Annotated in this window: 47 protein-coding genes and 1 pseudogene; 27 read left to right on the forward strand and 21 right to left on the reverse strand. The window is 71.3% G+C overall.

Annotated features, from left to right (window positions below):
* Positions 1-116: 116 nt before the first annotated feature.
* Together galT and galK are read left to right on the forward strand one after the other, a co-directional pair.
* Positions 117-1,244, forward strand: a complete 1,128-nt coding sequence (gene galT, locus ACFWPA_RS17185) for a galactose-1-phosphate uridylyltransferase (protein WP_378571209.1) — start codon at positions 117-119, stop codon at positions 1,242-1,244.
* On the forward strand, positions 1,241-2,422 hold the full coding sequence (gene galK, locus ACFWPA_RS17190) for a galactokinase (protein ID WP_378571156.1): 1,182 nt from the start codon (positions 1,241-1,243) through the stop codon (positions 2,420-2,422). The genes galT and galK overlap by 4 nt, the downstream gene beginning before the upstream one ends.
* A gap of 76 nt (positions 2,423-2,498) precedes the next feature.
* On the opposite strand, the gene ACFWPA_RS17195 is transcribed toward galK, so the two are convergent.
* From ACFWPA_RS17195 to ACFWPA_RS17205, 3 genes are all read right to left on the reverse strand, one after another.
* Complete coding sequence (locus tag ACFWPA_RS17195) at positions 2,499-3,716, reverse strand: MFS transporter (RefSeq protein WP_378571159.1); 1,218 nt, start codon at positions 3,714-3,716, stop codon at positions 2,499-2,501.
* Between the two features lie 24 nt (positions 3,717-3,740).
* Positions 3,741-4,214 (reverse strand): MarR family winged helix-turn-helix transcriptional regulator, encoded by a 474-nt coding sequence (locus ACFWPA_RS17200; protein ID WP_378571162.1) that lies wholly within the window; start codon positions 4,212-4,214, stop codon positions 3,741-3,743.
* Between the two features lie 65 nt (positions 4,215-4,279).
* Complete coding sequence (locus ACFWPA_RS17205; RefSeq protein ID WP_378571165.1) at positions 4,280-4,876, reverse strand: phosphoribosylanthranilate isomerase; 597 nt, start codon at positions 4,874-4,876, stop codon at positions 4,280-4,282.
* Between the two features lie 120 nt (positions 4,877-4,996).
* On the opposite strand from ACFWPA_RS17205, the gene ACFWPA_RS17210 reads away from it, so the two are divergent.
* From ACFWPA_RS17210 to ACFWPA_RS17235, 6 genes are all read left to right on the forward strand, one after another.
* Entirely contained in the window at positions 4,997-5,677 is a 681-nt protein-coding gene (locus ACFWPA_RS17210) for a lysoplasmalogenase family protein (RefSeq protein ID WP_378571211.1), read from the forward strand.
* A gap of 67 nt (positions 5,678-5,744) precedes the next feature.
* The gene (locus ACFWPA_RS17215) at positions 5,745-6,323 is read left to right on the forward strand and encodes a DUF6636 domain-containing protein (protein WP_378571167.1); all 579 of its coding nucleotides are present in this window, start codon (positions 5,745-5,747) and stop codon (positions 6,321-6,323) included.
* Positions 6,324-6,378: 55 nt separating this feature from the next.
* Positions 6,379-7,059 carry a TrmH family RNA methyltransferase gene (locus tag ACFWPA_RS17220; RefSeq protein WP_378571170.1) on the forward strand — a complete coding sequence of 227 codons (681 nt, stop codon included), beginning with the start codon at positions 6,379-6,381 and terminating at the stop codon, positions 7,057-7,059.
* A 34-nt stretch (positions 7,060-7,093) separates the two neighbouring features.
* Positions 7,094-8,251 carry a glycoside hydrolase family 76 protein gene (locus ACFWPA_RS17225; RefSeq protein ID WP_378571173.1) on the forward strand — a complete coding sequence of 386 codons (1,158 nt, stop codon included), beginning with the start codon at positions 7,094-7,096 and terminating at the stop codon, positions 8,249-8,251.
* A gap of 52 nt (positions 8,252-8,303) precedes the next feature.
* Positions 8,304-8,780, forward strand: coding sequence for a DUF6194 family protein (locus tag ACFWPA_RS17230; RefSeq protein ID WP_378571175.1), 477 nt, complete (start codon positions 8,304-8,306; stop codon positions 8,778-8,780).
* Complete coding sequence (locus ACFWPA_RS17235) at positions 8,773-9,513, forward strand: MerR family transcriptional regulator (protein ID WP_378571178.1); 741 nt, start codon at positions 8,773-8,775, stop codon at positions 9,511-9,513. The genes ACFWPA_RS17230 and ACFWPA_RS17235 overlap by 8 nt, the downstream gene beginning before the upstream one ends.
* On the opposite strand, the gene ACFWPA_RS17240 is transcribed toward ACFWPA_RS17235, so the two are convergent.
* Together ACFWPA_RS17240 and ACFWPA_RS17245 are read right to left on the reverse strand one after the other, a co-directional pair.
* Positions 9,498-10,148, reverse strand: coding sequence for a DedA family protein (locus ACFWPA_RS17240; protein ID WP_378571180.1), 651 nt, complete (start codon positions 10,146-10,148; stop codon positions 9,498-9,500). The genes ACFWPA_RS17235 and ACFWPA_RS17240 overlap by 16 nt on opposite strands.
* A 2-nt stretch (positions 10,149-10,150) precedes the next feature.
* A complete protein-coding gene (locus ACFWPA_RS17245) occupies positions 10,151-10,885 on the reverse strand; it encodes a VTT domain-containing protein (protein ID WP_378508984.1) in 735 nt (244 codons plus the stop codon).
* A 168-nt stretch (positions 10,886-11,053) separates the two neighbouring features.
* Between ACFWPA_RS17245 and fbaA the strand changes: the two genes are divergently transcribed.
* From fbaA to ACFWPA_RS17260, 3 genes are all read left to right on the forward strand, one after another.
* Complete coding sequence (gene fbaA / locus ACFWPA_RS17250; protein WP_378571182.1) at positions 11,054-12,088, forward strand: class II fructose-bisphosphate aldolase; 1,035 nt, start codon at positions 11,054-11,056, stop codon at positions 12,086-12,088.
* Between the two features lie 79 nt (positions 12,089-12,167).
* Positions 12,168-13,004, forward strand: a complete 837-nt coding sequence (locus tag ACFWPA_RS17255; RefSeq protein WP_378571184.1) for an NAD(P)H-binding protein — start codon at positions 12,168-12,170, stop codon at positions 13,002-13,004.
* Positions 13,005-13,276: 272 nt separating this feature from the next.
* Positions 13,277-13,537, forward strand: coding sequence for a ribbon-helix-helix domain-containing protein (locus tag ACFWPA_RS17260; protein ID WP_378508915.1), 261 nt, complete (start codon positions 13,277-13,279; stop codon positions 13,535-13,537).
* A gap of 568 nt (positions 13,538-14,105) precedes the next feature.
* Here the strand turns inward: ACFWPA_RS17260 and ACFWPA_RS17265 are convergent.
* Positions 14,106-14,822, reverse strand: a complete 717-nt coding sequence (locus ACFWPA_RS17265) for a hypothetical protein (protein ID WP_378571186.1) — start codon at positions 14,820-14,822, stop codon at positions 14,106-14,108.
* Positions 14,823-14,964: 142 nt separating this feature from the next.
* Here ACFWPA_RS17265 and ACFWPA_RS17270 point away from each other — a divergent pair, with 142 nt between their 5' ends.
* From ACFWPA_RS17270 to ACFWPA_RS17280, 3 genes are all read left to right on the forward strand, one after another.
* Complete coding sequence (locus ACFWPA_RS17270; RefSeq protein ID WP_378508913.1) at positions 14,965-15,381, forward strand: DUF3151 domain-containing protein; 417 nt, start codon at positions 14,965-14,967, stop codon at positions 15,379-15,381.
* A 64-nt stretch (positions 15,382-15,445) separates the two neighbouring features.
* Positions 15,446-16,510 carry an aromatic acid exporter family protein gene (locus tag ACFWPA_RS17275; RefSeq protein WP_378508983.1) on the forward strand — a complete coding sequence of 355 codons (1,065 nt, stop codon included), beginning with the start codon at positions 15,446-15,448 and terminating at the stop codon, positions 16,508-16,510.
* A 177-nt stretch (positions 16,511-16,687) separates the two neighbouring features.
* The gene (locus ACFWPA_RS17280) at positions 16,688-17,617 is read left to right on the forward strand and encodes a cation diffusion facilitator family transporter (RefSeq protein ID WP_378508912.1); all 930 of its coding nucleotides are present in this window, start codon (positions 16,688-16,690) and stop codon (positions 17,615-17,617) included.
* A gap of 60 nt (positions 17,618-17,677) precedes the next feature.
* Here the strand turns inward: ACFWPA_RS17280 and ACFWPA_RS17285 are convergent, their stop codons facing one another.
* Complete coding sequence (locus ACFWPA_RS17285) at positions 17,678-18,148, reverse strand: pyridoxamine 5'-phosphate oxidase family protein (RefSeq protein WP_378571189.1); 471 nt, start codon at positions 18,146-18,148, stop codon at positions 17,678-17,680.
* Between the two features lie 64 nt (positions 18,149-18,212).
* Between ACFWPA_RS17285 and ACFWPA_RS17290 the strand changes: the two are divergent.
* Positions 18,213-19,170: pseudogene (locus ACFWPA_RS17290) on the forward strand (helix-turn-helix transcriptional regulator).
* Positions 19,171-19,176: 6 nt separating this feature from the next.
* Here the strand turns inward: ACFWPA_RS17290 and ACFWPA_RS17295 are convergent.
* Entirely contained in the window at positions 19,177-20,139 is a 963-nt protein-coding gene (locus ACFWPA_RS17295) for a DUF389 domain-containing protein (RefSeq protein WP_378508910.1), read from the reverse strand.
* Positions 20,140-20,252: 113 nt separating this feature from the next.
* Here ACFWPA_RS17295 and ACFWPA_RS17300 point away from each other — a divergent pair, with 113 nt between their 5' ends.
* Positions 20,253-21,167, forward strand: coding sequence for an aminotransferase class IV (locus ACFWPA_RS17300; RefSeq protein WP_378508909.1), 915 nt, complete (start codon positions 20,253-20,255; stop codon positions 21,165-21,167).
* A gap of 4 nt (positions 21,168-21,171) precedes the next feature.
* On the opposite strand, the gene ACFWPA_RS17305 is transcribed toward ACFWPA_RS17300, so the two are convergent.
* On the reverse strand, positions 21,172-21,990 hold the full coding sequence (locus tag ACFWPA_RS17305; RefSeq protein ID WP_378571192.1) for a class I SAM-dependent methyltransferase: 819 nt from the start codon (positions 21,988-21,990) through the stop codon (positions 21,172-21,174).
* 168 nt (positions 21,991-22,158) lie between these two features.
* Here ACFWPA_RS17305 and ACFWPA_RS17310 point away from each other — a divergent pair, with 168 nt between their 5' ends.
* Together ACFWPA_RS17310 and ACFWPA_RS17315 are read left to right on the forward strand one after the other, a co-directional pair.
* Positions 22,159-22,845, forward strand: coding sequence for a winged helix-turn-helix transcriptional regulator (locus tag ACFWPA_RS17310; protein ID WP_378571194.1), 687 nt, complete (start codon positions 22,159-22,161; stop codon positions 22,843-22,845).
* Positions 22,845-23,714, forward strand: a complete 870-nt coding sequence (locus ACFWPA_RS17315; RefSeq protein WP_378508906.1) for an alpha/beta fold hydrolase — start codon at positions 22,845-22,847, stop codon at positions 23,712-23,714. Before ACFWPA_RS17310 ends, ACFWPA_RS17315 begins: the two co-directional genes overlap by 1 nt.
* 76 nt (positions 23,715-23,790) lie before the next feature.
* Here the strand turns inward: ACFWPA_RS17315 and ACFWPA_RS17320 are convergent, their stop codons facing one another.
* Positions 23,791-24,555 (reverse strand): site-2 protease family protein, encoded by a 765-nt coding sequence (locus tag ACFWPA_RS17320; protein ID WP_378508905.1) that lies wholly within the window; start codon positions 24,553-24,555, stop codon positions 23,791-23,793.
* 67 nt (positions 24,556-24,622) lie between these two features.
* On the opposite strand from ACFWPA_RS17320, the gene ACFWPA_RS17325 reads away from it, so the two are divergent.
* Both ACFWPA_RS17325 and ACFWPA_RS17330 read left to right on the forward strand, forming a co-directional pair.
* Positions 24,623-25,615, forward strand: coding sequence for a 2-hydroxyacid dehydrogenase (locus ACFWPA_RS17325; RefSeq protein WP_378508904.1), 993 nt, complete (start codon positions 24,623-24,625; stop codon positions 25,613-25,615).
* Positions 25,612-26,574, forward strand: a complete 963-nt coding sequence (locus ACFWPA_RS17330) for a glycerate kinase (protein ID WP_378571196.1) — start codon at positions 25,612-25,614, stop codon at positions 26,572-26,574. Before ACFWPA_RS17325 ends, ACFWPA_RS17330 begins: the two co-directional genes overlap by 4 nt.
* Before the next feature lie 31 nt (positions 26,575-26,605).
* Here the strand turns inward: ACFWPA_RS17330 and ACFWPA_RS17335 are convergent, their stop codons facing one another.
* Positions 26,606-27,265, reverse strand: coding sequence for a hypothetical protein (locus ACFWPA_RS17335; protein ID WP_378571198.1), 660 nt, complete (start codon positions 27,263-27,265; stop codon positions 26,606-26,608).
* Between the two features lie 191 nt (positions 27,266-27,456).
* On the opposite strand from ACFWPA_RS17335, the gene ACFWPA_RS17340 reads away from it, so the two are divergent.
* From ACFWPA_RS17340 to ACFWPA_RS17355, 4 genes are all read left to right on the forward strand, one after another.
* On the forward strand, positions 27,457-27,957 hold the full coding sequence (locus tag ACFWPA_RS17340) for a hypothetical protein (RefSeq protein ID WP_378508901.1): 501 nt from the start codon (positions 27,457-27,459) through the stop codon (positions 27,955-27,957).
* Between the two features lie 64 nt (positions 27,958-28,021).
* Positions 28,022-28,333, forward strand: coding sequence for a hypothetical protein (locus tag ACFWPA_RS17345; protein ID WP_378508900.1), 312 nt, complete (start codon positions 28,022-28,024; stop codon positions 28,331-28,333).
* A gap of 148 nt (positions 28,334-28,481) precedes the next feature.
* Entirely contained in the window at positions 28,482-29,771 is a 1,290-nt protein-coding gene (locus tag ACFWPA_RS17350; RefSeq protein ID WP_378508899.1) for an adenylosuccinate synthase, read from the forward strand.
* Between the two features lie 136 nt (positions 29,772-29,907).
* Complete coding sequence (locus ACFWPA_RS17355) at positions 29,908-30,306, forward strand: rhodanese-like domain-containing protein (protein WP_378571201.1); 399 nt, start codon at positions 29,908-29,910, stop codon at positions 30,304-30,306.
* Positions 30,307-30,314: 8 nt separating this feature from the next.
* Here the strand turns inward: ACFWPA_RS17355 and ACFWPA_RS17360 are convergent, their stop codons facing one another.
* Both ACFWPA_RS17360 and ACFWPA_RS17365 read right to left on the reverse strand, forming a co-directional pair.
* Entirely contained in the window at positions 30,315-30,854 is a 540-nt protein-coding gene (locus tag ACFWPA_RS17360; protein ID WP_378508897.1) for a methylated-DNA--[protein]-cysteine S-methyltransferase, read from the reverse strand.
* A gap of 58 nt (positions 30,855-30,912) precedes the next feature.
* Entirely contained in the window at positions 30,913-31,155 is a 243-nt protein-coding gene (locus ACFWPA_RS17365; protein ID WP_378508896.1) for a hypothetical protein, read from the reverse strand.
* Positions 31,156-31,240: 85 nt separating this feature from the next.
* On the opposite strand from ACFWPA_RS17365, the gene ACFWPA_RS17370 reads away from it, so the two are divergent.
* Entirely contained in the window at positions 31,241-32,692 is a 1,452-nt protein-coding gene (locus ACFWPA_RS17370) for a PLP-dependent aminotransferase family protein (protein ID WP_378571203.1), read from the forward strand.
* A 32-nt stretch (positions 32,693-32,724) separates the two neighbouring features.
* On the opposite strand, the gene ACFWPA_RS17375 is transcribed toward ACFWPA_RS17370, so the two are convergent.
* On the reverse strand, positions 32,725-32,976 hold the full coding sequence (locus tag ACFWPA_RS17375; RefSeq protein ID WP_378508894.1) for a hypothetical protein: 252 nt from the start codon (positions 32,974-32,976) through the stop codon (positions 32,725-32,727).
* A 141-nt stretch (positions 32,977-33,117) separates the two neighbouring features.
* Here ACFWPA_RS17375 and ACFWPA_RS17380 point away from each other — a divergent pair, with 141 nt between their 5' ends.
* Complete coding sequence (locus tag ACFWPA_RS17380) at positions 33,118-33,822, forward strand: PadR family transcriptional regulator (RefSeq protein ID WP_378508893.1); 705 nt, start codon at positions 33,118-33,120, stop codon at positions 33,820-33,822.
* Between the two features lie 17 nt (positions 33,823-33,839).
* On the opposite strand, the gene ACFWPA_RS17385 is transcribed toward ACFWPA_RS17380, so the two are convergent.
* From ACFWPA_RS17385 to ACFWPA_RS17405, 5 genes are all read right to left on the reverse strand, one after another.
* Positions 33,840-34,772 carry an alpha/beta hydrolase gene (locus tag ACFWPA_RS17385; protein ID WP_378571205.1) on the reverse strand — a complete coding sequence of 311 codons (933 nt, stop codon included), beginning with the start codon at positions 34,770-34,772 and terminating at the stop codon, positions 33,840-33,842.
* Positions 34,773-34,799: 27 nt separating this feature from the next.
* Positions 34,800-35,591: an IclR family transcriptional regulator gene (locus tag ACFWPA_RS17390; RefSeq protein WP_378508891.1), complete on the reverse strand. Its 792-nt coding sequence runs from the start codon at positions 35,589-35,591 to the stop codon at positions 34,800-34,802.
* A 233-nt stretch (positions 35,592-35,824) separates the two neighbouring features.
* Positions 35,825-36,757, reverse strand: a complete 933-nt coding sequence (gene bphC, locus ACFWPA_RS17395) for a biphenyl-2,3-diol 1,2-dioxygenase (RefSeq protein ID WP_378508890.1) — start codon at positions 36,755-36,757, stop codon at positions 35,825-35,827.
* 29 nt (positions 36,758-36,786) lie between these two features.
* On the reverse strand, positions 36,787-37,968 hold the full coding sequence (locus ACFWPA_RS17400; RefSeq protein WP_378508889.1) for a hydroxylase: 1,182 nt from the start codon (positions 37,966-37,968) through the stop codon (positions 36,787-36,789).
* A 13-nt stretch (positions 37,969-37,981) separates the two neighbouring features.
* Positions 37,982-39,142 (reverse strand): Rieske 2Fe-2S domain-containing protein, encoded by a 1,161-nt coding sequence (locus tag ACFWPA_RS17405; RefSeq protein ID WP_378508888.1) that lies wholly within the window; start codon positions 39,140-39,142, stop codon positions 37,982-37,984.
* Between the two features lie 185 nt (positions 39,143-39,327).
* Here ACFWPA_RS17405 and ACFWPA_RS17410 point away from each other — a divergent pair, with 185 nt between their 5' ends.
* A complete protein-coding gene (locus tag ACFWPA_RS17410) occupies positions 39,328-40,104 on the forward strand; it encodes a glucose 1-dehydrogenase (RefSeq protein ID WP_378508887.1) in 777 nt (258 codons plus the stop codon).
* 63 nt (positions 40,105-40,167) lie between these two features.
* On the opposite strand, the gene ACFWPA_RS17415 is transcribed toward ACFWPA_RS17410, so the two are convergent.
* Together ACFWPA_RS17415 and ACFWPA_RS17420 are read right to left on the reverse strand one after the other, a co-directional pair.
* Positions 40,168-40,944, reverse strand: a complete 777-nt coding sequence (locus ACFWPA_RS17415; RefSeq protein WP_378508886.1) for an SDR family oxidoreductase — start codon at positions 40,942-40,944, stop codon at positions 40,168-40,170.
* Positions 40,945-40,977: 33 nt separating this feature from the next.
* The coding region (locus ACFWPA_RS17420; RefSeq protein WP_378571207.1) for a tyrosine-protein phosphatase at positions 40,978-41,346 on the reverse strand (369 nt) is incomplete at its 5' end.

The following is a 41,346-nucleotide window of genomic DNA, read 5'->3' on the forward strand; positions in this document are numbered from 1 at the left end:
GCGCCCGGGGTTTTGGGTGACGGCCCGGCGCCACCCCGAATTGGTGGTTTATTTCCCCCCCGCGGGGGGTAAAAATCACGCACAGCGCCGGAGGCGCCTATCGTGGGCGCGTGCCGATCCGGAAGACCGCGACCACGCTCGCCGACGGGCGTGAGCTCCTCTACTTCGACGACACCGAGCCCTATGCCAGCGGCGGCGCGACCCGGGAACTGCGCGATCACCGCGCCCTGCCGCCCACCGTGGTGACGTCGACGATGCGCCAGGACGTGTTGACCGGCGAGTGGATCACCCTCGCCTCCCATCGCAACAGCCGCACCTTCCTGCCGTCGACCGCCGATTGCCCGCTCTGCCCGACCGGCCCCGGCGGCCCGGCCACCGAGATTCCCGCCGCCGACTACGACGTCGCGGTGTTCGAGAACCGGTTTCCGTCGTTCGCGCGCAGCGCCCCGGATCCGGCCACGGAACACGTTGACGGCGAAGGAATCTGGTCTCAGCGGGCGGCGGCGGGCCGGTGCGAGGTGGTGTGCTTCACCAGCGACCACGACCGCGGGTTCGCGGAGCTGTCTGCGGCGCGGGTGCGTACCGTGCTCGCCGCGCTGGTGGACCGGACCCGGGAACTGTCCGCGTTGCCGGGGATCACGCAGGTGTACTGCTTCGAGAACCGCGGCGAGGAGATCGGGGTGACGTTGGGGCACCCGCACGGCCAGATCTACGCGTACCCCGCGCTGCCCCCGCGGACCGAGGCGCTGCTCCGGCAGTCGCGGGCCCACCACGCCCGCACCGGTCGGGTCCTGCTGCGCGACGTGCTCGACGCCGAACGACGCGCGGGACGCCGGATGGTCCTCGAGGGGCGGCACTGGAGCGGGTACGTCCCCGCCGCGGCCCGCTGGCCGGTCGAGCTGCACGTGGCGCCGCACCGGGACGTCGCGGACCTGACCGAGCTGAGCGACGCGGAACTCGACGAACTCGCCGCCGTGTACCGCGACGTGCTCTCCCGGCTGGACCGGTTCTTCGACGGCGTCACCGCGCTGCCGTACGTCGCTGGTTGGCACCAGGCGCCGATCGGTGTCGGCCGCGAGCTGGGCAGGCTGCACCTCCAGGTGTTCTCGCCGATGCGGGCGCCGCACCGGATGAAGTACCTCGCGGGGTCGGAATCCGGGATGGGGGCGTGGATTTCCGATGCAACGCCGGAGGCGATTACGGCACGACTGCGGGAGGTCGCGCCCGGCGGGACCGGCTCGTGACCGAGTGGGTGGCGCCGATCCCCGCCCCCGATCTTGCGGTCGCGGCGGCGTTGGCGTTTCGTTCCTGGTTCGGGGTGGGCCCGGACGGGGTGTGGTCGGCGCCGGGCCGGGTCAATCTGATCGGCGAACACGTCGACTACGCGGGCGGACTGTCGCTGCCGATCGCGCTGCCGCATCGCACCGCGGTCGCGGTCCGCGGGCGCGCCGACGGCGTGCTGCGGGTGCGGTCGGGCGCGGACCGGTGGGACGGCACGGTCGCCGAGGTCGCGCCGGGCGCCCCCGGTGGGTGGGCCGGATACCTCGCCGGGGTCGCGTGGGCGATGCGCCGGGAGGGGTTGCTGCCGGACGACTTCGGCGCGGATGTGACCGTCGTGTCGGCGGTCCCGATCGGCGCCGGGCTGTCGAGTTCGGCCGCGCTCGAATGCGCGTTGGCGATCGCGGTCGCGGACCTGGTCGGGCTGACGACCGACGACACCGGCCGGGCCCGGCTTGCCGGGTGCTGCGTCGCCGCGGAGAACGAGATCGTGGGCGCCCCCACCGGCGGTCTGGACCAGGCGATCGCGTTGCGCGCCACCGCCGGTCACGCGTTGCTTGTCGACTCCGGGGACGGCTCGGTTGCCCCGGTCCCGGTCGACCTCGAGGCGGAGGGTCTTGCCGTGCTGGTGATCGACACCCGCGCCCCGCACCGCCTGGTCGACGGGCAGTACGCGGAGCGTCGGCGGTCGGTGGAGGCGTCCGCCGAGCGGCTCGGGGTGCCGTCGCTGCGTGCCGCCGACGCGTCGGACGTCGCCCGGTTGGCCGACCGGACGCTGCGCAGGCGCGCCGGACACGTGGTCACCGAGATCGCACGGGTGCGGGGGACGGTGGCGCTGATGGCGTCGGGCAGGGTCGCTGAGATCGGTCCGCTGCTGACCGCGTCGCACGTTTCGCTCCGCGACGACTTCGAGGTGTCCTGCACCGAACTGGACAGTGCCGTCGACGCGGCCCTCGCCGCCGGTGCGCTCGGCGCCCGGATGACCGGCGGCGGGTTCGGCGGTTCGGCGATCGCGCTGGTCGAGGAGTCCGCGATCGGCCGGGTTGCCGCCGCGGTGGCGTCGGCGGCGGCAACCCGCGGACTGGTCACACCGGGGTTCCTCCTGGCCGGTGCGGGCGGCGGCCCCGCGCACCGCATCGGCTGACCGCCGCCCCCTCGCAATGCGTTGAATGGGGGTTCGTGTGCGAGTTCCGGCGACCGGATGGCACATGAACCCCCATTCAATCCGTGGAGGGGGGTGAGTCGACGTGCGCGAGGATCTTGCGGCCGGTCGCGAGCACCAGGATCGCCGCGACGGTGCAGGCGGCACCGACCCAGAACGGCAGATTCGCGTGGGACTCACCGAGTTTGCCCGCCACCCACGGCGCGGCAGCACCGCCGACGAACCGGACGAAGCTGTAGGACGCGGACGCCGTCGAACGCTCGACCGGCGCGGAGATCATCACGGTCTCGGTGATCAGGGTGTTGTTGACGCCGAGGAACAGTCCGGCCAGCACCACGCACACGACGAGGACCGCCTTGTTGTCGGTGAACAGCGCCATCACCGCGAGGTCGACCGCGAACAGGGCCAGCGCCAGCATCATCATCGGCAGCGTGCCGAACCGGCGCTGCAGGCGCGGCGCCAGGAACACCGACGAGATCGCCAGTGCCAGACCCCATCCGAAGAAGATGAAGCCGATCGGGTAGGCGCCCATGTCGAGCGGGAATGGGGTGTAGGCGAGCAGGGTGAAGAACCCGTAGTTGTAGAGCAGGGCGGTGACCGCGACCGTCAGCAGGCCGCGGTGTCGCAGCGCGAGGAGTGGGGCGGCCAGCGAGGTGCGGCCGGACTTCGGGGCCGGGGTGGTGGGGAGCATGACCACGATCAGGATGAAGGCGATCGCCATCAGCACCGCGACGCCGAAGAACGGTGCGCGCCAACTGACATCGCCGAGGACGCCACCGACCAGCGGGCCAACCGCGATGCCGATGCCGAGCGCGGCCTCGTACAGGACGATCGCCTTCGCGACACCGCCGGACGCGGCGCCGACGATGGTGGCCAGTGCCGTCGCGATGAACAGGGCGTTGCCCAGGCCCCAGCCGGCGCGGAATCCGATGATGCCGCCGACGGTGTCGGAGGTGCCCGCGAGGGCAGCGAACACCACGATGACGGCGAGCCCGGTCAGCAGCGTGCGCTTCGGGCCGATGCGGCTCGAGATGGCGCCGGTGACCAGCATGGCGACGCCGGTGACCAGCATGTAGGAGGTGAACAGCAGGGACACCTGGGAGGGCGTCGCGTCGAGTTCCTCGCCGATCGGCTTGAGGATCGGGTCGACAAGGCCGATGCCCATGAAGGCGATCACGCTGGCGAAGGCGACCGCCCACACCGCCTTCGGTTGGTGCAGGATGCTGGTGCTCTCCGGCTGGGTTGTCGGGGCCGTGGCGGTGGTGGTCACGGTCACCTCCTTCGTGCGTCGAATGTGTTGCTACTGACTGTGTTGCGAGTTCTTCACGGCCGCGCGGAGGTCGTGCAGGCCCCGGGAGATGCGCTGCACGCGGTCGGCGTCGCGGCCGTGCAGGTGGGCGGCGAGGGCGGCGCCGACGTGGTCGCGCGCCGCCGCGAGCCACGCCTGTCCGTCCTCGGTCATCTCGACCACGACGGCGCGGGAGTCCTCCGGATCACGTTGCCGCCGTACCAGTCCCGCGGCACCGAGCTGCTTGAGTAGGGCGGTGGCCGTCGGCTGCGAGGAGCTGTCGAGGCGGGCGAGCTCGCTGACCCGCAGCGGGCCGTACTCCTCGAGCAGGGACAGGGCCCGCATCCACGGGCGGGGCTTGGTGTCGGTCGAGATGGACGAGGCGAGCCGGGTGAAGCGGGACGCGTTGGTGACGAGTTCCGCGAGCGCCCGACGCAGGTCGGTCTCGGAGTCGGTGTGCACGCCGGGATCGTCTGCTGTCGCCATGGATGCAAATTATTGCATAGAGCAACTATATATGTAAACCGGCGTGCTGCGGGGGAGGTCGCCGATCACACCGAGCGCACCGCGTCCGCGAATGCGGCCATCCGGGCCGGATCCTTCACGCCCCGATCGGATTCGATGCCGCTCGAGACGTCAACGCCCCACGCGCCCGACGTCCGCACCGCCCGCGTCACATTGTCCGGGGTCAACCCGCCAGCCAGGATCCACCGGCCGGTCGGCAGGGCGCTGCGGTCCTGCCAGTCCCACGTCACCCCGGCCCCCGCGACCGCGCCGTCCACCAGCAGCAGGTCCGCGCCGAAGGTCTCGGCCGGGTCGGCGGCGCCGCCGCTGTTCACCGCGCGGATCACGGACAACCCGTGCGCGTGCAGCTGCGCGACGTCCGCGGCGGACCGCAGGTCGTGCACCTGCACGTGGTCGAGGTTCGCGGTGCGCGCCGTTGCGACGACCTCCGCGAGCGGCACGCCGACGTAGACCCCGACCGCGAGCGTTCCGGACGGCACCCGCGATCGCAGTTCCGCCGCCCGCTCGGGCGACACCCGGCGGGGGCTCGCCGCGAGCACAAACCCGACGGCGTCCGCGCCGAGGCCGACCGCCAGGTCGACCGTCGCCTCGTCGCGCAGGCCGCACATCTTCATGAACGTCATGGGTTCGGATCCTCCATCGGGTGTTGGACCCGAGGATATTCGGTGCGGCGCGATCGTCCCACGCCCGCCGGGGCGGTGGCTACGCTCGCGGCGGACGGATCGGTGAGCGAAGGGATGACGATGAAGGTCGAGCATGTGGTGTTCCTCGGGGCGAGCGCGGCCACGGTGGTCGGCGCGGTGACCGGAGACGAGCGGCTGCAACGGATCGCCAAACCCCTGATCGCGCCGGCCCTTGCCGCCCGGGTGCTGCGCCGCAGCACCGGCCGGGACCGTGTCGACACCGCCCTGCTGCTCGGGTCGCTGGCCGCCGCGACCGTCGGTGACGTGTTCATGATCGACCCCGACGACGACACCCGGCTGACGAACGGGGCCCGCTCGTTCGCGGTCATGCAACTCGGCTACTCGGCGGTCCTGGCCCGCCGCGGCGCCCGCCCGACCGCGCCGGCCCTGGTGCCGCGCCTGCTCGGGTGGCTGGGGGCGGCCGGGTTGCTGCGTGCCAGGGCCCGTCGCGTCGCCCCGACCCTGACCGCGTACGGCGCGGTCCTCGGCACCACCTCGACGCTGTCCGCGGACCCCGCGCTCGCGCCGGGCGCGCGGGTCGTTGCGGGGACCGTCGTTCCCGGCGCCGACCCGCGGAGCAGGCTGGGGCTCGGCGGGCTGCTGTTCACCGGTTCCGACGCGCTGATCGTGATCCGTCGCCTGTTCGTCCGCGGCGAGACCGGACGTCGGGCGGCGGAGGGTGTCGTCCTCGCCAGCTATGCCGCCGCGCAGGCGCTTCTCGTCGAGGGCATGACGGCGTAGCCGCCGGTTCGGCGGCGTCGGGCACGCCGTAGGGTCGTTCGCGATCCAAACCGAAAGGGGAGTGCTGGTGGGTTCACGTCGAGTGCTGACGGTGCTGGGGGCGGTGGCCGCGGCGGCGCTGCTGGCGTCCTGCGGAACATCCGACGCGGACGAGGTCGCGACCCCGACGACGACTGTGGTGTCGACGACGACCGCGACCGTCCCGTCCGTCACCAGCACTTCGCCGACCACCACCACGACCGTCGAGCCGACGACAACCACGGCGGCACCGCCCACCACCTATCGCCGCAACGAGGCCGTGTACTTCACCGCACCCTCCGGCGGATTCCAATGCGGCATCATCGAATTGGCTACCCGCACCGAAGCGGGCTGCCAGGGCACCACCACCCCGGTCCCGCCGAAGCCGGAGGACTGCATGATCAACTGGGGCAGCGGCATCCGGGTCACCGGCGCGGGGCCGGCGGAGTTCCTGTGCGCGGGCGGACTGATCTACACCTCCGGCGAGGCCGATCCGGTGCTCCCGGTCGGGGAGACCATCGCGTCGTTCGGCTACACCTGCACCTCCGAAACGGCGGGCGTCACCTGCCGCAAGGACGACACCGGTCACGGCTTCCGGATCGCGGCCGAGTCGAACGAGACGTTCTGACCGCGTCCGGGTCCCGGACCGCCGCCGACGCCCCCGGCGCGGGACAATGGCAGTCATGAATGCGATCGGCCCCGACAGCGGCGAGGAGTCCGGACCCACCGAATGGGGGGAGCACCCGCACGGCGTCGGGCCCTGGCACCTCGAACACGGCGACCCGATCCCGGACGATCCGCGCTACGACCCCGACCTGCTCGCCGCCGGGGACCGGCGCAACGTCGTCGACGCCTACCGGTACTGGAGTCGGGAGGCGATCGTCGCGGACATCGATTCCCGCAGGCACCCGTTCCACGTCGCGATCGAGAACTTCGGGCACGACGCCAACATCGGCACGGTGGTGCGCACCGCCAATGCCTTCGCCGCGTCGGCCGTGCACATCGTGGGCCGCCGACGCTGGAATCGGCGCGGCGCCATGGTCACCGACCGCTATCAGCACATCGTGCACCACCCGAGCGCGGAGGACCTGTTCGAGTACGCGGCCGTCGAGGATCTCGCGATCGTCGCGGTCGACAACGTGCCCGGGTCGGTGCCGCTGGAGACCGCGCACCTGCCGCGCGAGTGCATCCTGCTGTTCGGGCAGGAGGGTCCCGGAGTCAGTGACCACGCGAAACAGTCGGCCGCGATGACGGTCTCCATCGCGCAATTCGGTTCCACCCGAAGCATCAACGCCGGCGTTGCCGCGGGGATTGCCATGCATGCCTGGATCCGCCAACACGCGGATCTCGGACTGTCGTGGTAGCGAATCGTCACATAAGTAGGCAAGATCTGTTGTCATGCAGCACGAGTGGTCGACGCGGGCGGACGCCGCGGAGGAGGCGGTACTCACCCGGCACGTCCGGCGCCTGTGGGCGCTGCCCGGCACCAGCCTCGCCGTCGTCGCGTGGCCCCCGGTTCGCCGGGAGCGGCTGTTCTTCACCTGGCACTACTGGTGGCAGGCGCACTTCCTGGACTGCATCGTCGATGCGGCCGACCGCAACCCCACCCCGCGGCGGCGGCGACGCATCACGAAAATTGGTCGCTCCCATCGGATCCGGAACATCACCGGGTGGACCAACCACTACTACGACGACATGGCCTGGCTCGGCCTCGCGTTGGAACGGGCGCAGCGGCTGCAACACCTCGACTTCCGGTCCGCGATCGGCGACCTGGAATCGCAGGTCTTCGACGCGTGGGCCCCGGAGTCCGGCGGCGGCATCCCGTGGCGGACCCGCTCCGACTTCTACAACACGCCGGCGAACGGACCCGCCGCGATCCTGCTCGCCCGCACCGGACGACTGCTGCGCGCGCAGGGGATGGCGGACTGGATCGACGACACCCTCCGCGACCCGGCGACCGGCCTGATCCTCGACGGCATCCGGTTCGCGCCGGGGAAGCCGGTCCCCGCCGGCATCCTCGACCGAGCGGTCTACAGCTACTGCCAGGGCGTCACCCTCGGGATGGAAACCGAGCTCGCGGTGCGTCTCGACGAGCCGCGGCACCGGCATCGGGTGCACGCCCTCGTCGAGGCCGTCGACAAGCACCTGACCGAGGACGGCGTGATCGTCGGCGGCGGGGGCGGCGACGGGGGACTGTTCGACGGGATCCTCGCCCGCTACCTCGCGCAGGTCGCCGCGCAGCTGCCCGGCGACACCGAGGCCGACCAGCGGGCGCGGCGGCTGGCCGCCCAGCTGGTCGTCGACTCCGCCGACGCCGCCTGGGAGAACCGGCTGCAGGTCGAGGGGCAGCCGCTGTTCGGGTGCGACTGGGCGCGCTCGGCCCGCATGCCCGGATACGGCAACGGGATCTCGACGTTCACCGGGGGCACCGTGCACGCCTCCGACATCGCCGAGCGGGACCTGTCGGTGCAGCTCGGCGGGTGGATGCTGATGGAGGCCGCATATGTCGCGGCGGGCACCCTCGAGCGGCGGGGCTCGCGACGGTTCCGGGCCTGACCCGCGGCGGACGCTTGCACCCGACGTCGCGTCAGGTTCTACCGTGGCGGGCATGACCGCGACCAAGGACACCTGGACCCTCGACGAGACCCTGGCCCGCGTCGGCGCGCTGACCGGGATCCGCGTCCACGTCGCGGGCCCGGAGACCGGCGCCCCGGAGGTGGCGTGGGGTGACGTCTTCCTCTACCCGGCCGGCGCGGCCGCCCCGGACGACCGGTTCCCGGTCGCGACGATCGTCACCGGCGACTACCCCGGCTTCGACACCGCATCGGATCTCGACCGGGCCGGGGTATACCGGCTGAACATCCACGTCGGCCGCGACCGGTTCCGTGATCTGCTCGGCTATGGGCCCGAGGGGCACGCCGCCCGCCGCGACGACCACGACTACCGGGAGCAGGACCGGCTGCTGCCGCATCCCGTGTACGCGGCGCAGGCGTGGGTGTCCGTGGTGAATCCGGGACCGCGGTGCGGCGCGCTCGCGATCGACCTGATCGGCGAGGCCCGCGAGCGGAACGTCCGCCGTGGCTGAGCATCCGGTCGGGCGGGTCGCGGCGATGTCCGGGACATCGGTGCGCACCCTGCACCACTACGACCGGATCGGACTGCTGACACCGCACGCCCGGACCGCAGCAGGCCACCGCCGGTACACCGACACCGACCTGGCCCGGCTGCGCCGCATCCTGTACTACCGGGCGCTCGACTTCCCGCTCGACGAGATCGCCGCGCTGCTCGACGACCCGGACCCGGACGCGCACCTGCGCCGCCAGCACCGGCTGCTGCGGCAGCGGCGGGCCCGGATCGCGGCCCTACTCACCGAACTGGAGCGGGAGATCGAGGCCCGCGGCCGCGGCGTCGCCCTCTCCGCCGCCGAGCAGCTCGAGATCTTCGGCACCGACCGGTTCGCGGACCTGGTCGCGGCGGCCCGCGGCGCAGGCGACGACTGGCGGGCCACCTCCGCATACGGCAGCGCGGACTGGCGGGAGATCAAGGCCGAGGCCGAGCGGCTGATCGCCGAGTTCGCCGAGGCGATCGCCGCCGGGGAACCCGCCACCGGCGACCGCGCCACCGCGGCCGCCGAGGCGCACCGCAGGCACCTGGAACGCTGGTTCCACGACTGCGACCCGGAGCGGCACGTCACGGTGGCCGAGCAGTACGTCGCCGATCCGCGGGCCATCGCCGAGTGGGACGCGGTCGCCCCCGGCTACGCCCGGTACGTGCACGACGCGATCGTCGCGAACGCGCGGCGTCAGTCCACCTCGTAGTCCACGAGCGGTTTCGCGAGTTCCCGCCGGTACTGTCGGACGCCGACCGCGGTGCCGACGACCAGCGCGGTCACCAGGACCGTCAGCACCGCCGGCATCAGCCACGGCACCCGTTCCAGGTATTCGCCCGCGTAGTAGCCGAGCAGCAGCAGCACCGGCGCCCACGCCAGTGCGCCGAGCGTGCTGGCGACGGTGAACCGGCGGTGGTTCATCCGGGCCGCGCCCGCGACCAGCGGGCACAGCGTCCGCACCCACGGGATCCACCGCGCGATCAGGACCGACCAGAATCCGTGGCGGTCGAGCAGCGCGTTGACCTTGTGCAGGTTCTCGGTGTTCACGTAACGGCCGTCGCGGCGGGCGGCGAGGTGGTGCCCGCCGCGATGCCCGATCGCGTACCCGACCTGGTTCCCGGCGATCGCGGCGATCGCGGCACCCGCCGACAGCGCCCACACGTTGCCGGCGCCGGACGCATGACCGGCGAGCACGATCCCGGCGGTCAGCAGCATCGAATCCCCCGGCAGGAACAGCCCGACGATGAACGCGCACTCCAGGAAGACGAACGTGAGGACCAGCACCCACACCACCACCGGCCCCACGTTCTCGAAGGGCCCCGGATCGGCGGCGGCGAGCAGCACGGTCAGGGCGTGTGTTCGTCCGAGGCGGACGCCCCGGCGGCGGCCTGCTCCCCGCGACGCGACGCCAGGATCCGCTTGCCGACCTCGATGATGATCGGCACGACGGAGACGAACACGATCAGCAGGAAGATCAGGTCGACGTTGTCGCGGATGAACCCGATCTGGCCGAGCAGGTAGCCGAGCAGGGTGACGCCGGCACCCCAGGCGATGGCGCCGACGACGTTGTAGGTGAGGAACACCGAGTACTTCATCTTCGACGCGCCAGCCACCAGCGGGGCGAAGGTGCGCACGATCGGCACGAACCGGGCCAGGAAGATGGTGATCGGCCCGTGCTTCTCGAAGAACGCGTGCGACTCGTCGATGTAGCTCTTCTTGAAGAACTTCGCGTCGTTCGACTTGAACAGGGCGGCGCCGCCCTTCGCGCCGATCCAGTAGCCGACCTGGTCGCCGAGGAACGCGGCGATCGGGATCGTCACCAGCAGCACCCACAGCGGCGCGAACGGCTCGACCTCGGTGGACTTCGACGCCGCGATCAGGCCAGCGGTGAACAGCAGCGAGTCGCCGGGCAGCAGCGGGAACAGCAGACCCGACTCGATGAACACCACCAGCAGCAGACCCACCAGCATCCAGGTGCCGAACGAGTTCAACAGGTTGACCGGGTCGAGGAAGCCCGGCAGCAGCGCCAGGTTCGTCACGGAATCCCGGCCATCGGTCACGAGGTCAGCTGCTGCCTGCATATTCACGCGGACCAGGGTACCGACGCCCGGCGGGCCGGCCACCGGGCGCCCGATCCGCGGACGCGCACGCGACGTCGCGCGTCGAAGTTGCCATACTGCTAGGACCACGCGTGTGCCGCCACGACCGGCCGACGCGCACCAGACACGCCGACATGGAGGTCAGCCGCCGTGCCCATCGCAACTCCCGAGGTTTACGCCGAGATGCTCGGTCGGGCCAAGGAACACTCCTTCGCCTTCCCTGCCATCAACTGCACCTCGTCCGAGACGATCAACGCGGCCATCAAGGGCTTCGCGGACGCAGGCAGTGACGGCATCATTCAGTTCTCCACCGGCGGCGCCGAGTTCGGCTCCGGTCTCGGTGTCAAGGACATGGTCACCGGCGCCGTCGCGCTCGCCGAGTTCGCGCACGTGATCGCCGCCCGGTACGACGTCACGATCGCGCTGCACACCGACCACTGCCCGAAGGACAAGCTGGACACCTTCGTCCGCCCGCTGCTCGCGATCTCGCAGGAGCGCGTCAACGCCGGCCGGAACCCGCTGTTCCAGTCGCACATGTGGGACGGCTCGGCCGTGCCGATCGACGAGAACCTGCAGATCGCGCAGGACCTGCTGAAGCTGTCTAAGGCCGCGAACATCATCCTCGAGGTCGAGATCGGCGTGGTCGGCGGCGAGGAGGACGGCGTCGAGGCCGAGATCAACGACAAGCTGTACACCTCGCGCGAGGACTTCGAGAAGACCGTCGACGCGCTCGGCGTCGGCGAGAACGGCCGGTACCTGCTCGCCGCGACCTTCGGCAACGTGCACGGCGTCTACAAGCCGGGCAACGTCGTCCTCAAGCCGGAGGTCCTCGCCGAGGGACAGGCCGCGGCCGTCGCGAAGCTCGGGCTGGCCGCCGGGTCGCAGCCGTTCGACTTCGTCTTCCACGGCGGCTCCGGCTCGCTGAAGTCGGAGATCGAGGAGTCGCTGCGCAATGGTGTCGTGAAGATGAACGTCGACACCGACACCCAGTACGCGTTCACCCGGCCGATCGCCGGGCACCTCTTCGCCAACTACGACGGCGTCCTCAAGATTGACGGCGAGGTCGGCAACAAGAAGGTCTACGACCCGCGCAGTTACCTGAAGAAGGCCGAGGCGGGCATGACCGCCCGCGTCGTCGAGGCGTGCAACGACCTCAAGGCCGCGGGACGGTCCGTCTCCGCGTAGCGCATCCGATGAGGGCGCGGTCCCCGCAGGTCGCGGCTCGGGGACTGCGCCCTCGTCCGCGCGGATCTACGCTGGCCTCATGCGCATCGCCGTCTCCGGGGCCAGCGGGCACATCGGTGGGGGAGTCGCGGACCTGCTCGCCGCCGCGGGGACGCCGACCACCCTGATCGGGCGCGACCCGTCCCGGCTCCCCGCCCTGCCCGGCGCGACCGCGGCCCGGGGGAGCTTCGGTGACCCGGCCCTGCCCGACGCGCTGCGCGGCGCGGACACCTTCTTCATGGTGTCCGCGACCGAGAGCGTCGACCGCGCCGCCCGGCAGCGGCAGGCCGTCGACGCGGCGGTCGCGGCCGGGGTGCGACGCATCGTCTACGTCTCGTTCGTCGCAGCGGGACCGCACTGCACGTTCACGTTCGGCCGGGACCACTGGGACACCGAGCAGGCGATCCGCGACAGCGGCCTCGCGTTCACGTTCCTGCGCGACAACATGTACCTGGACCTGATGCCGGGCATGATCGGGCCCGACGACGTCATCCGCGGCCCCGCCGGGCACGGGCGCGCCGCGATGGTGGCCCGCGCCGACGTGATCGAGGCGGCGGCCGCGGTGCTGCGCACCGACCGCCACGACGGGCGGACGCTGGAGCTGACGGGCCCGGCCGCGCTGTCCCTTGCCGACGTCGCGGACGCGTTGACCGCGGCGCTGGGACGTCCGATCGGCTACCACCGCGAGACCCTCGACGAGGCGTACGCGTCCCGCGCCGGTCTCGGCGCCGAGCGGTGGGAGGTGGACGGCTGGGTCAGCTCCTACGCCGCGATCGCGAACGGGGACCTGGGCCGGGTGAGCGGCGATGTGCGGCGGGTGCTGCACCGCGACCCGGTTGGCATCGCGGCGGTGTTCCCGCCGCTCGCCGACCTGTGACGTCCTCACGGCCAGCTCCCAGGGTTTCCTCAACCATCGCCACGGTCTTCGATCCTGCCGAGCTAGTGGCGATTCCCGTACTGGTTCGCCGAGGCGAACGCGCATCTCTCATCGGCCGTTCTTCGACTCCGGCTGTGTCTGCTTCTCTATGGCCTTGACCGGGTGAATGGCTGGTGGATCGAAGACGAGGAGGTCCTCGGCCGCGACGACCACCCCGAGACCCCAGTCAAGGGCCCTGACCTTGAGTGGAGTTTCGTATTACGATAATCGGTATGGCCGAGGAGACGATCAACGGAGCACCCGTCACGGACGCGATGATCCAGCAGTGGGCGGACGAGGCCGAGACCGGCTACGAGGTCGACAAGCTCCGCAAACGAGGCCGCCCGACCCTAGGTGACGGCCCCGGAGAAGTGGTGCCGGTGCGGATGGATGCGGCATTGCTGCAGGCGTTGAACGACCGTGCCGAGCAGGAACACGTGTCCCGGTCCGAGGCGATCCGGGAAGCGGTGCGCGCCTGGACCCAGGTCGTGTGAAGGCGCACAGATCCGCACTCAAACACGGAATCAGCGAAGACGACGGCATCCATGCGGCTGAGCACCACGTCGGCGACGCGACATCGGACAGCGCATCGTCAACGCCTTCGCGGGCCTCGAGGACGGCGAACTTCCTGACCATCAACGAGATCCGAAACGTCCCCTCCGCCTAGTGCCCGATCAACGACCTGCCCTCGGCGGGAGCGATCAGCGCGCGACTGTTCCCCGGCAACGGGCGCCGCACCACGGTGCCCGGTGTCAACGGGGTGACCGTCAACGGCCGGAAAGGAGCCCGCAAGCAGGCGTGACGGCGCCTCGTTTCGAGGTCGGTGATCCGCCCTGATCGGTCCGCCACCAGGGCGGACGGCATCGTCCGGATTAGCCGCGATATAGCGCTGCCGGTCAGGTCAGGCCGGGGCGATGTCAACCTCCATGTACTCAGCAGGGAGGTGCCGCAGCCACGGCCCACAACCCCAGTGCTCCCGGCGAAACACCTCCGCGATCGCACTGCCGCGCGCTGGGGCGACCCGTGGCCGTCATCCCCGCGGGGTTGGTGACTGCACGCAGGTCAGCTGCAGACCTTCCACACCCCGTCCTGCTGTTCGAGGGCAAACGAGCGCACCGACGTCGACGCCGGATCGTTCGCGGTGTGGACGGTGACCTGCGCGAGGGCCGTCCCGTCGGTGACGGAGATGGCGTCGACGCTGTCGAGGACCGGGACCGCGCGGTCCGAGTTCGCGGCCTGGTACACGCCGGCGAAGTCGCCGTCACCGATCCCCGCGTAGTACGCGGCGAGGTCGCCGCAGCTGCCCGCCCGCAGTGCCGCGAGGTCGCCGCGGTCGATGGCGTCGACGAACCCGGTGATCGCCGTCCGCACCTCGTCCTCGGTGCGGTCGCCGGTCAACCGGTCGACGAGGACGTACCCCCCGGCGGCGATGGCGGCGAGCCCCACCACCGCGCCGACGACCAGCGGCCACCGGCGTTTCCCGGACGGCGCGGGCGGAGCGTCGGGGACCCGAACCGGAGCCGCCGCGGGCAACGACCCGGGGGCCGCGCCCGGCTGCGGTGCGCCTGCACCGACGCGGGTCGGGGCGGCGCGGGTGGCGTGCGGGATCACCGTCGTCGGCGCCTCGGACGGCGGCGGTGACGCGGAAGGAGGCGCAGCGGGGGGTGCCGGGCGCGGCGGCGGCACCGCCTGCGGGATCGCGGTCGTCGGTGCATCCGACGCGGGCGTCGAATGTGTGCCCGACGCGGGCGTCGACTCCGGTTCGCTCCGGTCCGGCACTGTCCGTCTCCTTGCGCTCGGGTCGGTCCTCGGGGACCACGGGTCCCGGTCAGCAGACTACGGCGTCCGCGGCCCGACCCGGGTGTCGCGCGCGGGGGTGTCGGGGCGTCGGCCGCGATCCGGTGCGCGCACAATGGTCGTCATGACCTCTTTCGGTGACCTGCTCGGACCCCAGCCCACCCTGCTCCCCGGTGACGACGACGCCGAGTCGGAGCTTCTGAACAAGGCCGACCCCAAGCAGGTGGCCGCCGACCACCCGACCGCGTCGATCGCGTGGGCGTACCTGGCGGAGGCCGCGCTGGCCGACGGCGAGACCATCACCGCCTACGCCTACGCGCGCACCGGCTACCACCGCGGACTCGACCAGCTGCGACGCAACGGCTGGAAGGGCTTCGGGCCGGTCCCGTACAGCCACGAACCGAACCGCGGGTTCCTGCGCTGCGTCGCCTCGCTCGCGCTGGCCGCCAAGGCCATCGGCGAGTCCGACGAGCACGCGCGCTGCCTGGACCTGCTTGAGGACTGCGACCCGCGGGCCGCCGAGGCACTTGGCGTCGAATAGCTTCCGCCCCTACACCCGTGACCGCGCGCGTGCGCGGGCACGGGCGTCGGTGCACCGGGTGCGGGTGTCCGCATTCCCGGTGCTGCAGTGCGCGTTGGCGGCGGGGATCGCCTGGTTCGTCGCCAACGACGTGTTCCACCACCACAACCCGTTCTTCGCGCCGATCGCGGCGGTCGTGTCGCTCGGCCTGTCCCTCGGGGCGCGGGTGCGCAGGTCCGTCGAACTGATCGTCGGTGTCACCGTCGGGATCGGGGTCGGGGACACGCTGATCTCGATCATCGGCACCGGACCGTGGCAGATCACCCTGGTGGTCGCGCTCGCGATGTCGACGGCGATCCTCCTCGACGGCGGCCCGATCATCTCGATGCAGGCCGGGACGTCCGCGGTCCTGGTCGCGACCCTGATCCCCCCGCAGCAGGGCGGCGGCGCCGACCGGATGATCGACGCCCTGATCGGTGGTGTCGTCGGCTTCCTCGTCGTCACCCTGGTGCCCGTGCACCCGGTGTTGCGGGCCCGCACGAGCGCCGCCGACATCCTCGGGACCGCGGCCGAGGTGCTGCAGCTGGTGGCGGACGGGCTCGTCGCGAACGACCCGAAGCCGATCGAGTCCGCGCTGCGGAAGGCGCGCACCTCCCAGGCCGCGATCGAGGGGCTGCGGTCGAGCCTGAGCGGCGGGCGGGAGATCAGCAGACTCTCCCCGCTGTACTGGAACTCGCGCTCCCGCTTCGACCGGCTGGCCGCGGCTGCCGACCCGATCGACAACGCGATGCGCAACATCCGTGTCCTGGCCCGGCGGTCGCTGTCGCTGGTCCGGGACGACGAGATCCTCGACCCCCGGCTGGTGGACGAGGTGGAGAAGCTCTCGCACGCGGTGGACGTGCTGCGGCGGGTGGTGCTCGCCGACCCGGGGCAGCAGCCGGACCGGGCGGAGGCGGCGCGGGTGCTGCGGACCGTCGCGGTCGGCGCGAAGGCCGAACTGGTGGAGAACGCCGGCATCTCGGCGACCGTGGTGTTCGCGCAGATCCGGTCCCTGATCGTGGACCTGCTGCAGGTGGCGGGGCTGAGCCGGATCTCGGCGATCGCGACGCTGCCGCCGACGGTGCCGAACCCCGGCTATCCGCCCGAGTAGGCGGTCACCCCACTCACCTCGCTGCCTGCCCTGCTCTCGGGCGTCGGCGTCACCGTGTCGGTGTGCGGACAGTCGGCGGCTGCTGATCGGCTCCGACGCAACCCGAGGTTTCGATATATGCGAATGTGTGCATATGATGGCGGCGGTTGCCGGTAGTCGCGAGTGAGGAGATGGGCCATGGGTGTCGGGCACGGGCATGCACACGGTCACGGTGGGGTCGAGCCGGGAGCGGTCGGCCCCTCCGCCACCCGCATCCGGCGAATGGTCCTCGCGGTCGGGATCCTCGTCGGGTTCCTGGTGCTCGAGGTCGTGGTCGGGCTGGCCATCGGCTCGCTCGCGCTGCTCGCCGACGCGGGCCACATGCTCACCGACGTCGTCGGGATGTGCATGGGCCTGGTCGCGTTGCTGCTGGCCCGCCAGGGGTCCGCCGCCGCGGCCCGCACCTTCGGGTGGCATCGCGCCGAGGTGCTCACCGCGATGGCCAACGCGGTGCTGCTGCTCGCCGTCGCCGCGTGGGTGATGTACGAGGCCATCGGCCGGATCGGTGATGCCCCCGAGATCCCCGGCCTGCCGCTGATGCTCACCGCGGCCGCTGGCCTGGCCGCGAACCTGGTGGTCATGTGGATGCTGCGCGGCGACGCGAAGGATTCGCTCGCCGTCCGCGGCGCCTACCTCGAGGTCCTCGCCGACGCGGTCGGCTCGGTCGGCGTCCTGATCGCGGGCGCGCTGGTGCTGGCGTTCAACTGGACCTACGCGGACATCGTCGTCGGCGTTCTGATCTCGCTGTGGGTGGTGCCGCGGGCGGTCACCCTCGCCGCGGCGTCACTGCGGATCCTCACCCAGGCGTCCCCCGAGAACGTGGATGTCGACGCGGTGCGCGCCGATCTCGGCGCGCTGCCCGGGGTGACCGGCGTGCACGACCTGCACGTGTGGACGCTGACCACCGGCATGGACGTCGCCACCGTGCACCTGACCACCGACGCCGACACCGGGGTGGTGCTGGCGGCGGCCAAGGTGGTGCTCGACGGGCACGGCCTCGGTCACGCCACCGTCCAGGTCGAGTCGGGTGCCGACGGCGCGCACTGCCAGGAGAACCTCACCTGGTGACCTCCGCGAGTTGGTCGTTTTCGGGTTGTTTCCGCCGTCACCACCCCGAAAACAACCAACTCACGGTCGCCGGCTGGTGCGGGTGACGCCGGCGCCCGGACGCCACAGGTCCACGTGCAGCTGGTCGTCCGACACGGTGGTCAGCACCACCTCGTCGATGTCGAGTTCGACGATGTGCGCGTCGTCTCCCGGGTTCTCCGGGTAGCTCTCCAGGATCGCCCGCTTCTCGTCACCGGTGAGTTCGCGGGCCCGGCCGGAGATCTTCGCGTCCCCGCCCTCCATCGTGTGGTGACCGGGGTTCGAGTGCAGCGCGTAGCGGGGATCGCGGCGCAGGTCCCGGATCTTGCGGGCGTTCGGCATCGAGCCGAGCACGAGCAACCCCTCGAAGATCTCGACCTCGGTTCCGCTGACCCGCGGCGAGCCGTCGGCCCGCAGGCTTGCGAAAACGTGGTGCTTGTGTGCGGTGAGGCGGGCGCGGACGGCGTCCGCCAGGTCGGGTGCCTCGTCGGAGAACTGCTGCCAGGTCGTCATGCCTGCCATTGTGTGCCGCAATCCCTGACATCTCCTGTCAGGGATTTTTCGTAGACATCGGGTCGTGCGATCCAGTCGGCTGCTCGACCTGATGTTGCGCCTGCAGGGGACGTCGGGGGGCGACCGCGGACTGTCTGGCCGAGCAACTCGAGGTCTCGGTCAGGACGGTGTACCGGGACGTCGCCGCGCTGCAGTCCGCGGGGGTGCCGCTCTACACCGAGAGCGGGCCCGGCGGCGGGATCCGGCTGCTCGACGGCTGGCAGTCCCGGCTCAGCGGCATGACCGAAGCGGAGACGTCCGCGCTGATGCTGCTCGGGATCCCCGGGCTCGCGGCGGACCTCGGGGTGGGTGAGCAGACCGCGTCCGCGGAGGCGAAACTGCTCGGCGCGATGCCGCTGCCCTTGCGCACCGGGGCGCAACTGTGGCGGTCCCGGCTGCACGTCGACGCGCCCGGCTGGTTCGCCACCGGACCGCCCGCCCCGCACCTCGCGACGGTCGCGCGGGCCGTCCTCGGCGGGCGCCGGTTGCGGGTCGGCTACCGGAAGGGGGACGCGGAGACCACGCGCACCCTCGACCCGCTCGGCCTCGTCGCGAAGGCCGCCGTCTGGTACCTGGTTGCCGCCCATCGCGGCCGGGTGCTGTCCCATCGGGTCTCCCGCATCACCGGCGCAACGGTTCTCGACGATCCGGCCGACCGTCCCGACGGTTTCGACCTGGCCGCGTGGTGGTCGGGGTCGGTGGCCGCGTTCGACAGGTCGTTGCTGCGCTACCCGTGCCGGGTGCGGCTCTCACCCGTCGCGTGGCGGTCCCTGCCCGCGGCGGTCGGGGTGGAGGCCGCCCGCGTCACCCCCGGACCCGCCGACGCCGACGGCTGGGTGGACGTCGACCTGCGACTCGAAGCGGAAGACGTTGCGGTGCATCAGCTGACCTCGCTCGGTGGCGGCGTCGAGGTGCTCGCACCCGCATCGTTGCGGACGTCGTTGCGTGCGGTCGGCGAGGAGATGGTGCGGCGCCACCGGTAAGGCGCGTCACAGCATCCGGCGCCGGCGGTCCAGGGCCCGCGCGCGGCGCACCGACACCCTCGACCACACCGCCTGCTGGATCGCCAGGGTCGCCCACCCGGCGAGCGCCATCCCCGCCAGGTTCACCACCAGTTGCAATGTGCTGCCCCAGATCTCGTGGCCCGCACCGAACGCGAGACCGAGGCCGACGTTGCCCGCCGCCGGCACCGTCGTCACCGAGATGAACACCCCGGACAGGCCACCGAGCTTCGACGACGTCAGCGACAGCACCCCGGCCGCGGCCGCGATCACCGCGACGATGAACGACCACTTGTCGGGGTGGTAGATGAACGCGGTCTCCGGGCGCGGGCCGGTGACGTCGTCGATCGTCACCCAGCCCAGCAGCCGACCGGCCAGCGCCGCGGCGGCGGTGGCCGCGATCGCGACCGCGAACCCGACGACCAGGGTTCGCACGGCGGTGCCGAACAGCACGTACCGGCGTTTGACCAGGGCGACGCCGAGTGCGGCGATGGCACCGAACTCCGGGCCGAGGACCATCGCGCCGATCACCAGGATCTGGGAGTCGGTGATGATCGCGATGCCGGCGAGCAGCGTCGCCATCGTCATGAAGCTCAGATACGTCCAGTTCAGTTCGACGTCCTCGTAGGAGCGCTGCGCGACCTCCGCCCACACCACCGTGTCGGCGCTGCTGCCGGGGCTGCGGAGCTCCGCGTCGAGGCCGTCCCTGGACAGCCAGGTGTGCACCGGCTCAAGTTCGATGCTGCCGCGGTGGTGCAGGCCGGTCGCCCGCAGCCGCTCGACCACGTCGTTGGCGACCTCCCGGGCCAGGTCCGCGTACACGATGTCCCCGACCGGACGCACCGCAGCGGCCCGCACCACGGCGAGACCGCTGACCCCCGGCTCGTCCTCGAGAATCCGGAGGGCGTCGTCCGTCAGATCGAACGGCGTCATGATCCGCAGATGCAGCATCCGGTCAGTGTGCCGTCCACGCCGCGTCGGCCAGCGGAGGCGCGGCGGCGACCCGGGCGGGGGCACCGAAATCGTGGTGCACCGGGTGCGCGGGGTGGCTAGCATTGCCCGCCATGGCCATTCCCCATCCCCACGTGTACTTCGGTGACCGGATCGTCGACGCCGCGGAGGCGTCGCTCGGCGTCGCGACCTCCGCGATCCTCTACGGGCTGAGCGTCTACACCGTCTTCCCCGTCCACGTCGACGGCGACCGGCGCACCGCGTTCCGCCTCGCCGACCACTATCGGCGAATGGTGGAGTCCTGCAAGATCATCGGGATGGACGGCTTCGCCGCCGACTGGAACCTCGACCGGTTCGTCGCCGCGGCCCGCGACCTCGTCGAACGGAACGCGCCGACCGGGGACGTGTTCGTCCGCGCGACCGTGCACGTCGACGAGTCCATCCCCGGCACCCGGGTCCGCGGCTGCCACACCACCGTCAGCATGTTCGTCTACGACGCGATCCCGATCGTCCCGCAGGACGGCATGCGGCTCAAGACCAGCCAGTGGCGCCGCATCCCCGACGCGGCGATCCCGTCCCGCGCCAAGGTCAACGGCGCGTACGTGAACTCCGTCCTCGCGAAGCAGGACGCCATCGACGCCGGCTACGACGACGCGGTCTTCCTCGACGGCAACGGCCACGTCTGCGAGGCCAGCGCCGCGAACCTCTTCCTGGTCCGCGGCGGCACCCTGATCACCCCCGACGTGTCCTGCGACATCCTCGACGGCATCAACCGGCGCACCCTGCTCACGCTCGCCGCCGAGGACGGCGTCCCGGTCGTCGAACGCACCGTCGACCTGACCGAGCTGTACATCGCCGACGAGGTGTTCGTCACCGGCACCTCCGCCGGGGTCGCCCCCGTCGTCGAGGTCGACGGCCGGGTCGTCGGCACCGGGACACTCGGGCCGGTCACCGAGGCGCTGCGCAAGAAGCATGCCGCCGCGCTGCGCGGCGACGCGCTGCACGGCTGGGTCACCCCGCTGACCTGACCTTCTAGGTTCGGACGGCGGTCAGCAGGAGATACTCCCACTCCATCGTCCCGCCGCCGCGGTCGTGGGCGGCGGCGAGGTCGGTGAGGTCCCGGTCGAGTGCGCGCACCCTGTCGGGGTCGTCGGCGATCGCCCGGTACACCGCGATCGTCGGTCCGTAGCAGGCCTTGAAGTAGTCACGGAACTGCTCGGGGCCGTCGAAGCAGTCGACGGTGAGCCGTTCGCGGCGGGCGACGACACCGGTGACGCGGTCGCCGAGCAGGTCGCGGACGTGGTTCTCGTCCCCCCACAGCGGCGGCGGCTGCGCGCCGGCGGGCGGCGGCGGGGCGTACGGCTTCATGGTCGCGAACATCCGGCCGATGAAGCCCTCCGGGGTCCAGTTGATCAGCCCGAGGGTGCCGCCGGGCCGCAGGACCCGGACGAGCTCGTCGGCGCTCGCCTGGTGGTGCGGTGCGAACATCACGCCGACGCAGGAGAGGACCGCGTCGAAGTCGGCGTCCGGGAACGGCAAATCCTCGGCGTTCGCCTGCCGCCACTGCAGGGTGAGCCCCAGCGCCTCGGCCTGCGCGCGCCCGCTCGCGAGCAGTTCCGGGGTCAGGTCCGACGCGACGACCGACGCGCCGGCGCGGGCGGCCGGGATTGACGCGTTGCCGGAGCCAGCCGCGACGTCGAGGACGCGGTCGCCCGCACCGATCCGGCACGCGTCGACCAGCACGGGGCCGAGCGCGGGGATCACGTCGGCGGCGACCGACGGGTAGTCGCCGAGCGCCCAGATGGCGCGGTGCTTGGCGGCGAGATCGGGGGTGACGGACGGGGTGTTCATGGCTGCTCCCGGTGTCGTGCGGACGGGCTGTGCTCGGTCTCAGCGTCCCCCCGTCACCGGCCGGTGATCCAGTTCCAGATCTGTACCCCTGGCGTCCCGGCGCTGGTCGGCGTGTACTGGTCGGGGGACAGGGGACCGGACGATGCACCGTCGGAGGAGGTGCCCGGCGTGTCGGAGTACGGACAGTTCTGCCCGGTGGCGAAGGCGATGGAACTCCTCGACGAACGCTGGACCCTGCTCGTGGTGCGCGAGTTGCTGTCGGGCAGCACCCGATTCAACGAGCTGCGGCGGGGGAACCCGAAGATGTCGCCCGCGCTGCTGTCCAAGCGGTTGCGCACCCTCGAACGGGCGGGGGTGGTGCGGCGCACCGTCGACGCGGGACGCAGCCGGTACACCCTCACCGCGTGCGGGGAGGAACTCGGTGCGGTCGTCGAGGCGCTCGGTACCTGGGGGGTGCGCTGGATCGGTGCGATCGCCGACGACGACCTCGATCCCCGGCTGTTGATGTGGGACATGCGCCGGACGGTGCCGGTCGGCGCGTGGCCCGCCGGGCGCACCGTCGTCGCGTTCGAGTTCGACGCGGCCGTGCCGGACCGTCACTGGTGGCTCTGCGTTGCCGAGGGGGAGGCCGACGTCTGCGACCAGGACCCCGGATTCGTCGTGAGCGCCACCGTCCGCACCCGGCTGCGGACCCTCGTCGAGATCTGGCGGGGTGACCGGTCCTGGGAGCAGGCGGTGGCGGCGGAGGCGGTCACCATCTCGGGGCCGACCGCGATCACCAGGAACGTCCCGGCCTGGCTCGGGCAGATGACCCTCGCTGCCGTGGCCCGACCGGAGCGCGTTAACGTCGATTGATGAGCAGTGTGAACGGGTCGGCACCGAAGTGGTTCGTCGACGCCCTCGCCGCGCCGGTCGAGACCGGCCACGTCACGGTCGATGGCGCGTCCATCGCCTACCGCGCCTGGGGAGAATCCGGTCGGCCGGGGGTCGTGCTCGTGCACGGCGGCATGGCGCATTCGCGTTGGTGGGACCACGTCGCCCCGCAACTCGCGGTCGACCGCCGCGTCGTCGCGCTGGACCTGTCCGGGCACGGCGACAGCGACCACCGGGCGCAGGGCTACGGCCTCGGCCAGTGGGCGGAGGAGGTGCTGGCGGTCGCCGCCGCGGGCGGGATCGCCGGTCGTCCCACCCTGGTCGGGCACAGCATGGGCGGGATCGTGGCGTACCACGCGTCGACCCGGCACGGCGACCGACTGGACGGGATCGTCATCCTCGACTCGCCGATCCGCGACCTCACACCCGAGGAGCAGGAGCTGCGCAACCAGCGGCTGTCCTCGAAGGCGAAGGTCTACCCGAGCATCGACGACGCCGTCGCCCGGTTCCGGTTGGTGCCGCCGCAGGACACCGCGGAGCCGTACGTCTTCGACCACATCGCGCGGGCCTCGCTCGCCGCCACCGACGGCGGCTGGAGCTGGAAGTTCGACGGCACCCGCATCGGCAGGGGCAGCCGCAGCAGCCTGGACGGGACCACCGCAGGGTGCCGGGTCGCCTTCTTCCGCTCCGAGAACGGCATCATCAGCGCGGAGCTGCTCGACCGGATGCGGCCGATGTTCGGTCCGGACGCGCTGGTGGTGGAGCTGCCCGCGGCCGGACACCACCCGGTCTTCGACCAGCCGCTGGCCGTCGTCACCGCCGTCCGCACCGTCCTCGCCGCCTGGTCCTGACCGGTCGGCTCCGCCGACTGTGCGTGATTTTTACCCCGATCGGGGTAAAAATCACGCACGGTCGCGGGGCGCTGGGCTATGTCCAGAAGCGCATCACGAAGCCGCCGTAGCGGGCCCAGTCGGCGGGGACACCGGAGAGTTCGACCAGCGCGTAGATGGCGTCGAAGAACGCCCGGTTGATCGTCGGGACGAACAGCAGCGCGATCAACGCGAGCATGCCGAGGCCCTTGTACCGGTCGAGCGAGCGGCGGGTGCTCGGACGCAGCGACGGTTCGACGGCGGCGTAGCCGTCCAGGCCGGGGACCGGCAGCAGATTCAGGACGGTCGCCATCACCTGCAGGAACGCGAGGAAGCTGAGGCCCCACCAGAACACCGGGCGGGAATCGGTGTCCGCGAACAGCCGAATCACGAGCAGCAGGGCGACGGCGGTGGCCGCGTTGACCGCGGGCCCGGCCAGGGCGATCCGGCGGGTCTCCCGCGGGGACCGAAGGTCGGTGCGCAGGTACACGGCCCCGCCGGGCAGCCCGATGCCGCCGATCGCGATGAACAGCACCGGCAGCCCGATCGACAGCAGCGGGTGGCTGTACCGGAGCGGGTTGAGGGTCAGGTAGCCGCGGGCCGCTGCGTCGTGGTCGCCGTACCGCCACGCGGTGACGGCGTGCGCGAACTCGTGCAGGCAGACGGTGACCACCCAGCCGGCGACGACGAGGATGAACACCCCGACGCCCGCGGCCGTCGACCGCGGCGGCGCCTGCCATGCGAGCACCCCGCCCGCGACCGTGACGGCGACGACCGCGAGGAACACCGGGCTGGGCCGGACGACGGTACGGGCGGAGGGCATGCGGCCAGTATGGCCCGCCCCGGCGGGTCGTCGACGCGGCCGCGCACCGCGGTGTACAAGTACCAGCGTGAGCATTCCACGGTTCCTGGTCACCACACCGCTGCCCGAGCCGGCGCTGAGCCTGCTCGGCGGCGCGGGGTCGGTCACCGTGTGGGAGCACGAGCACACCGCCGCAGAGCTGGTGGCCGCCTGCTCCTCCGGGGAGTACTCCGTCGTCCTGTCGCAGCTGACCGACCGCCTCGGTGCTGCCGAGTTGGCGGACGCCCGGATCGACGGGATATCCAACTACGCCGTCGGTGTCGACAACATCGACGTCGCGGCGGCCACCGCCCGCGGCATCATGGTCGGCAACACCCCCGGTGTCCTCACCGCGCCGACCGCCGACATCGCGATGCTGCTGATCCTGGCCACCGCCCGGCGCTGCGTGGAGGCGGACCGGTTCCTGCGGCAGGGCAGGTTCGACGGCTGGGAGCCGCAACTGCTGCTCGGCAGCGACGTCACCGGCGCCACCCTCGGCCTGATCGGGCACGGCCGGATCGCGGCCGCCACGGCCCGCCGCGCCGCCGGATTCGAGATGACCGTGCGGCACTGCTCGGCGCGCGGCCCGCACGACGTCGCCCACCCGGCGCCGACGGCCGACCCGGTGCTCGGCCCGCGGATCTCCTTCGACGAGCTGATCGCGACCTCGGACGTCGTGTCCGTGCACGTCCCGCTCGCGCCGTCGACGCAGCACCTCATCGACGCCGACGTGCTCGCCAGGATGAAGCCGGGCGCGATCCTGGTGAACACCGCCCGCGGGCCGGTCGTCGACGAGAGCGCCCTCGTCGACGCGCTGCGCGGCGGGGTGATCGCCGGTGCCGGACTGGACGTGTACGAGAACGAGCCGCGGCTGGCGCCGGGGCTCGCCGAGCTGTCCAATACGGTGCTGCTCCCGCACCTCGGCAGTGCCACCGTCACGGTGCGGGCCAAGATGTCGCAGCTGTGTGCACGGAACGCGATCGCGATGTCGCGCAGGGAGATTCCGCCGCACCCCGTGAATCCGGAGGCGTGGGCGGGATGACGGTGGTGGTGGCGCCCGACAGCTTCAAGGGCACGCACAGCGCGTCCGACGTCGCGGCGGCCATCGCGCGCGGGCTTGAGGCGGGGGGTGTGACGGCGGTGCGGATGCCGGTCGCCGACGGCGGCGAGGGCACCCTCGATGTGCTGCGGGAACCGTTGCGGCTGGGCCTGATCGAGGGGGACGCCGTCAACCCGTGGCATGCGCCCCTGCGCGCGACATTCGGCCTGTCCGCCGACGGCCTCGCCGTCGTCGAGGTCGCGCGGACGTGCGGGCTGACGATCCCGCACCTCGGGATTCGCGACCCGCGGGCGGCGGACACCGCCGGGGTCGGGCTGCAGATCGCGGACGCGGCCCGGCACGGCGCCCGCGAGATCGTCGTCGCCGTCGGCGGTTCCGCCACCACCGACGGCGGGATCGGCGCGATCGCCGCGATCGAGGCCGCGGGCGGGATCGGGGACGCCCAGCTGACCGTGTTGAGCGACGTCCGCACCCGCTATACCGACGCGGCCGTCGTGTTCGGTCCACAGAAGGGGGCCGACCCCGGCGACGTCGAGTTCCTCACCCGGCGACTGCGGGACACCCGGTCCCGGCTGCCCCGCGACCCGGAGCCGGTGATCGGGTCCGGCGCGGCCGGGGGCCTCGCTGGCGGGCTGTGGGCGAGGTTCGGCGCCCGCATCGTCTCCGGCGCCGGCTACCTGCTCGACGCGCTGTCATTCGCCGATGCGGTCGCCGCCGCGCAGGCCGTCGTCGTGGGGGAGGGGCGGCTCGACGCCCAGACCGGCCAGGGCAAGATCGTGTCCGAGATCCTCGGCCGCTCCGCCGGGCGGCCGGTGCACGCGGTCGTCGGCTCCGTCGCCGACGGCGCCGAGCACCATCCGGCGTTCGCGGACGTCCGCATCGCGTCGAGCCTCGCCGACCTGGAGGCGGCGGGCCGGAGCATCGCCGCGCTCTACCGGTGAGCCCGGGCACGATCGACGACGACGCCGGGGCTCAGCGGACCAGCAGCCATTCGCGGGGGTCGCGGTAGAAGCTGCACCGCTTCAACGCCCGCGCGGTGGTGACGCCGTCCCGGGTGACCACCGCCCCGACCGCGCCGAGCTGCACCGCGCGGGCGGGCAGCCAGCGCTCGCGCCCCCATCGCCTGCCCGCGGTGGCGCGCACCCCGGGCAGCGCGACGGTCGGCGTCACCCGCAGGCGGGCGATCTCCCCGGAGAACACCCGCTCCGAATCCGCGTACGCCTCACCGACGAGCGGCCCGCCGTCGGGGCCTGTGATCGTCGCCTCGCCGATCAGGGCGGTGCCGGAGTCGTCCCGGATCAGCGGCACCGCGGACGCGTCGCCGCCGCGCGCGAGCCGCGCCGCCCGCTCCGCGACGGGCAGCCCGTAGAGCCGGGTGGCAGGCGTCCGCTCGGCGGCGACGTACCCGACCTCGACGTGCAGCCGCTCGCCGCGCATCAGCCGGGTGACCGTGGCCGCCAGCGCGCCGTCGTCCCCGACGACGACCAGTCGGGTCGCCGTCCCATCATCGAGAAGCGGGAGGAGTGCGTCGAAGTCGGGCTTCGCGGGCACCGCGGGGGCGGCGGTGACGGGCAGCGCGGCCAGGGCGGCGGGCACCGCGGCGCCACCGCAGGCGAGTACGTGAATGGTCAAGGGTCAGCTCCGGTCGGTCCGCGATGGTCGTCCTCGACGATACGAACGTCGCCGCCGCCGTCGGCACCCGGTGGTCCGATGGTTGCCGAATTGTCGCTCCGTTCGAGACCTTCCGGTCCTAGGCTGGAGGTGCGGTCGGCGCCTCGCCTCGGCGGCCGGCCGGCCACCTCAGCCGACAATCGGAGCATCCGATGCTGACCACCGACGAGCCTCCCCGACGACGTCAGGCCCGGGTGACCCGGTTCTGCCGATCCGGACTCACCTCCGTGGTGAGCGAGATGCGGAGGGAGGGTGCGGCCGAGACCTCGGTGGACCTGCGGGCCGCGGTGGACCTACTCGACCTCGGCATCGGGCAGATGTCCACGCCCACCGCCGCTCTCAGCCACCCGTTCCAGGTGCAACCGGTGGTCGGCGCCCACGTCGTGCACGCCGACGTCGAACGGAGCACGATGGAACCGGAGGTGGTGCACGTGACCGCTGACCTGCCCGCCGACGCGCCCCCGGGACCGGTGCGGGTGGTGTGGTTCAACATGCTCACCCTGGTCGGTGGGATGGTGACCGTGGAGACGCGGCCCGCGCCGGACGACACGTACCGGGTGGACGAGACGGTCCGGGCGGGCCCGGGGGTGGTGGTGGCTGGCATCGTGCTCGGGCGCGACGGGCGTCCCGGATTCGCGCTCGTCGCCGAATGACCGATCCCCCGATGTCGACGACAGTGTGTGACCTGACCGGACGATCCGACCGAGGTGGATTCCGATGCCAACCGTGAGTGTCACGATGGTCAACACGACGAACGAGGAACTGGTGCTCGACCCGGAGGAGTCCGGGCGGACCGGCGGTGTGCCCGGCGCCCCGCCCCGGATCGCCGCGCACGGGACGGGACGGTTCCGGATGAGTTCCGGTGTCAGCTATCTGCTCGGCGGCGACCCGGACCGCCCGATCTACCTGCAACCCGACGGGGCGGTGTGGGCTCCGCCGATCTGCATCGTGCGGTCGGCCGCCGACGATGGCGGCCTGGCCGTGCAGGTCAGCCCGGCTCCGTGGCTGCACGACCACCCGGCGGCGTGACGGTCACCGGGGTCCCGGGCGGGCCCGGGGGTGATGTGCCCGCGGGGTGCCCGGGTGCACTGGGCTAAACTGTCGTCCCGGCCACTGTCCACGGACGGCTGGCCTCTGCGCTGAGATGCGCAGATGTCTGTCGACTCTAGGAGACGTCATGCCGGCAATCGTCCTCATCGGGGCCCAGTGGGGCGACGAGGGTAAGGGCAAAGCTACCGATCTACTGGGCGGCAGCCTGCAGTGGGTGGTCCGCTACCAGGGCGGCAACAATGCAGGCCACACCGTGGTCCTGCCGAACGGCGACAAGTTTGCGCTGCACCTGATCCCGTCCGGCATCCTCACCCCGGGTGTGAAGAACGTGATCGGCAACGGTGTCGTCGTCGACCCCGGTGTGCTGCTCGACGAGCTGGCCGGCCTGGAGGAGCGCGGGGTGGACACCTCCAACCTGCTGCTCTCCGCCGACGCGCACCTGATCATGCCGTACCACGTGGCCATCGATAAGGTCACCGAGCGCTACCTGGGGGCCAGGAAGATCGGCACCACCGGTCGCGGCATCGGCCCCTGCTATCAGGACAAGATCGCCCGCGTCGGCGTCCGGGCCGCCGATGTGCTGGACGAGAAGATCCTCACCCAGAAGGTCGAGGCCGCACTGGAATTCAAGAACCAGGTGCTGGCGAAGATCTACAACCGCAAGGCCCTCGACCCGCAGCAGGTCGTCGACGAGGTGCTCGGTCAGGCGGAGGGCTTCAAGCACCGCATCACCGACACCCGGCTCGAGCTGAACCGGGCCCTCGAACGCGGGGAGACGGTGCTGCTGGAGGGGTCGCAGGGCACGCTGCTCGACGTCGACCACGGCACCTACCCGTATGTGACGTCGTCGAACCCGACGTCGGGCGGTGCGGCCGTCGGCTCCGGCATCGGACCGACCCGGATCACCACCGTGCTCGGCATCCTCAAGGCGTACACGACCCGCGTCGGCTCCGGCCCGTTCCCGACCGAACTGTTCGACAACCACGGCGAGTACCTGGCCAAGCAGGGCGGCGAGGTCGGCGTCACCACCGGTCGCGCCCGCCGCACCGGCTGGTTCGACGCGGTGATCGCCCGCTACGCGACCCGGGTCAACGGCATCACCGACTACTTCCTCACCAAGCTCGACGTGCTGTCCGGCCTCGACACGGTGCCGATCTGCGTTGCCTACGACGTCGACGGGGTCCGGCACGACGAAATGCCGATGTCGCAGACCGAGATCCACCACGCCAAGCCGGTCTACGAGGAGATGCCCGGCTGGTGGGAGGACATTTCGCACTGCCGCACGTTCGAGGAACTGCCGGTCAACGCCAAGAACTACGTGCTGCGACTCGAGGAGCTGTCCGGCGCCCGGATCTCCTGCATCGGTGTCGGCCCTGGCCGCGACGAGACGATCGTCCGGCACGACGTGCTCGCCTGATCCGTTCGCCCCGACGAGCCCGCCCGGTGTCGCACCGGGCGGGCTCGCCGCGTCCCGGTCATCCACCTCGCCGTCGTGACACCCCGGCCGGTAGCGTCGGGCGGACTAGGTTTTCGATCCGAGGGAGTGTCCGCAGGTGTTCCGTCGATTCCGGCTGCTGCTCCTTGTTGGTGCCGCGCTGTTCACCCTCGCTGCGCTCGTCACCGGATGCTCGGGCGACGGCGCCACCGACCTGTCGGCGGCGGACGCATCCGGGACCGCGACCCCGGTCGTGCTGATCGACGTGCGAACCCCGGCCGAGTTCGCGGCCGGGCACCTCGATGGTGCCCGCAACATCGACCTGCAGTCGGCGGCGTTCGACTCCTCGATCGCGGCGCTCGACCCGGACGCTGCCTACCTCGTCTACTGCCGGTCGGGCAGTCGATCCGCGCAGGCCGTCGCCCGGATGGAGGCCGCGGGTTTCACGCGTCTCACCGATGCGGGCGGCCTTGACGCGGCGGCCGAATCCACGGGACTGCCGATCGTCACCGGCTGACCCGGTCGTCAGAACAGCGCCGGGTCGTCGAAGCCGGGTGTGTGTTCGGCCGCGAGCAGGGCCCGCTTGGTGACGGTGCCGCCGGACGCGGAGAACCCGCCGACCGCGCCGTTGGCGGCGAGCACGCGATGGCAGGGGACGACGACCGGGATCGGGTTGCGCCCCAACGCCTGCCCGACGGCCTGCGCCGCGCCGGGGCTGCCGAGCGCGGCCGCGACGTCCCCGTAGGTCCGGGTCCGGCCGGGGCCGATCGCGCGGGCAACCGCGTAGACGCGGCGGTCGAAGTCCCCGATGCCGGTCAGGTCGAGGTCGAGGTCGGTCAGGTCGTCGGACCCGCCTGCGAGCAGCGACGTGATCCGGTCGACGGCGGCACGCTGACCGGGGCCGAGGGGACGCTCCGCGGCGTCGGGGAAGCAGGCGCGCAGGCGGAGGAGGGTCGCGGCGTCCGACGGCTCCGGCAGCTGCAGGCCAGCGATGCCCCGCTCGGACCAGACCAGGCCGCACCGCCCGAGGGCGGTGTCGAAGAAGGACCAGTACCGCGTCGTCACGGGTTCCAGTATGGCCGGAGTCGCCGACAACCCTCCCGGCAGAACAGTCCAGTTGTGGTCAACTGGACTGCTTTGCGGTGAGTTCGCGTCCGGCGGCGATGCCGGGGGCGCTGCGGTCGGCGGCCGCCTGCAGGTCCGCGAGGGTGCGATCGGCGTCGCGCTGGTCGGGGAGGTGTCCCGCCAGCGGTGCCGCCGGTCGAAACTGGTCGAGGCGGAAGAGGGGGGTGCCGCGGCGGCGGCCGACAAGGGCGACCGCGGTCAGCGCGGCGAGGGCGAGGGCGAAGGTGAGGAACGGGGCCATGGCCTCATCGTCGAGGGAAACTGGCATTGAAAGAAATAGCCACTTTGGCAATACTGGTCTGCATGAATCGTCAGGAGACGCCGCGATGCGGGTGATCGGCGCGTCCACCCTTGCCCGCGACCTCGGCCGGTGGCAGCCGGACGGGGTCCGCAGCCGCGCCAGCCGGTTCCCCGCCTACCGGGCCCTCGCCGACGCGGTCCGGTTGCTCATCGCCGACGGCCGGATCCCGCTCGGGGTGGCCCTGCCCAGCGAACGCGAGCTCGCCGCCGCGCTCGGCCTCAGCCGCACCACCATCACCGCCGCCTACGCCGCGCTGCGGGAGGACGGATACCTGGTCAGCAGGCAGGGGTCGCGCAGCACCGTCGCGGTCCCCGCCCGCCGGATGCCCCCGGCGAGTGACCCAATCCCCGGGCGCCTGCTCGACCTGACCTGCGCGTCCATGCCCGCGCCCGCCGACGCGCTCCGCGAGGTCTACGCCGCGGCCCTGGACGCGCTGCCCGCCCACCTCGGCGGCCACGGGCTCGCGCCGCTCGGCACCCCCGAACTGCGGGAGGCCGTTGCGCGGCGGTACCGCGACCGCGGCGTCCCCACCGACCCTGACCAGATCATGATCACCACCGGCGCCCAGCAGGCGCTCGTGCTGGTGCTCGGGTTGCTCGCCGCGCCGGGGGAGCGGGTCCTGATCGACCACCCCACCTACACGAACGGGATCGAGGCGATCCGGCGGCGCGGGGCGCTCACCGTTCCGGTGCCGCTGCGGCTGGAGGCGCGGGGCTGGGACCTTGAGGGTCTGCGCGTCGCGGCGCGGCAGTCCGCGGCGAAGCTGGCCTACCTGGTGCCCGACTTCCACAACCCGACCGGCTACTGCCTCGACGACGCGGGCCGCGCCGAACTGGTCCGGATCGCCGCCGACACCCGGATGACCCTGGTGATCGACGAGACCATGACCGACCTCGGGCTCGACGCCCCGACCCCGACCCCGGTCGCCGCGTTCGCACGGGGAACGCGGGCCGACATCGTCACCCTCGGCTCGATGTCGAAGGCCTTCTGGTCGGGGCTGCGGGTCGGGTGGATCCGCGCGGACACCGCGACGATCAACGCGCTGCTCGCGGTGCGGTCGGCGCTCGACATGGGCACCGCCGTGCTCGAGCAGCTCGCCGCGGCCCGGCTGCTCGCCGACCCCGACCGGCTGCTCGCGGCCCGGCGGCAGCAGCTCCGGGACCGGCGCGGGGCGCTGCTCGACGCGCTGGCCGCCGACCTGCCGCAGTGGCGCTGCGATCCCGGCCCCGGCGGGATGGCGCTGTGGGTGCAGCTGCCGCAGCCGCTGTCGACGGCGCTCGCCGCGACCGCACCCGCGCACGGGGTGCAGCTGTCCGCCGGCCCCCGATTCGGGGTGGAGGGCGCATTCGAGCGGTACCTGCGGCTGCCGTACGCGCTCGACGAGCAGTCGCTGCGGGCCGCGGTGCGCGGGCTGGCCGAGGCCGACCGGACGCTGTCGGGTGGTGCGGTTCCGCGTCGTCCCGCGCTGGTGATCTGACGGTCGTGGCGCCAGCGCCCGCGTGTCGGGGGCTACTCGAGGTGGCCGGGGATCGGATAGCTGCGCAGGGACAGACCGATCTGTCCGGACACGATCAGGTCGTCGATGGTCTCCTGCAGCTTGCCGCAGGTGAGTACCGCGGCGCGGCCGTCGGGGGTTCGGGTGCGGGCGAACTCGGGGCATGCGCTGTCGGCGTCGTCGAGCCATTGGATGCTGGTGTGCGCGTCGCTGTACTTCTCGACGAGCACTCGGTTGTCGCAGCTGGTGCAGTGGACACTTTCCATGTCGGACCTCCCTTGGTTGCTTCGCGACGGTAGTCACAATTCGGGAGTGCCGGATGCCCTGGTTCCCGCGGAGCGGGAGGCCCGTTTCGCGGTGTCCTGGCGAGGTTCTGGCGTCCCCACCAGGGCTGTTAGTCTTCGACCATGCCCGAGTCCGATTCTGCCGCCTCGGCTGTCGGCGACGGCTACCCGTCGCTGCCCGCGACCAGCTGGGCCGTGCTCGGCATGTTGACCCTGGGGTCCGAGCTCACCGGCTACGACCTCAAGAAGTGGGCCGATCTGAGCATCGGCTACTTCTACTGGAGCCCGTCGGTCAGTCAGGTCTACGCCGAACTCAAGAAGCTCGAGAAGCTGGGTCTGGTCGAGTCGGAACTGGTGTCGGCGCCAGGCGAGCGTGGACGGCGGGTCTACCGGATCACCGAATCGGGGACGCACGCGGTGCGAACCTGGTCTCGGGATGCGCAGGTGGAGCAACCAGTCCTCAAACACGGTTTGATGCTGCGGCTGTGGATGGGGCACCTCAACGAGCCGGACCAGCTGAAGGCCCTGGTCCGGTCGCACATCGAGAATATGGAATCTCGGCGGGAGCGCGCGACGCTGCACCGCCATCATGCGTCCCGCGATCCGGCCTGGGCCTTCGCCGCGATGAGCCTGGTCTGGGCCGAGCGCTACTTCCAGGCCGAGGTGGACCTGGCCCGGCAGGTGCTTGACGACATCGACGCCGCCGCCGAGCAGTTCACCCACGTGCGGACCCGCAATGCACTGGGCAACCCGATCCCCGAGGTCACCGACACCTGGCGTGACCTGGAGGACTTCGCTGGGGGCGGCGAGAGCGCCGAGCCGAGCTGACCGAAAAGGGCTTCCGGTCAGCGTTTTTCGATGTCGAGGATGGTCCTGAGGTCCTCCCACAGCTGCTTTCGCGCCGACTGCGTCGCAGACAGCGCGGCGATCGTCAGGAAGCCGTGAAACAGGTCGGCGTAGCGACGGTGCGTGACGGGCACACCGTCCGCTGCGAGTCGTGCGCCGTAGCCGTCCCCCTCCGAACACAGCGGGTCGCGGCCTGCGGTGACGACGACGGCCGGGGGCAGGCCGGCGAGGGTCTCGGCGCGGGCGGGGGAGATCAGCGGGCTGTCTGCGCCGCCAGGCGCGTACTGCCGCCAGTACCACTGCATCGCGGCGCGGGTGTTGAAATGGCCCTTGGCGTAGGTCCGGTAGGAGTCGGTGTCGAAGTCGTCGTCGATGACCGGGTACAGCAGCGCCTGCCCGGCGACCGGGGGCCCGCCGCGGTCCCGGGCGGCCATCGCCACCGCCGCGGCGAGGTTGCCGCCGGCGCTGTCCCCGGCGACGACCAGTCGGTCCGGATCCCCTTTCAGCTCGGCGCAATTCGCGTGTGCCCAGACGAGCGCCGCGTACACGTCCAGGGCGGCGGCAGGCGCGGGGTGCTCGGGTGCGAGCCGGTAGTCGACGGACACCACCGTCGCGCCGACCCCGTTCGACAGTGCGCGACAGAACCCGTCGTGGGTGTCGAGGTCGCAGAAGACGAAGCCGCCGCCGTGCGCAAATACCACCACCGGCCGGGGCCCGGCCGACGTGTCGGGTTGGTAGATCCGGACCGGGACCGGCCCGTCCAGCCCGTCGATGGCGACGTCGCGGACCGAGCCGATCGGCTCGGGACCGGGGCTCGGTTGGAGGCGCGCCCGAATCGCGGCCCGCGCCTGCGGTCCGCTCATCTGCTCGACGCGCGGGAATTCGGCGTCGAGCAGTTCGAGCATCGACTCGATCTCGGGGTCGATCGGCATGCTTGTCGCTTTCGTCGGTGATCGCGGTCAGGCGTACTGGAGGTGGCGCCGAGCCGTCGAGGAGGGCAGGCTCTCGAGGCGGTTCCGGTGAGCGATGGGGGCGGCGCCGCTGTCGTGCCCGGTGAGGGAATGGAAGATCGCGTTCGCAGCCATCCGGACCGGCGAGGCGTGCCGGTGGTCGAACTTGATGTGCTCGCTGGGCCCGCAGATCGACACCGCGGCGTGAACTCCGCCGACCGGCCCGATCGGAACGGCGATGATGCCGATCCCGCCCGAGATCTGGCTGACCTCGTAGGCCACGCCCAGTTCCCGGACCCTGCGCAGTTCGGGGGTGAATCCGGTCAGCTCGTCGCTGCCGTTCGGGGTGTACGCGAGCAGTGCCTTGCCGATCGCAGAACCGCGGGCCGGGTAGCGGCTTCCGACGCGGGTCGGCAGGTCGGCGGCCAGCCGGCCGCCGACTTTGTCCAGGTAGAGCACGTCGGGATCGTCGAGGACGCCGAGGTGCACGACGTAGCCGGTGACCCGGTGCAGTTCCTGCAGGATCGGTGCGGCGGCGGCATGCAGCCGGTTCTGATGCACGGCGATGGAGCCGAGCTCCACCAGGCGGTTGCCCAGCTCGTAGACGCGGCCGTCGCGTCGGAGCCAGCGCATCGCGACGAAACGTTCGAGCATCCGGTGCGCCGACGAGCGCGGTAGGCCCGTTCGCTGCACGACCTGGGAGAGGGTGAGCCGCCCCGGGCCGTCGAACGCGTCCAGGACGAGTGACACCCGGTCGAGAACCGCGGTCGGGGTCGAGTCGGTGGCCGTCGGTGTGGTCATCGAAGTCTCCTCGCATCAGTCGATCATCGAGCGAGACCCATCTGACATGGGTCTTTCTATTAGGAATAGTCACACAGATCTCCTGCTTTGTGAAGCAGGTCACCGAAACTTTCCTTCGATGCTCGAGATGGATGCGACGGAGGGCGCCGGGTGTCCCACCTTCGTCCTGAATGCCGCTTTCATTCGGCAAGGGCCGACTGCATGCGGCATCCAGGAATCGGGGGTAGGGCTCGCTACATCGCGGCGAGCGGTTCGCTGCCGGACCAGTCGTGGCCCCAGTAGCTGTCGGCGGTGATCTCCTCCGCCGAGTAGTGCTTCTCCTCGACCTTCATGCCCTCGGTGCCGAACTCGATGTCCCAGCCGCCGGGTGCGCGGACGTAGAAGGACACCATCTTGTCGTTGGTGTGCCGACCCAGCGTCGACGATACCGAGAACCCGTCCGCGACAACGCGGTCGAGTGCCTGGCCGACGGCGTCGAGGGTGTCGACCTCGACCATGATGTGCACCAGGCCGGGGGCGCCGCCGTGCGGCGCCGGGCACAGCGCGAGGCTGTGGTGGCGCTCGTTGACGCCCAGGAACCGCACCCGCATCGGGCCGAACTCCGGCGGCGCCGGGATCCGGAAGGCGCCGCGCGGCAGGAAGCCGAGGACATCGGTGTAGAAGTCGAAGGTGCCGTTCGGGTCCATCGTCGGCAGCACGACGTGGCCGAGACCCTGTGCGCCCGTGACGAATCGGGCGCCAAACGGGGTGACGACGGGGCTGTGGTCGAGGACCGCGCCGTGGAAGATCTCGAGCGTGGCACCGCACGGATCGACGAAGGTCACAACCTCCTCGACCCGGCGGGCGTCGGCCTCCTCGACCGAGAGCGGCGTGACGGCGATACCCGCGCGCTCGACCGCCTCGGTGACCCGGACCAGCGCGTGGTGGTCGCGGACCTCCCAGCCGATGGTGACGACCTCGTCGGTGTCGCCGGGGACGACGATGATGCGGGCGGCCCGCTCGTCCATCCGCAGGTAGAGGGCGCTCTCGTCGGGCCCGGTGCCGCGGGCGAAGCCGAGGACGTCGAACGCGAAGGTGCGCCACCGGTCCATCTCGTTGGTCTGGATCTTCACGTAGCCGAGGCCGCGGATATCGGTGCCGAATCCGCCGAGGTCGGGGTTGGTCATGTGCTGTCTCCGTTGAGTGTGCGGTCAGGTCAGATCATCGCGCGGAGCGGGCCCTGCGGGTTCACGCCCAGGGTGCTCAGCGTCGCGGCGTGATACACGGTGCCGGGGACGTGGATGGCGTGGTGCAGACCGGCGTGCGCGTCCCGCCAGAACCGCTGCATGGGCTTGTCCATGCGCAGCGCGTTGCCGCCGCAGCGGGCGTACACCTGGTCGATTGCCGTGACGGCCTGCCAGGCCGCGTTGACCTGAGTTTCACGGCCGAGGGCGCGCTGCTCGAACGTCGGCGTCGTGCCTGCGTCGACCAGATCCCACATGCGGTCGACGTTGGCCAGCAACGAATCCCGCGCGGACCGCAGCTTCGCGCTCGCCTCGCCGATCGCGAACATGGAGTAGGGGTCGTCCTTGACGGCGGTGCCCTGCGGGTTGATCCGCTCACGCTGGTACTCGCTGGCGTGGTGCAGCAGGCCCTCGCAGATGCCGATGGTGGCGGAGGTGATGCCGAGCGGGAAGACGGTCGACCACGGCATCCGGTACAGCGTTTCGTCGCGCCCGTAGTCGCGCACCGCGGTGCCGTCGATCACCTCGTCGCCGACCATGACCCGATACGACGGCACAAACGCGTCCGTGACCACGACGTCCTTGGATCCGGTGCCGCGCAGCCCAACGACATTCCACGAGTCGTCGACGATCTCGTAGTCGCTGCGCGGGATGATCACGTGCAGCATCCGCGGCGGCATCTCCATGCTGCCGTCCGGGTTGCAGGCCATCGCACCGAGGAACGCCCACTCGCAGTGGTCGGTGCCGGACGAGAACTGCCACCGACCGGAGAACCGGTAGCCGCCGTCAACCGGCACGCACCGGCCGGCGGGCATATACGGCGACGCCATCCACGTGTTCGGATCGTCGCGCCAGATCTCCTGCTGTGCACGGTCGTCGGCGAACGCAAGCTGCCACGGGTGGACGCCGACGATGCCGTGGATCCAGCCCGCCGACGGGTTGATCGACGCGGTCCGCATGACGGTCTCGGCGAACTCGCGGGGGTGTGCCTCCATGCCGCCGTGCTCGGTGGGCTGCAGCATCCGGATGGAACCGAACTCCTTCATCTTCTTGACGGAGGCGTCGGCGACCTTGCCGATCCGCTCGGCCTCCTCGCCCTCGATGAAGAACTCGTCTGCCGCGGCCTCGACCGCGGCCAGAACTTCGTAGCTCATGGGTGTGTCTTCCTTACTCTGCGGCGGCCCGACGGGCCAGGTTGTCGGCGACTTCCTGCTTCCAGCTGGTAACCGCGCGCGTGGTGTCGATCTCGAACTCGAAACGCTTGGTCATGTCGTCGGTGATGTCCTCGATGTCGACATAGAACTGCTGGTACCAGCGACGCAGCTGGTAGACCGGGCCGTCCTCCTCGGACAGCAGCGGATTGTCGATGGGGGCCTTGTTCTTCCAGATCTCGATGTCCTGCTCGAATCCGGTCTCGACGCCCTCCGCGAACTGGGCGGCCATACCCGCCGCATTCTCGTCCGACAGGCCGGGCAGCTTCTTGACGATCGCGCCGTACTGCAGCACGAACTCGTCGTTGCTGACCGGGTAGTGGCAGTTGATCAGGACGGTTTCGATGGTGACGCCGTTCGCATCCGACTCGAGCCAGTCGACCATGTAGGACGGACCGAAGTAGGTTGCTTCCGAGCGCATCTCGGCATTCGGATCGTCGTAGTTGGTGCCGGAGATGACGTCCTCACGTCCGGTCGACTTCATGTACTGCGACGCGGTGTGGCCCTCGAAGACGTTCTTGAAGTAGCGGGGGAACGCGTAGTGGATGTAGAAGAAGTGTGCCATGTCCACGACGTTGTCGACGATCTCACGACAGTGTGATCCCTTGATGCGCAGCGTCTTCCAGCTCCAGTCCGTCCACTCGTCGGAGCCGTAGCCCTCGATCTCCGGGATCGTCACCTCGGCAGGCGGGGGGTTGCCCTGCGGGTCGTGCCACACGTACAGCTGACCGTTGCGCTCGAGCGTCGTCCAGGAACGGGTCCTGGCGAGCGGCGGCACCCGCCGGGCGTAGGGAATGTCGGTGCACTTGCCGTTGCCGCCCCAGCGCCAGTCGTGGAACGGGCAGGCGATCGAGTCGCCCTTGATCTCGCCCTGGCTCAGGTCGCCGCCCATGTGACGGCAGTACCCGTCGAGGACATTGACCTTGCCGTTGCTATCGGCGAACGCGACGAGCTTGGTGCCGAATGCCTCGATCGAGTGCGGCTTCCCGTCCCGGAGGTCGCGCAGTAGGCCGAGGCAGTGCCATCCGCGGGCGAATCGCGTTGGCGCGGCCGCGGCCACGATCTCGCGGACCTCGCTTTCGGCGGAGTCGGGCGGGGACGTATTGGCGAGTGACATGTGTTCCTCCGTGCCATCAGGGGGCTGTCCTGTGATGCGCATCATGGAACTCGGCGGCGTGTCGGTCGGTAAGCGGTTTTCCCGCTGGATGGAACGGTCGGCACGAAGCCTGTGGGCGGAGGCCGAGAATCGCTGTGAAAGTTAAACTGTATGAGCTTGTTTCGCCGACATGGAGGGGCTTTCCCATGAGTGAGCAATCGGAGCTGCTGTCCGGCAAGGTGGTCGTCGTGACAGGTGGGGCCCGGGGCCTGGGCGCGGAGTTCGCCCGCCAGATCGTCGCCGACGGCGGGCGGGTGGTGATCGCCGACGTCCTCGACGAGGAGGGGCGTGCCACCGCAGCGGAGTTGGGTGACGGCGCGCGATATACCCATCTCGACGTCACCGACGCCGATGCCTGGCGCGCCGCCGTCGAGTTCACCGTCGCCGAGTTCGGCACGGTGACGGGCCTGGTGAACAACGCGGGCGTCTCGACCGGCCAGTACCTCGAACACGAGCCGCTCGAGCACTTCCGTCGGGTCCTCGACATCAACCTGGTCGGTGTCTTCAACGGAATTCAGGCGGTGATCGCGCCGATCAGGGCCGCCGGAGGTGGCTCGATCGTCAACATCTCGTCCGCGGCGGGCCTGATGGGTCTGGCGCTCACCGCAGGCTACGGTGCCTCGAAGTGGGGCGTGCGCGGACTGAGCAAGATCGCGGCGGTCGAACTCGGGACCGACCGGATCCGGGTCAACTCCGTGCACCCGGGCATGACGTACACGCCGATGACGGCCGAGGTCGGCATCGCGCAGGGTGAGGGCAACTACCCCAACACCCCGATGGGGCGGGTCGGCGAGGCCGACGAGATCGCCGGTGCGGTGACCTTCCTGCTCTCGGACACCGCGTCCTACGTCACCGGAGCGGAGATCGCTGTCGACGGCGGCTGGACCGCGGGACCGACTGTCAAGTACGTGATGGGACAGTAGTTTTCACCTCTGACCTCTCGACCCGATGCGGTGATGCCGCATCGGGCCGAGCGTCGTGAGCCGCTACCAGGTGCCGTCGCCGCGCAGTACCGCGTCGGCACCGCCGTCGACGAAGACGACCTGCCCGGTGACATGCGAGTTCTCCTCGGACACCAGCCAGGACAGCAGTGGGGCCACCTGATCGGGGTGGGCGTGACCGGCCAGCGGCATCGGGACGGCGCCGTCGATGGCCGCCCGGCCCTCCTCGGTGTCGAGCATCGCCTGGATCATCGGGGTGACGATGGTGCCGGGAGCGATCGCGTTGAGCGGGATACCTGCACCCGCCCACTCGGCGGTGATCGCGGTCCGTCGCACCCAGCGGGCGATCGCCGCCTTCGAGGACCCGTACACCAGTGCGCCGTCACCCCGTTCGACCGCTGCCCGTGCCGCGTCGGCGGCCGCATCCTCCTCGCCGGCGAGGGCGGTGTCGACGATTGCCGGGTCGCTCGGGTGCAGCGAGGCCACCGATGAGATCACCACGGCGCGAGGCCGTTCCGCCGCCGCCAGCAGTGGGCGCAGCCCCTCCAGGGTGGCGACCGCCCCGAAGTAGTTGACCCTGACGGTGAGTGGGTCGAACAGTGCCACCCCGGCGCACGCGATCACGCCGTCGAGGCTGCCGCCGGACAGGTCCCTGGCCTGTTCGACGAGGGCGGCCCGTCCTGCCGCGGTCGCGAGATCGGCGGTGATGTCGGCATCGCGCAGGTCGGCGCCGATCACGCGTGCGCCCCTGGTGCTCAGGTAGGAGGTGGTGGCGGCGCCGATTCCGGAGGCGCTGCCGGTGACGAGATAGGTACGGGACATGACCCTGCCTTCGTGGGGAGTGGGGTGGGACGGTCAGCCGAGCAGCTTGCCGCGGAGCGTGTCGATCGTGCTCGTGCTCAGCCCGAGCCCCTCTGTGAGGTAGGCGTCGACCGAGCCGTAGGTGGCGGCCAGTTCGTCGAGCCCGGCCTGCAGGTAGCTCTCCTCGACGCCGAACAGCGGCTCGAGCAGCGCGGCGGCCGCCTCGCCCTGGGTGGCCACGAGGTAGGCGCGGGTCTCGGTCACCCACTCCTCGTTGTACTCGTTGGTGAGCAGGTAGTCCCGCATGATCGTGGCGTCGTCGACACCGGCGATGTGCTGCAGCAGCATCGCGGTCCATCCGGTGCGATCCTTGCCCGCCGTGCAGTGGAAGACCTGACCGCCCTCGGTGGTCGCCATGTCGGC

This window comes from Rhodococcus sp. NPDC058505 (assembly GCF_042720095.1).
GTDB lineage: Bacteria > Actinomycetota > Actinomycetes > Mycobacteriales > Mycobacteriaceae > Rhodococcus_G.

Bases quoted from the DNA above. Each gene is read 5' to 3' on its own strand.
- ACFWPA_RS17410 (WP_378508887.1), top strand. From the start codon at position 39,328: ATGAGTGAGCAATCGGAGCTGCTGTCCGGCAAGGTGGTCGTCGTGACA.
- ACFWPA_RS17375 (WP_378508894.1), bottom strand. From the start codon at position 32,976: ATGGAAAGTGTCCACTGCACCAGCTGCGACAACCGAGTGCTCGTCGAG.
- bphC (WP_378508890.1), bottom strand. From the start codon at position 36,757: ATGACCAACCCCGACCTCGGCGGATTCGGCACCGATATCCGCGGCCTC.
- ACFWPA_RS17295 (WP_378508910.1), bottom strand. From the start codon at position 20,139: ATGCTGCATCTGCGGATCATGACGCCGTTCGATCTGACGGACGACGCC.
- ACFWPA_RS17205 (WP_378571165.1), bottom strand. From the start codon at position 4,876: ATGACGTTCATGAAGATGTGCGGCCTGCGCGACGAGGCGACGGTCGAC.
- ACFWPA_RS17350 (WP_378508899.1), top strand. From the start codon at position 28,482: ATGCCGGCAATCGTCCTCATCGGGGCCCAGTGGGGCGACGAGGGTAAG.
- ACFWPA_RS17405 (WP_378508888.1), bottom strand. From the start codon at position 39,142: ATGTCACTCGCCAATACGTCCCCGCCCGACTCCGCCGAAAGCGAGGTC.
- ACFWPA_RS17330 (WP_378571196.1), top strand. From the start codon at position 25,612: ATGACGGTGGTGGTGGCGCCCGACAGCTTCAAGGGCACGCACAGCGCG.
- ACFWPA_RS17340 (WP_378508901.1), top strand. From the start codon at position 27,457: ATGCTGACCACCGACGAGCCTCCCCGACGACGTCAGGCCCGGGTGACC.
- ACFWPA_RS17230 (WP_378571175.1), top strand. From the start codon at position 8,304: ATGACCGCGACCAAGGACACCTGGACCCTCGACGAGACCCTGGCCCGC.
- ACFWPA_RS17200 (WP_378571162.1), bottom strand. From the start codon at position 4,214: ATGGCGACAGCAGACGATCCCGGCGTGCACACCGACTCCGAGACCGAC.
- ACFWPA_RS17285 (WP_378571189.1), bottom strand. From the start codon at position 18,148: ATGACGACCTGGCAGCAGTTCTCCGACGAGGCACCCGACCTGGCGGAC.
- ACFWPA_RS17255 (WP_378571184.1), top strand. From the start codon at position 12,168: ATGCGCATCGCCGTCTCCGGGGCCAGCGGGCACATCGGTGGGGGAGTC.
- ACFWPA_RS17270 (WP_378508913.1), top strand. From the start codon at position 14,965: ATGACCTCTTTCGGTGACCTGCTCGGACCCCAGCCCACCCTGCTCCCC.
- ACFWPA_RS17245 (WP_378508984.1), bottom strand. From the start codon at position 10,885: ATGCAGGCAGCAGCTGACCTCGTGACCGATGGCCGGGATTCCGTGACG.
- ACFWPA_RS17370 (WP_378571203.1), top strand. From the start codon at position 31,241: ATGCGGGTGATCGGCGCGTCCACCCTTGCCCGCGACCTCGGCCGGTGG.
- ACFWPA_RS17365 (WP_378508896.1), bottom strand. From the start codon at position 31,155: ATGGCCCCGTTCCTCACCTTCGCCCTCGCCCTCGCCGCGCTGACCGCG.
- ACFWPA_RS17400 (WP_378508889.1), bottom strand. From the start codon at position 37,968: ATGAGCTACGAAGTTCTGGCCGCGGTCGAGGCCGCGGCAGACGAGTTC.
- ACFWPA_RS17320 (WP_378508905.1), bottom strand. From the start codon at position 24,555: ATGCCCTCCGCCCGTACCGTCGTCCGGCCCAGCCCGGTGTTCCTCGCG.
- ACFWPA_RS17305 (WP_378571192.1), bottom strand. From the start codon at position 21,990: ATGAACACCCCGTCCGTCACCCCCGATCTCGCCGCCAAGCACCGCGCC.
- ACFWPA_RS17390 (WP_378508891.1), bottom strand. From the start codon at position 35,591: ATGACCACACCGACGGCCACCGACTCGACCCCGACCGCGGTTCTCGAC.
- ACFWPA_RS17225 (WP_378571173.1), top strand. From the start codon at position 7,094: ATGCAGCACGAGTGGTCGACGCGGGCGGACGCCGCGGAGGAGGCGGTA.
- ACFWPA_RS17210 (WP_378571211.1), top strand. From the start codon at position 4,997: ATGAAGGTCGAGCATGTGGTGTTCCTCGGGGCGAGCGCGGCCACGGTG.
- ACFWPA_RS17220 (WP_378571170.1), top strand. From the start codon at position 6,379: ATGAATGCGATCGGCCCCGACAGCGGCGAGGAGTCCGGACCCACCGAA.
- ACFWPA_RS17300 (WP_378508909.1), top strand. From the start codon at position 20,253: ATGGCCATTCCCCATCCCCACGTGTACTTCGGTGACCGGATCGTCGAC.
- ACFWPA_RS17380 (WP_378508893.1), top strand. From the start codon at position 33,118: ATGCCCGAGTCCGATTCTGCCGCCTCGGCTGTCGGCGACGGCTACCCG.
- ACFWPA_RS17415 (WP_378508886.1), bottom strand. From the start codon at position 40,944: ATGTCCCGTACCTATCTCGTCACCGGCAGCGCCTCCGGAATCGGCGCC.
- ACFWPA_RS17315 (WP_378508906.1), top strand. From the start codon at position 22,845: ATGAGCAGTGTGAACGGGTCGGCACCGAAGTGGTTCGTCGACGCCCTC.
- ACFWPA_RS17280 (WP_378508912.1), top strand. From the start codon at position 16,688: ATGGGTGTCGGGCACGGGCATGCACACGGTCACGGTGGGGTCGAGCCG.
- ACFWPA_RS17345 (WP_378508900.1), top strand. From the start codon at position 28,022: ATGCCAACCGTGAGTGTCACGATGGTCAACACGACGAACGAGGAACTG.
- ACFWPA_RS17385 (WP_378571205.1), bottom strand. From the start codon at position 34,772: ATGCCGATCGACCCCGAGATCGAGTCGATGCTCGAACTGCTCGACGCC.
- ACFWPA_RS17260 (WP_378508915.1), top strand. From the start codon at position 13,277: ATGGCCGAGGAGACGATCAACGGAGCACCCGTCACGGACGCGATGATC.